This is a genomic window from Streptomyces sp. NPDC047028 (assembly GCF_040644095.1).
Taxonomy (GTDB): Bacteria; Actinomycetota; Actinomycetes; order Streptomycetales; family Streptomycetaceae; genus Streptomyces.
This window is the reverse complement of sequence record NZ_JBEYVS010000018.1, coordinates 1-50671: the sequence shown is the minus strand read 5'-3', so window position 1 is coordinate 50671 and position 50671 is coordinate 1. Positions and strand designations below refer to the sequence as shown.

Annotated in this window: 38 protein-coding genes and 3 tRNA genes; 21 read left to right on the top strand and 20 right to left on the bottom strand. The window is 72.7% G+C overall.

Going from position 1 to position 50671, the window contains the following annotated elements:
• Positions 1-382: 382 nt before the first annotated feature.
• Positions 383-1237: an SMP-30/gluconolactonase/LRE family protein gene (locus ABZ854_RS17865; RefSeq protein WP_361211278.1), complete on the bottom strand. Its 855-nt coding sequence runs from the start codon at positions 1235-1237 to the stop codon at positions 383-385.
• Entirely contained in the window at positions 1234-2010 is a 777-nt protein-coding gene (locus ABZ854_RS17860; protein WP_361211275.1) for an IclR family transcriptional regulator, read from the bottom strand. Before ABZ854_RS17860 ends, ABZ854_RS17865 begins: the two co-directional genes overlap by 4 nt.
• A 126-nt stretch (positions 2011-2136) precedes the next feature.
• On the opposite strand from ABZ854_RS17860, the gene ABZ854_RS17855 reads away from it, so the two are divergent.
• Positions 2137-2694, top strand: a complete 558-nt coding sequence (locus ABZ854_RS17855; protein ID WP_361211272.1) for a hypothetical protein — start codon at positions 2137-2139, stop codon at positions 2692-2694.
• Positions 2695-2716: 22 nt separating this feature from the next.
• Here the strand turns inward: ABZ854_RS17855 and ABZ854_RS17850 are convergent, their stop codons facing one another.
• Positions 2717-3547 carry an oxidoreductase gene (locus ABZ854_RS17850; protein WP_361211269.1) on the bottom strand — a complete coding sequence of 277 codons (831 nt, stop codon included), beginning with the start codon at positions 3545-3547 and terminating at the stop codon, positions 2717-2719.
• A gap of 106 nt (positions 3548-3653) precedes the next feature.
• Between ABZ854_RS17850 and ABZ854_RS17845 the strand changes: the two genes are divergently transcribed.
• From ABZ854_RS17845 to ABZ854_RS17830, 4 genes are all read left to right on the top strand, one after another.
• Positions 3654-4580 carry a LysR family transcriptional regulator gene (locus ABZ854_RS17845; RefSeq protein ID WP_361211266.1) on the top strand — a complete coding sequence of 309 codons (927 nt, stop codon included), beginning with the start codon at positions 3654-3656 and terminating at the stop codon, positions 4578-4580.
• Between the two features lie 56 nt (positions 4581-4636).
• Positions 4637-5698 carry a MerR family transcriptional regulator gene (locus tag ABZ854_RS17840; protein WP_361211263.1) on the top strand — a complete coding sequence of 354 codons (1062 nt, stop codon included), beginning with the start codon at positions 4637-4639 and terminating at the stop codon, positions 5696-5698.
• Positions 5699-5774: 76 nt separating this feature from the next.
• Complete coding sequence (locus ABZ854_RS17835; protein WP_361211261.1) at positions 5775-7244, top strand: acyl-CoA synthetase; 1470 nt, start codon at positions 5775-5777, stop codon at positions 7242-7244.
• Entirely contained in the window at positions 7237-8706 is a 1470-nt protein-coding gene (locus ABZ854_RS17830; RefSeq protein ID WP_361211258.1) for a carboxyl transferase domain-containing protein, read from the top strand. The genes ABZ854_RS17835 and ABZ854_RS17830 overlap by 8 nt, the downstream gene beginning before the upstream one ends.
• 16 nt (positions 8707-8722) lie before the next feature.
• Here the strand turns inward: ABZ854_RS17830 and ABZ854_RS17825 are convergent, their stop codons facing one another.
• Positions 8723-12364 (bottom strand): S8 family serine peptidase, encoded by a 3642-nt coding sequence (locus tag ABZ854_RS17825; RefSeq protein WP_361211255.1) that lies wholly within the window; start codon positions 12362-12364, stop codon positions 8723-8725.
• Positions 12365-12619: 255 nt separating this feature from the next.
• On the opposite strand from ABZ854_RS17825, the gene ABZ854_RS17820 reads away from it, so the two are divergent.
• The 5 genes from ABZ854_RS17820 (at position 12620) to ABZ854_RS17800 (ending at position 21823) form a co-directional block, all read left to right on the top strand.
• On the top strand, positions 12620-13051 hold the full coding sequence (locus ABZ854_RS17820) for a CU044_2847 family protein (protein ID WP_361211252.1): 432 nt from the start codon (positions 12620-12622) through the stop codon (positions 13049-13051).
• Positions 13048-14754, top strand: coding sequence for a trypsin-like peptidase domain-containing protein (locus ABZ854_RS17815; RefSeq protein ID WP_361211249.1), 1707 nt, complete (start codon positions 13048-13050; stop codon positions 14752-14754). Before ABZ854_RS17820 ends, ABZ854_RS17815 begins: the two co-directional genes overlap by 4 nt.
• A 35-nt stretch (positions 14755-14789) precedes the next feature.
• A complete protein-coding gene (locus tag ABZ854_RS17810; RefSeq protein WP_361211246.1) occupies positions 14790-15824 on the top strand; it encodes a MoxR family ATPase in 1035 nt (344 codons plus the stop codon).
• Positions 15814-20592 (top strand): SAV_2336 N-terminal domain-related protein, encoded by a 4779-nt coding sequence (locus ABZ854_RS17805; protein ID WP_361211243.1) that lies wholly within the window; start codon positions 15814-15816, stop codon positions 20590-20592. The genes ABZ854_RS17810 and ABZ854_RS17805 overlap by 11 nt, the downstream gene beginning before the upstream one ends.
• A 151-nt stretch (positions 20593-20743) precedes the next feature.
• Positions 20744-21823 (top strand): rod shape-determining protein, encoded by a 1080-nt coding sequence (locus ABZ854_RS17800; RefSeq protein ID WP_361211240.1) that lies wholly within the window; start codon positions 20744-20746, stop codon positions 21821-21823.
• On the opposite strand, the gene ABZ854_RS17795 is transcribed toward ABZ854_RS17800, so the two are convergent.
• The gene (locus ABZ854_RS17795) at positions 21805-22779 is read right to left on the bottom strand and encodes an anti-sigma factor RsbA family regulatory protein (protein WP_361211237.1); all 975 of its coding nucleotides are present in this window, start codon (positions 22777-22779) and stop codon (positions 21805-21807) included. The two genes, ABZ854_RS17800 and ABZ854_RS17795, sit on opposite strands and share 19 nt — an antisense overlap.
• A complete protein-coding gene (locus ABZ854_RS17790) occupies positions 22776-23153 on the bottom strand; it encodes an STAS domain-containing protein (RefSeq protein WP_361211234.1) in 378 nt (125 codons plus the stop codon). Before ABZ854_RS17790 ends, ABZ854_RS17795 begins: the two co-directional genes overlap by 4 nt.
• A 235-nt stretch (positions 23154-23388) precedes the next feature.
• Here ABZ854_RS17790 and ABZ854_RS17785 point away from each other — a divergent pair, with 235 nt between their 5' ends.
• Entirely contained in the window at positions 23389-24108 is a 720-nt protein-coding gene (locus tag ABZ854_RS17785) for an ANTAR domain-containing protein (protein WP_361211231.1), read from the top strand.
• Between the two features lie 7 nt (positions 24109-24115).
• On the opposite strand, the gene ABZ854_RS17780 is transcribed toward ABZ854_RS17785, so the two are convergent.
• Positions 24116-26440, bottom strand: a complete 2325-nt coding sequence (locus ABZ854_RS17780; RefSeq protein ID WP_361211228.1) for an FdhF/YdeP family oxidoreductase — start codon at positions 26438-26440, stop codon at positions 24116-24118.
• Positions 26441-26446: 6 nt separating this feature from the next.
• Positions 26447-27034, bottom strand: a complete 588-nt coding sequence (locus ABZ854_RS17775) for a hypothetical protein (RefSeq protein ID WP_129309318.1) — start codon at positions 27032-27034, stop codon at positions 26447-26449.
• A gap of 220 nt (positions 27035-27254) precedes the next feature.
• Between ABZ854_RS17775 and ABZ854_RS17770 the strand changes: the two genes are divergently transcribed.
• Complete coding sequence (locus ABZ854_RS17770) at positions 27255-27926, top strand: hypothetical protein (RefSeq protein ID WP_361211225.1); 672 nt, start codon at positions 27255-27257, stop codon at positions 27924-27926.
• Positions 27927-28014: 88 nt separating this feature from the next.
• Here ABZ854_RS17770 and ABZ854_RS17765 read toward each other — a convergent pair whose 3' ends face one another.
• From ABZ854_RS17765 to ABZ854_RS17750, 4 genes are all read right to left on the bottom strand, one after another.
• Positions 28015-28449: a hypothetical protein gene (locus ABZ854_RS17765; protein WP_361211222.1), complete on the bottom strand. Its 435-nt coding sequence runs from the start codon at positions 28447-28449 to the stop codon at positions 28015-28017.
• A 222-nt stretch (positions 28450-28671) separates the two neighbouring features.
• Positions 28672-28748, bottom strand: a tRNA-Ile gene (locus ABZ854_RS17760).
• Between the two features lie 177 nt (positions 28749-28925).
• Positions 28926-28998 (bottom strand) — tRNA-Asn (locus ABZ854_RS17755).
• Positions 28999-29004: 6 nt separating this feature from the next.
• Positions 29005-29077 (bottom strand) — tRNA-Asn (locus ABZ854_RS17750).
• A gap of 162 nt (positions 29078-29239) precedes the next feature.
• On the opposite strand from ABZ854_RS17750, the gene ABZ854_RS17745 reads away from it, so the two are divergent.
• The 4 genes from ABZ854_RS17745 to ABZ854_RS17730 all read left to right on the top strand — a co-directional run bounded on the left by ABZ854_RS17745 (position 29240) and on the right by ABZ854_RS17730 (position 35015).
• Complete coding sequence (locus tag ABZ854_RS17745) at positions 29240-29545, top strand: YtxH domain-containing protein (RefSeq protein WP_361211219.1); 306 nt, start codon at positions 29240-29242, stop codon at positions 29543-29545.
• A 156-nt stretch (positions 29546-29701) separates the two neighbouring features.
• Complete coding sequence (locus ABZ854_RS17740; RefSeq protein ID WP_361211216.1) at positions 29702-31156, top strand: FGGY family carbohydrate kinase; 1455 nt, start codon at positions 29702-29704, stop codon at positions 31154-31156.
• Positions 31157-31353: 197 nt separating this feature from the next.
• Positions 31354-33087, top strand: coding sequence for an ABC transporter ATP-binding protein (locus ABZ854_RS17735; RefSeq protein ID WP_361211213.1), 1734 nt, complete (start codon positions 31354-31356; stop codon positions 33085-33087).
• The gene (locus ABZ854_RS17730) at positions 33087-35015 is read left to right on the top strand and encodes an ABC transporter ATP-binding protein (RefSeq protein WP_361211210.1); all 1929 of its coding nucleotides are present in this window, start codon (positions 33087-33089) and stop codon (positions 35013-35015) included. The genes ABZ854_RS17735 and ABZ854_RS17730 overlap by 1 nt, the downstream gene beginning before the upstream one ends.
• Before the next feature lie 112 nt (positions 35016-35127).
• On the opposite strand, the gene ABZ854_RS17725 is transcribed toward ABZ854_RS17730, so the two are convergent.
• Positions 35128-36384, bottom strand: coding sequence for an RNA polymerase sigma factor (locus ABZ854_RS17725; RefSeq protein WP_361211207.1), 1257 nt, complete (start codon positions 36382-36384; stop codon positions 35128-35130).
• Between the two features lie 138 nt (positions 36385-36522).
• Between ABZ854_RS17725 and ABZ854_RS17720 the strand changes: the two genes are divergently transcribed.
• Positions 36523-37149 carry a hypothetical protein gene (locus ABZ854_RS17720; protein WP_361211204.1) on the top strand — a complete coding sequence of 209 codons (627 nt, stop codon included), beginning with the start codon at positions 36523-36525 and terminating at the stop codon, positions 37147-37149.
• Positions 37146-38090: a nucleotidyl transferase AbiEii/AbiGii toxin family protein gene (locus ABZ854_RS17715; RefSeq protein ID WP_361211201.1), complete on the top strand. Its 945-nt coding sequence runs from the start codon at positions 37146-37148 to the stop codon at positions 38088-38090. Before ABZ854_RS17720 ends, ABZ854_RS17715 begins: the two co-directional genes overlap by 4 nt.
• Here ABZ854_RS17715 and dnaG read toward each other — a convergent pair.
• The 4 genes from dnaG to ABZ854_RS17695 all read right to left on the bottom strand — a co-directional run bounded on the left by dnaG (position 38087) and on the right by ABZ854_RS17695 (position 43619).
• Positions 38087-39997, bottom strand: coding sequence for a DNA primase (dnaG, locus tag ABZ854_RS17710; protein WP_361211198.1), 1911 nt, complete (start codon positions 39995-39997; stop codon positions 38087-38089). The two genes, ABZ854_RS17715 and dnaG, sit on opposite strands and share 4 nt — an antisense overlap.
• A 47-nt stretch (positions 39998-40044) precedes the next feature.
• Positions 40045-41310 (bottom strand): FAD-dependent oxidoreductase, encoded by a 1266-nt coding sequence (locus ABZ854_RS17705; protein ID WP_361211195.1) that lies wholly within the window; start codon positions 41308-41310, stop codon positions 40045-40047.
• 104 nt (positions 41311-41414) lie between these two features.
• Positions 41415-42692 (bottom strand): deoxyguanosinetriphosphate triphosphohydrolase, encoded by a 1278-nt coding sequence (locus ABZ854_RS17700; protein ID WP_361211192.1) that lies wholly within the window; start codon positions 42690-42692, stop codon positions 41415-41417.
• A 147-nt stretch (positions 42693-42839) separates the two neighbouring features.
• Entirely contained in the window at positions 42840-43619 is a 780-nt protein-coding gene (locus ABZ854_RS17695) for a sirohydrochlorin chelatase (protein WP_361211189.1), read from the bottom strand.
• Positions 43620-43782: 163 nt separating this feature from the next.
• Between ABZ854_RS17695 and ABZ854_RS17690 the strand changes: the two genes are divergently transcribed.
• Both ABZ854_RS17690 and ABZ854_RS17685 read left to right on the top strand, forming a co-directional pair.
• On the top strand, positions 43783-44460 hold the full coding sequence (locus ABZ854_RS17690) for an ElyC/SanA/YdcF family protein (RefSeq protein WP_361211186.1): 678 nt from the start codon (positions 43783-43785) through the stop codon (positions 44458-44460).
• Between the two features lie 121 nt (positions 44461-44581).
• Positions 44582-46693 carry a molybdopterin-dependent oxidoreductase gene (locus ABZ854_RS17685; protein ID WP_361211183.1) on the top strand — a complete coding sequence of 704 codons (2112 nt, stop codon included), beginning with the start codon at positions 44582-44584 and terminating at the stop codon, positions 46691-46693.
• On the opposite strand, the gene ABZ854_RS17680 is transcribed toward ABZ854_RS17685, so the two are convergent.
• Positions 46694-47131 carry a gamma-glutamylcyclotransferase family protein gene (locus ABZ854_RS17680; RefSeq protein ID WP_361211180.1) on the bottom strand — a complete coding sequence of 146 codons (438 nt, stop codon included), beginning with the start codon at positions 47129-47131 and terminating at the stop codon, positions 46694-46696.
• A 139-nt stretch (positions 47132-47270) separates the two neighbouring features.
• Here ABZ854_RS17680 and ABZ854_RS17675 point away from each other — a divergent pair, with 139 nt between their 5' ends.
• The gene (locus tag ABZ854_RS17675) at positions 47271-48917 is read left to right on the top strand and encodes a M4 family metallopeptidase (protein WP_361211177.1); all 1647 of its coding nucleotides are present in this window, start codon (positions 47271-47273) and stop codon (positions 48915-48917) included.
• A gap of 132 nt (positions 48918-49049) precedes the next feature.
• Here ABZ854_RS17675 and ABZ854_RS17670 read toward each other — a convergent pair whose 3' ends face one another.
• Complete coding sequence (locus ABZ854_RS17670) at positions 49050-49535, bottom strand: hypothetical protein (RefSeq protein WP_361211174.1); 486 nt, start codon at positions 49533-49535, stop codon at positions 49050-49052.
• A gap of 99 nt (positions 49536-49634) precedes the next feature.
• Positions 49635-50671: RHS repeat-associated core domain-containing protein (locus ABZ854_RS17665; protein WP_361211171.1), on the bottom strand; the 1037-nt coding region annotated here is incomplete at its 5' end.

Below are 50671 nucleotides of genomic sequence, written 5' to 3'. Positions count from 1 at the left end.
CGCGGCCGCCCGGCAGTGGGTCCGCTCACCGGCACTCCAGGGTGCCGCAGCGGCCGCCCGGCAGTGGGTCCGCTCACCGGCACTCCAGGGTGCCGCAGCGGCCGCCCGGCAGTGGGTCCGCTCACCGGCACTCCAGGGTGCCGCTGCGCCCACCCGTGCCGCCCTGGGGGTCCCCCCAGGCCCTTAAGGCACTGGGGGAGGCACGCATGCCCGCAGCTATGTCGCCATACGGCCGCTGCCGGTGGACACCGCTCTCGCGGCGCGGGTGGGCGCGGGCGGTCACCTCGTAGCGCCGGGTTGCGTGACCCACCCCGGGCGGGGCAGCAGGCGGTGGCCTGTCGCGTCGGGTGCGCGGGCCGTCCAAGGCGAGCGCGGGTGGCGGTCAGCCCTGGAAGGGGGGTTGGGGGAGGCCCTGCGCCGCGGTGGGGATGACCAGGAGGGAGCCGGAGAGGGCGGTGGGCCGGGCCAGGGAGACGCGGGCTGTGGTGATGTAGAGGTCGGTCAGGGCGGGGCCGCCGAACGCGCAGGCCGTGGTGAGGGGGGCCGGGACCGTCACGACCCGGTCGAGCGCACCGTCGGGCGTGTAGCGCCGCACCGCTCCTCCGTTCCACAGGGCCACCCACACACACCCGTCCGCGTCCACCGTGAGCCCGTCCGGGAACCCCGCCCCCTCCTCGATCTCCACCAGCGGCCGCCGGTTCCGGATGCCCCCGGCGTCGTAGTCGAAGACGTCCACCCGCCGGGTCGGGGTGTCCGCGTAGTACATCAACCGGCCGTCCGGGCTCCAGCCGGTGCCGTTGCTGACGGTGACGTCCGGCAGGACCGTCCGCATGTCACCCGCCCCGCTGAGCCGGGACAGCGTGCCCCCGCCGGCCGCCTCGTCGTACCGCATCGTGCCCGCCCACAGCGACCCGTCCGGCGCCACTGCGGCGTCGTTGGCGCGGCGGCCCGGCACGGGCTCGTGGTGCAGCCAGCGGAACGTGTCGTCGGGGTCGAGCAGCCCCACGCCGTCCCGCAGGTTCAGCACCAGACCACCACCGGCCCGCGGCTTCGCCGCCCCGATGTGCTGCTCCGTCGTACGGACCGTCCGGCGCCCGGACGACGGGTCGTACGTGTGGATCCGCATGCCCAGGATGTCCAGCCAGACGAGCCGGCCGGTCGCCGGGTCCCAGGTCGGGCCCTCGCCCAGCTCCGCCTCCGCCCGTACGGCGACCTCGCACCCGCTGTACCCGCTCATGCCACACCGCCCCGGTGCCCGAGCCGCTCCGACAGCTCCGCCGCTCCCTTGGCGGCGAGCTGCTCCAGCTCCGCGCACCGCTCCTCGCTCCAGCGGATCATCGGCACGGAGATGGACAGCGCGGCGACGACCTGCCCGGTACGGTCACGGACCGGCGCCGCCACGCAGGACACGTCCGGGTTGGACTCGCGGTGCTCCACCGCGATCCCGCGCTGCCGGATCCCGGCCAGCGCCTCGCGCAGCGCCCCGGCGTCGGTGATGCTGTTGGGGGTCATCGCGGTCAGCTCGGCCCCGTCCGGGATCCGCGCGGCCAGCTCCGGCTCCGGCAGCGCGGCCAGCAGCATCTTGCCGACCGAGGTGCAGTGGGCGGGCAGCCGGCGCCCGGCCGCCGAGACCATGCGCACGGCGTGCGTGGAGTCGACCTTGGCGATGTAGATGACGTCGGTGCCCTCGAGGATGGCCACGTGGACCGTCTCGTCGCAGGTCTCGGCGACCGAGCGGGCCACCTGCTGCCCCTCGGCGGCGAGGTCGAGCTGTTCGGCGTAGCGGCTGCCGAGCTGGTACGGCCGTACGCCGAGCCGGTACCGTCCGGGCTGTCCGGGGATCTGCACGATGTAGGACCGGGCGGCGAGCGTGGTGACGAGCTCGTGCACGGTGGTGCGCGGCAGCTGGAGTCTGCGCACGATGTCGGGGGCGGAGAGCGTCCCGTCCCCGTCGAGGAACAGCTCAAGAATGTCGAGAGCCCGGGTCACGGCAGGCACGAGGCGTCCCACGTCCGGCCCCCTCCCTTGGGTCTAAGCGCCTGTGTTCGAGATTTCAACAGGCGACCGGCATGACGAACACAGGCTAGCCAGTGGGAGCGCGCCCCGGCAATGGCCCGGACCGGCACCATGGTTGCCATGGCTCTCGACTTCCAGCTGGTGCTGCTGCGCCGCATGGCCGACCACAATCCGGACCTGGTGGAGGACGCCCGGCGAACGCTGGGCGTCTCCCTCGCGGACCTGCGGGAGACGAACAAGCGCTGGCAGGCGATGGTCCGATCGCCCCGGTCCCGCTCCGCCGCCGCCCGGTACCGCTCCGTCCTCGGCGAACCGGAGTCCGTCCTCCCCCGCCGCCTCGGGGACGTCGACTGCGAGGCCCACCGCTGGGCGCTGCCGCTCTGGCCGGACCTGCGGTTCGAGGTGCTGGTCTCCCCCGACGGCGCGGTCTGGAACGAGTGGCTGGTCCGCGCCCCGGGCTCCCCCGCGCCCCGGCTGGAGCACCTGGAGGACCTCGCCCCCTGGTCCTGCACGGTCGACGAGGCCGCCCGCGCCTTCGCCCCCGCCCGGCCCCTGGAGGGCACGGCCCCGACCCGGTGGGGGCTGGCCTTCACCGCGCCCGGCCGCGACGGCGTACGGCACGAGGTGGTCGCCGAGTTCACGTGGGGGCTGCTGCAACGGACGGCGCTGCGCGACTGAGACGCGCGCGCAGCGGTCCCGCTCAGGCGTCGAACCCCGTCGCCCTCGTCCGCTTCTCCCAAGCGGTCACCTCGTCCCGGACCTGGTCGAGGTGGGCCAGTACCGCGCTCACCCCGTCGTCGCCGAGCGGCAGCCGGAGCGGGGTCCGGTCCGCCTCCAGCGCGGCCAGGATGACGGCGGCCGCCCTGGCCGGGTCGCCGGGCTGGGTGCCGTCGCCGCCCTCGACGGCCTCCCGGGTCACGGCCACCTTCGGGTAGAGCCCGCTGTCGCCGCTGACCCCGGCCCGGCCGGTGCCGAACAGCGAGGTCCGGAACGCGCCCGGCTCCACGACGAGCACCTTGACGCCGTACTCGGCGACCTCGTCGGCCAGCGCCTCCGACATGCCCTCCAGGGCGAACTTCGTCGCGCTGTAGGCGCCGAAACCGGCGAAGGAGAGCTGCCCGCCCATGCTGCTCATCTGCACGATCGCCCCCGAGCGCCGCTCCCTCATGTGCGGCAGCACCGCGCGGACCAGTGCCGCGGGGCCGAAGACGTGCACCTCGAACAGGTCCCTCAGCTCACGGTCGGTGGTCTCCTCGAAAGCGCCGACATGGGTGCGCCCCGCGTTGTTGACGAGCACATCGATCCGCCCGTGCCGCGCCACCACGTCACCCACGGCCTCCTCGACCGCCGCCGTGTCGACGACGTCCAGCCGCAGCGCCTCCACCTGGTCGGGATGCGCGGCCACCAGCTCGTCCAGCGTCTCCGGGCGCCGGACCGCCCCGACCACCACATCGCCGGCGGCCACCGCGGCCTCCGTGATCGCCCGGCCGAAGCCGCTGCCCGCGCCCGTCACCAGCCACACCTTGTTCATGCCGACTCCCCGTGGTTCTTCGGTGTTCCGTACTGCTCGCTGACAGGAACCAGCCTGCCGCGCGCCGCCGTTGCCCGTCCAAGACCTCTGATGATAACCAGTGGTTATGAGGATCGACGTGCACGTCAGGGACCTGCGCTACTTCGTCGCGGTCGCCGAGGAGCTGCACTTCACGCGTGCCGCCGAGGGCCTCTATGTGTCGCAGCCCGCGCTGAGCAAGCAGATCCGGGCGCTGGAGCGGCAGTTGGGGGCCGAACTGCTGCGCCGGGACCGGCACGGCGTGGTGCTGACGGCGGCCGGTGAGGCCCTGCTGCCGCACGCCCGGAAGGTGCTGGCCGCCTGGGCGGACGGCGCCGCGGCGGTGGAGGCGGCCAAGGCGGCGCAGCGCAGCACGCTCACGGTGGGCATGAGCACCAGTCCGGGCCGTGGCGGCCTGCTGCCGGCCATCCGCTCCCGCTTCACCGCCGCGCACCCGGAGGCCATCGCCCGACTGCGACAGACGAGTTGGGAGGATCCGACGGCGGGCCTTGCGGACGGCGGCGCGGACGTCGCCTTCGTCTGGCTGCCGCTGCCCGATGAGCAGCGCTACGCGTGGACGGTCCTCGCGGAAGAAGCCCGCCTGGTGGCCCTGCCCGACACGCATCCGCTCGCCGGCCGGGCCGAGATCGACTTCGCCGACCTGCTCGACGAACCGTTCCTCGCCCTGCCGAGGAGCGCCGGTCCGCTGCGCGACCACTGGCTCGCGCTGGACGCGCGGGCGGGCCGGGCCCCGCGCGTCGGGGCGGAGATCGCCGGGGCCGAGGAGACGTACGAGGCGCTCGTCGCCGGCCTAGGCGTCTGCCTGGTGGCCGCGGGCAACGCGCCGCTGCTCACCCGGGGCGGCGTCACCACCCGCCCCGTCCGCGGCCTCGGCCCCAGCCACTATGCGCTGGCCTGGCGGCGCGAGGACACCGACCGGCCACTGGTCCGCGCCTACGCCGACGCCTGCCGGGCCACGACCGGGATTCCAGGGGAACCGGCGCCACCCGTTTGACCTTCACCTTCGGGGAAGCCCCAGCATCGGTGGCGGACGCGAGGAACGAGGTGTTCATGGACCTGCTCACGATCGGCGCCTTCGCCAGGGCCTGCCGGCTGTCCCCGAAGGCGCTGCGGCTCTACGACGAGCTGGAGCTGCTGCGGCCCGCCCGGGTCGACCCGGACACCGGCTACCGCTACTACGCCACCGCCCAACTGCGGCAGGCCCGGCTGGTGGCATGGCTGCGGCGGCTGGGCATGCCGCTGGCGGAGATCCGCACGGTGTGCGCGATGGACGCGGACGGCGCGGCGCGGGAGATCCGGGCCTACTGGGCGCGGGTGGAGGCCGAGACCGCCGTACGGCGTGATCTCGCCTCGGTCCTCGTCGACCATCTGACCGGAGAATCGAGAAGGGAACCTGCCGTCATGCTGGAACTGCGGTATTCCGCCCACTCCGACCGCGGGCTGGTGCGCCCGGCCAACCAGGACGCGGTGTACGCGGGGCCCCGGCTGCTCGCCGTGGCCGACGGGTGCGGGCCGGCGGGGGCGCACGCGAGCAGCGCCGCCGTGGAGGCGCTGCGCTTCCTCGACGAGGGCGAGGAACTGGCCGCCGGGAGCGTGCTGAACCTGCTGGAGGACGCGGTCCGCTCCGCCGACGAGGCCGTCCAGGACCTGGCGGACGGCGACGGTGACGTCGGCACGACGCTGACCGCGCTGCTGTGGACCGGGTCGACGCTGGCGCTCGTCCACATCGGGGACTCGCGGGCGTATCTGCTGCGGGACGGCGCACTGTTCCGGATCACCCACGACCACAGCGTGGTGCAGTCGCTGATCGACGAGGGGCGGCTGACACCGGAGGAGGCCGTGAGTCATCCGCAGCGGGCCCTGCTGCTCAAGGCGCTGGGCGCCCCGGGACCGGCGGCCGTTCCCGATCTGCGCCTGCAGGAGGCCCGGGCCGGCGACCGGTACCTGCTGTGCTCGGACGGGCTGACCCGCGTCGTCCCGGACGAGCGGATCAGGGAGCTGCTCGCGGCGGAGGACCCCGGACGGACCCTGGTCGACGAGGCGAACGCGGCGGGCGGTCCCGACAACGTGAGCTGTGTCGTGGCCGATGTGGTGCTTCCCACCCGGCGGTGACTGGCGGGTGGCGGTGGCCTGGCCTGGTGTAGGAAGGGTGGTGTCTGTCGTTTCCTACGGCTAAGGAGTGCGCCGCGTGTCCTCCCTCTTTCCCGCCCTGGTGGACGGCCCGCGCGAGAGGATCGCCCTGCGGTTCGGCGAACGGTCGTTGACGTACGGCGAACTCGGGGCCGCCGCGAGCGCGGTCGCCGCACGGGTGCGGGGCACCGGCCGGGTCGCCGTGTGGGCGACCCCGGAACTGGAGACCGCGGTCGCGGTGACGGGCACGCTGCTCGCCGGGGTGGCCGCGGTGCCGCTCAACCCGAAGTCGGGCGAGAAGGAGCTGGCCCACATCCTGTCCGACAGCGCGCCGGGGATGATCCTCGCCGCTTCGGGCGCCGAACTCCCTGCCGTGGTGGGCGATATGGAGCGCGTTGACGTCGACAGCCCCCGCAGCGGGGATCTGCCCGCCGGAACGGCCTTCGCCGGTGTCTCCCTCTCCGACTCCGACGAGGACCCGGCGCTGATCGTCTACACCTCCGGCACCACCGGCCCGCCCAAGGGTGCCGTCATCCCGCGCCGGGCCCTCGCCACCACCCTGGACGCGCTGGCCGACGCCTGGCAGTGGACCGGGGACGACGTGCTGGTGCAGGCGCTGCCCCTGTTCCACGTGCACGGGCTCGTACTGGGCATCCTGGGCCCGCTGAGGCGGGGCGGGTCGGTACGGCACCTGGGGCGGTTCAGCACCGAGGGCGTGGCCCGGGAGCTGTCCGACGGCGCGACCATGCTGTTCGGGGTGCCGACGATGTACCACCGCATCGCCGAGGCCCTGCCAAACGACCCCGAGCTGGCCAAGGCCCTCGGCCGGGCCCGGCTGCTGGTGTCCGGCTCGGCCGCGCTGCCCGTGCACGACCACGAGCGGATCGCGGCGGCCACCGGGCGGCGGGTGATCGAGCGGTACGGCATGACGGAGACGTTGATGAACACCGCGATGCGGGCCGACGGCGAGGCCCGCGCGGGCACGGTGGGCCCGCCGCTGCCGGGCGTCGAGCTGCGGCTGGTGGAGGAGGACGGCGCCGAGGTCCCGGCGTACGACGGGGAGAGCGTCGGCGAGATCCAGGTGCGCGGGCCGAACCTGTTCACCGGCTATCTGAACCGGCCGGACGCCACGGCCGCCGCGTTCACCGCCGACGGCTGGTTCCGCACCGGGGACGTGGCGGTGCGCGAGCCCGACGGGTACGTCCGCATCGTCGGCCGCAAGGCCACCGACCTGATCAAGAGCGGGGGTTACAAGATCGGGGCCGGTGAGATCGAGAACGCGCTGCTGGAGCATCCGGGGGTGCGGGAGGCAGCGGTCACGGGCGAGCCGGACCCGGACCTCGGGGAGCGGATCGTGGCCTGGATCGTTCCGGTTGACGGGGAAGACCGGCCCTCCGCAGAGGAGTTGGCCGGGCACGTGACCCGGCGGCTCGCCCCGCACAAGCGGCCGCGCGTGGTCCGCTACCTCGACGCCCTGCCCCGCAACGACATGGGGAAGATCATGAAGCGGGCGCTGGCCGATGGCTGAGCGTCTGTCGGCACGGGAGATACTCGCGCTGGTCGCCGACGAGGCGACCTTCCGCGAACTGCCCGCTCCCGAACGGGAGTCGAAGGCGGACGGACCGCTCGGCTGGCAGGGCTACGACGCCGCGCGCGCCCGTGCCACCGAGCGCACCGGCGAGGAGGAGTCCGTCGTCTGCGGCACCGCGAGCGTCCTGGGCACCCCGGCCGTGCTGATCGCCTTCGAGTTCGGCTTCCTCGGCGGCTCGCTGGGCGAACGCACCGGCGACCGGCTGGAGGCGGCCTACACGCACGCGCGGGAGCACCGGCTGCCGGTCGTGCCGCTCGTCGCCACCGGTGGCAGCCGGATGCAGGAGGGCATGTTCGCGCTCACCCAACTCCAGCGGGTGGCCCGCCAGTCGGCGCTCACCCGGGAGGCCGGGCTACCGCAGATCGCGGTGCTCCGGGACCCCACGACCGGCGGCGGCTGGGCCACACTGGGCGCGGGAGCCGACGTCACCCTGGCCCTCCCGGACGCCCAGGTCGGCTTCGCCGGCTCCCGGGTGCGCCCCGCGGACGCCGACCCGGCGGCCTACACGGCGCAGGCCCAGCTGGCGGCGGGCTCCGCGGACGCGGTGGTCCCGCCCGGGGAGCTGCGGGACACCCTGGGGCTGTGGCTACGGCTGCTCACGCCGGCGTCTGCCGCCCCGCCCGGACCGACCACCGGCGGCCCCGCGGTGCCCGACGCCGACGCGGCGTGCGCCGATCCCGCTCCGGCGCCCCAGAGCCCCGGCGCTCCCACCCCGGACCCGGGCCGCGCAGAGCCCGAGCGGGCGCCCGTCCCGGACGCCCTCGGTGCCGCCGGTCTGCCCGGCACCGGGTGGGAGGCCGTCGTACGGGCCCGGTCGGCCGTGCGGCCCCGGGCGCACGCCTATCTGGACGCCTACTTCGAGCAGCGGGTCTCGCTCAGCGGGGACCGGTGCGGGGGCACCGACGCCGAGGGCATGCTGTGCGGGTTCGGGGAGCGGGACGGCCGTACGGTGGCGTACGCGGCGCAGACCGGGGCGGCCACCCGGCCCGCCGGCTACCGGACCGCGGCCCGGCTGATCCGGCTCGCGGACCGGCTGGGCATCCCGGTGCTGACCCTGGTGGACACGCCGGGCGCGGCCAACGACGCCGACGCGGAGCGGCAGGGGGCCGGGGCCGCGATCGCGGACGTGTTCGGGGCGGTCGCCGCCGCCCGGACCCCGGTCACCACGCTCGTCATCGGCGAGGGCGGCTCGGGCGGGGCGCTCGCCCTCGCCGCACCCGGCAACACCTGGGCCACGCCGGACAGTTACTTCTCGGTGATCGCACCGGAGCTGGCGGCGGCCATCCTCAAGCGCCCGCCGGAGAGGGTCGAAGAGACCGCCGGCCAGCTGCGGATCCGCCCGCAGGACCTGCTCGAACTGGGGGTGATCCGCGGCATCGCGGGCCACCCCCGGTCCTAGGTCCTGTCGTCCAGGTCTACTTCGCCGCGACCGCCCGGACGATCTCCTGGGTCACCGAGCCCCCCTTGTCGTCGTGGGCCGAGGCCCGCAGCGAGACGGACGTGGCGTCGCGGGGCACGGTGAACGTGCCGTGCCAGGCGGCGCCGGGGCGGTCGGTGAGCCGTACCGGGTGCCAGGTCGTGCCGTCGTCGTACGAGACGTCGAGCCGGCCGGCGCCGAGCGTCCCGGTGCCGGCGGCGCCCGTCACGTACTGGGCGCCGAGCCCGATGCCGAGGCGGTGTCCGGCGCGCACGGCGCCCGCGAGGTCGGTGGGGACGTCGAAGGCGAGGTTGATCAGCGGCAGATAGGTGGCGTGGTCCTCCGGGGTGGCGGCCGAGCGGAACGTCCACTCGGTGTGGCCACGGGTGGCGAGCGCCCAGTGGCCGGGGTCCAGGGCGGTGTCGGTGACCACCTTGTAGGTGTGCTCGTCGGCGGGCGCGTCCCAGACGTACGCCCCCGAGCTGGTCCGCCGGTCGACGAGGGTGCCGTCGAGGTAGACGGAGGTGGTCTGGCTCATGCCGTTGCCGTCGGTCCACACGTCGCCGAAGCCGGTGTGGTCGGGCCCGGAGTCGCCCCAGCCCGGGGTGTTCAACTGGATCTGGTTTCCGGTGCGTTGCTGGCCCCAGCCGAGTCCGGTGCCCAGCCACGGGTGCCACACGGGCCGGAACCAGTTCAGCACCGGCCGTGATCCGCCGTCGTAGCCGACCAGGCCGCTGCGCTCCTCCAGAGCGCCGTCGCGGAGGGTGACGGACTCGTGCCAGAGCTGGCCGGGACCGGTGGACACGTAGTCGGTGCGTTCGGCGGGGAGGTCGACCCGTTCCTGGAAGCCGAGGCCGATGGGGAAGGTGCCGGTGATCGAGTACCGGAACTCACCGCCGCTCTCGGGCCGGGCCGCGTGGAACCTGACGTGTACGGCGGCGAGTTGGCGGTGGGTGGGCCGGTAGGTGAGGTCGCGGTCGGGGACGGCGCCCCGGTGGCCCTCGGACAGGTCGTACACGTACGGCGAGTTGCGGGTGCCGGTCATGTCGACGTGCTCGGCCGCCCGCAGCCGGGCCGCGTCGGCCGCGTTCACCGTGGCGATCTGCAGCGGCCGGTCGGCGTTGTCGTCCGTGCCCCACCAGGCCATCAGCCGGCCGGGCGCGTCGTCTGTGACGAACAGCGCCTTCGCGCCAGCGTCCTGCGCGGCCTGGGCGAGCGCGGCGGGATCGGCGCCGTCGGCGAGGCGGGCGAGGACCGCCTTGCCGGCCACCCCGGTGAGGGGACCGTCCCCGACGTCCACGAGCGGCAGCTTCGTACGGCCCTCGATGAGGGTGCCGCCGGGCTGCACGGTCGCCTCACCGATGCCCCTGACCTCCAGCTGGGGCTTGGCGAGCCGCCACACGGTCCGGTACTCGAAGCTGCCCTCGGTGACCTTCCTGGTGGGCGCGGCGAAGACGCTGTCGTAGGTGAGCGGCACCTGGACGGCGCCGAACAGGTCGGCGCCCTTCGCCTTGCGGTCGTACTCCATGAGGAGCTGGTGGGTCTCCGTGCGCTGGGCCACCTCGGCCTTCACCTCGCGCAGCTTCCGGCCGTCGAGGGTGACTTCACGGTCGCGGTCGAGGGTGATGCCGGGGGCCGCGAGGAAGCCGAGCCCGAGGGAGTCGGCTCCGTGGCTGCCACGCACGTCGAGGAAGGAGGTCACGGCGTAGGTGCCGGGCTTCAGGCGCAGCTTCAGGGTGCCGGAGTCGCCGACGTGCTCCGGGAGGGCGTCGGCGCCCTCGGCGAGCTGCTGCACGGTGAGGTCGGCGGCCGTGGGCGCCCCGGAGCGGTCCTTGACGTGCACGGTGAGCGTGTATCGCTCGTCCTCCTTGACCAGCCCGAACACGGTGTGCGCGAGGGTCGTGCCGGTCTCGTCGGCGGCGACGATCTGCCCGCTGGTCTCGCCGACCGGCGCCTTGGAGCCGTCCGAGGTGACGGTGGTGGACGCGCTGCCGTGCGCCGGGACGGTGAGCGCGGAGTCCGCGAGGGTGGCGACACCGGAGGGGGCGCCGCGCACGGACAGCGTCAACCGGATGTCGGTGTCGGAGGAGTTGGTGTAGGTGAGGGTGCGGGTGACGGGCTTGTTCGCGTCGTACGGCCAGGTGTAGAAGCCGAGGTCCGCGCTGCCGGTGGCGGTGATCCGGGCGCCGATCGCGTCCGCGACGCTGACCCGTCCGGCGCCCAGGAGGTAGGCGGAGGCGTCGAGTTGCTTCGAGCTGGACATCAGCGCGTCCTTGAGGCGGGCGCCGGTCCAGTCGGGGTGTTCCTCGGCGAGCAGGGCGGCCACCCCGGCGACGTGCGGGGTCGCCATGGAGGTGCCGCTCATCGTGGTGTAGTAGCCGTCGCCGGGGACGAGTTGGGAGCGGGCGGCGAGGATGTCGACGCCGGGCGCGGAGAGGTCCGGCTTGAGGGCGTTGTCGCCGTACCGGGGGCCCGCGCTGGTGAAGTATGCGGCCTGGTCGGAGGAGTCCACCGCGCCGACGGTGAGGGCCGCGTCGGCGGCGCCGGGCGAGCCGATCGAGGAGGGCGCGCCGGTGTTGCCGGCGGCGATGACGAAGAGGGCGCCGGTCTCCTTCGAGAGGGTGTTCACGGCCTGGGCCATCGGGTCGGTGCCGTCGCTGGGCTCGGTCGAGCCGAGGCTCATGGAGACGATCCTGGCGTGCACGTCCCGGGTCGCCCACTCCATGCCGGCGATGATCTGCGACTCGCTGCCCGAGCCCGCGTCGTCGAGCACCTTGCCGACCACGAGCGTGGCCCCGGGCGCGACCCCTTTCTCCTTGCCGTCGGACGCGGCGCCGCTGCCGCCGACGGTGGAGGTGACGTGGGTGCCGTGGCCGTTGCGGTCGGCGACCTCCTCGCCGTCGATGAAGCTCTTGCTGGTGGCGACCCGGCCCGCGAGGTCGGGATGGCCCAGATCGGCTCCGGAGTCGAGGACGGCGACCGTGACGCCCTTGCCGGTCAGGCCCGCGTCCCAGGCCGCCGGGGTGCCGATCTGGGCGTTGCTCTCGGCCATGACGCCCTTGACGCGACCGTCCAGCCAGACCTTGGCGACGCCGGATCCGTGCGTGAACGACCGCCAGAACGTGCGCCCCTTGCCGGCCTCCACGGCGGCCCCGTGCAGGGCGGTCAGGGTGCGGGTCCGCTCGGTGCCGGGCGGGGTGGTCGCGCGGGCGGTCCTGCCGTACGTGACGATCAGCGGCAGCGTCTTCGCCGTCGCGTCGGTGAGGCCCTGCCGGATGAGCCCGCTCACGTCGAACAGCCGCCGGTCCAGGGTGCCGGCGCGCAGGTAGGGAAGCGCCTCGTCCGGTACGACGGTGAGGTCGCCGTCGCTCGACCGGGTGCGGACGGCACCGGTGGCGCCGGGGGGCCGCTCGACGGTGACCGTCCGCCTGCCGTGCCCGAGGTCGGTGACGGTGACCTTGTCGCCGGTGAGGAGGGTGACGGTGGCGGGACGGCCGGGTGGGCTGTCATGGCCGGCGGGGGTGGGCCGGGGCCCGGAACCGCTGGGGTCGCCGGTGCTCGCCGCCGATTGGCCCGACGGCAGCAGGGCGAGCACGAGCCCCGCCGACAGCAGGGCGGCGCCGCGTCCGATCGATGTCATCCACGCCTCTTCTCGGTCCGGGTGCGGTACGTCTGTCCGAGTGCGTTCGTGTGCTGTGCTGTGCGCTGCTGATGAGTGTCATGTGCCGCCAGAGCAAGGGGGGTTGAGCGTTCTTGGCGGGAAGGCGTCCTGGCGGGTTCCCGCCAGCGGCCGCGTGGGCGGGGCGGGGAGTGCGGGACAGTACGGGACATCGTCAGGTCCCCTCGGCCACAATGGAGTTGGCCGGACACGACAGCACGGGGGGCGGACAGCGTCATGGGCAAGCTGGTGGAGTTCACCACGGACGACGGTGTGGTCGTCGTCGTGGAGACGGCGGATCCGGCGACCGGCACCCGGCTCGTCTCGCGCGGCGAGAATCCCGCCGCCCAGGCCACCCGTACCTTCGAGGGCGCGCTGGACTCGGTCCGCGCGGCGGCCCACTCCGCCCTCAGCGTCTTCCGGGACGGCGCCCTGCGCCCCGACTCCGTCGAGCTGGAGTTCGGCGTGAAGCTGAGCGCGGAGGCCGGCGCGATCATCGCCAAGGGGGCGGCGGAGGGGCAACTGGTGGTGCGGCTGGGGTGGAACTCGGCGGACTCGGCGGACTCGGGAGACCCGGCGCATTCGGGAGACTCGGCGTATTCGGCGGACTCGGCGGACAGCGGCGCTGCGGAACCCGTCCCGGGACCGGGACCCTCCCCCCGCTCATGAGGGGCCCCACCTGGCACGCGCGGATCGAGTGCGGGGGGATGGTGCTCGGCGCCGGCTTTCTGGTGACCCCCAGCACTGTGCTGACCTGCGCGCATGTCGTGCGGGACGGTGACGCCGGGATCACCGTGTCCTTCCCCGGGCGGCCCGCCCTCCCCGGGGTGACCGCGAGCGTGGCCGTGCACGGCGGCTGGGCAGGCGGGGTCACCGACCCCGGCGACCTCGCCGTGCTGCGGCTGGCCCACCCGGTCCCGCTGTGCCCCGCCGACTTCGCCCCGCCCGGCACCGAACAGGGGCTGCCCGCACCGCCGTTGGTGGCGTACGGTTTCCCGGACGGCTTTCCCGAGGGCCAGCTCGCCGAGTACCGTGCCGTCTCCGCGACCCGCATCGCCGACCAGTGGCTGCAACTGGAGGCCGTCACCGGGCACGGTCAGCCGCTGGCCCCGGGCTTCAGCGGGGCGGCGCTGGCGCTGAAGGACGGCCGGGTCGTCGGCATGGTCACCCAGATCGCGGGCGAGGAGGGCGTCCGGGTCGCCCGGATGCTGCCCACCGAGGTGCTGGCCCGCTACTGGCCCGGCCTGCGGGACCGGGTCCCGGCCCGCGTGGAGTACCAGCACCTGGCGCGGCGGCTGCACGGGCTGGTGCGGCGGGCGGAGGCGGCCGGACTGGCCCCGGCACCGGAGCAGTTGTTCGTGGACGCCGTCGGCGACTTCGGGCCGGAGGTGCCGCCCAGCGGGTTCCCCTCGCTGCGGGAGGCGGCCGCCTATGTGCAGTGGGAGGTGGACGAACCGGCAGAGGCGCTGGCGCGGTTCGCCGACCGGCTCTCGCACCTGCTGGACGGCCCCGCCGGCACGCCCGCCGTACCGGACGCCGACGCCCCCACCGCCGACGCCACCGCCACCGCCACTGACTGGGCGCCGATCCTGGTCGAGATCGACCGCAGCGGCGTCGGAGCCGACCAGGTCACGGTCTCCGTTTCGGCATACCGCGAGGGCCGGCGCCGGCCGGTGGCCAGGGTCCGGCTGGACCGGGCCGAGATGCGGGAGTACATCCAGGCGGGCATCGAGGAGGCGTACGACCAGCTCGCCTTCGGCGCCGAGGAGTTGCTGGCCTTCGTGCTGCCCGAGGATCTGCTGAACCTGCCCGTGGCGCAGTGGCCGTGCCGGGTGGACGACTCCACGCCGCTGGGGTGCGCCGCCCCCGTGGTGGTCACCGGCCGTTCCCGGCTCCACGGGAGGCTGCGCCACCACCTCGGCAAGCAGTGGCGGAAGCTGGCGCGGGACCCGTTCGCGCCCCTGCACCGCGTCGGCTGCGGCACCCTGGAGGAACCCGCCGGGCTGCGCCGGCGCCTGCGGGAGAAGGACGCGGGCCTCGCCGGATTCGGGGCCCCGCCGGACGCCGTTCCCGAGCACTTCAAGGTGAGCCTGAACATGCCCGTCCCGGTCCTGCTGTGGCCGCGCTCCGGCTGCGCCGACTCCGCCGGGCACACCGAGCCCTGTGCCGGCACCGCCTTCCTCGACGCCGTGTCCCCGCACGTCGAGGGGGTCGCGGCGACCGAACTCCCGCACCGCATCAAGGAGCTGCGCGAGGAGGCGGAGGCGGCGGCGGAGCCGGAGCGGCACTGGGCGCATGACGTGCAGCTGCTGTGGGACGACCCCCGCTGCTTCCCCGAGCCGGCCGCCAGTCTGCACTCCCCCGTCGCCTGAGACCCGTAGAACCCACGGAAGAAGGACCGCGTCCCATGCCCCTGTGGCCCGTGTACACCGGCACGAAGGAGCCGCACGACGGCATCGACCTGCTGCCCGCGCCGCCGCCCTGGCGCGCCTTCGACGGCGGTCCCGCGCTGGACACGCCCGCCGACGACGCCGACACGGCGGCCACCTCCCCCGACCGCACGCACCGCGCCGCGACCTACCGCGCGACCCCGCAGACCGTCCAGCTGGTCAACGCCGCCCTCTATCTGCGCCGCCCCCTGCTGGTGACCGGGCCGCCCGGCACCGGCAAGTCCTCGCTGGCCTACGCGGTGGCCCGCGAGCTGCGGCTCGGTCCGGTCCTGCGCTGGAACATCACCAGCCGCAGCACCCTGCACGACGGCCTCTACCAGTACGACCCGCTGTCCCGTCTGTACGCGGCCCGGCAGGCCGCCGCCCGCACCGGGCCCGGCGACGCCCGCGCGCCCGAGTCCGGCATCGAGGACCATCTGCGCCTCGGCCCCCTCGGCACCGCGCTCCTCCCGTACGGCCGCCCGCGCGCCCTGCTCATCGACGAGATCGACAAGAGCGACCTGGACCTGCCCAACGACCTGCTGAACGTGCTGGAGGAGGGCCAGTACGAGATCCCCGAGCTGGTCCGCTCGACCGGCGGCGCCGCAGGGCGCGCGGAGGTCATGGTGGACGGCACGCACGACCGGGTCGCCGTCGAGCGCGGCCGGGTCCGCTGCCGGGCCTTTCCGTTCGTCGTACTGACCAGCAACGGCGAGCGGGAGTTCCCGCCCGCCTTCCTGCGCCGCTGCGTCACCCTGCGGCTGCGCCAGCCCGACGACGCCCAGCTCGCCGGCATCGTCCGCGCCCACTTCGACGGCGAGCCCGACGCGTACGCCGAGACCCTGATCGGCCGCTTCCTGTCCCGGGCGGGCGGCGGCGACCTGGCCACGGACCAGCTTCTCAACGCGATCTACCTGGCCCGGTCCTCCGACCTGGCCGCCGAGTCGCTGGACGAGCTGGCCCAGCAGCTGATGCCGTACCTCGGTGAGGCCCGGCGCCCCGATGCCTTCTGACCACGCCGGTCCACCGGACCCGCTCGCCCGCCTCGCCGATGTGCTGGCCGCGGCGGGCGGCGGCGTGCGCCCCACCCCGCTGGAACTGGCGGAACTGCTGTGGCTGGCCCGCCGGATGGAGCCGGCGGCCGACGGTGACGCCACCCCCTCCGCCGCGCCCGAGCAACCCCCGCGGACCTTCCCGGAGACCGCCCCACAGGGCCCCCCGGTCCCGCCCCTCCCGCCCCCGGACCCCACCCCGCCCGTGGACCCGCCCGCCGCACCGGCCGACCCCGTCCCGCTGCACCTCCCCGATCCGGGCGCGCGGACCGGCCCGTACGCCTCGCTCCTCGCGCCCGCACCCCCGATGCTGCGGCACCCGCTGGGCCTCCAGCGCGCCCTTCGCCCCCTCAAACGGCACACCGACGCCCCCACCGGTCACCGGCTGGACGAGGAGGCGACGGCCGACCGCATCGCCCGCCTCGGCGCCGCCCCCGAGTGGTGGCTGCCGGTGCTGGGCCCCGCCCGCGAACGCTGGCTACGGCTGAACCTGGTGCACGACACGGGGCCGACCATGCCGGTCTGGCGCCCCCTGGTCCGCGAACTGCACACCGCGCTCGCCCAGTCGGGCGTGTTCCGCACGATCACCCTGGCCGCCGCGGGTGCCGACGGCACCGCCCCCGGGGTGCCCGCCCCCGCCGACGGCCGCACGGTCACGCTGGTCGTCAGCGACTGCATGGGAGCGCAGTGGCGGCCGGGCGAGGCGGGCACCCGCTGGCAGCGGACGCTGCGCCACTGGGCATCCCGGATGCCCGTGGCCGTCGTACAGCCGCTGCCCGAGCACCTGTGGCGGGACACGGCCCTGCCGGCCGAGCCGGGCCTGCTGACCGCCCCGTTCCGGGCAGCGCCCTCGGCCACGCTGGCGTTCACTCCGTACGAGGGCGATCCGGTCGTCCCCTACGCCGGCCCCTGCCTCGACCGGCACGCCGTCCCGCTGCCGGTCCTGGAGCCGGGGCCGGACTGGCTGGCGAACTGGGCGAAGCTCCTGGCCTCGCCGGGCGGGGTCGCCCTCCCGGGCTCGGCGGCCCTCCTCGGGCGCCGTCCCGACCCGGCGACCCGGACCGACCTGGCCCGGCTGTCCCCGGAGGACCTGGTCCTGCGCTTCCGCGCGACCTCCTCCCGGGCGGCCTTCCGGCTGGCCGGCCATCTCGCCCTCGGCCGTCCCCACCTGCCGGTGATGCGCCTGGTGCAACGGGCGGTCGAACCCGATCCGCGCCCGCAGCACCTGGCCGAGGTGATCCTCAGCGGTCTGCTGACCACGGCCTCGGGCCCGCCGGGCTCGTACACGTTCCGGCCCGGCGTCCAGGACCTGCTCTTGCGCGGCCTGCCCCGCTCGGCCCGGGCCCGGACCAGCCAACTGCTGGCCCGGATGGGCGAGTTCATCGAAGAACGGGCCGGAACCACGCCGGGCGAGTTCCAGGCCGTGACCCCGAGTGCGGCCGGCGCCGGCGGCACGGGCACGGCGGACGGCGCCCCGTTCGCGACGGTACGGCCGGAGAGCGTGCGGCGGCTGACCGGTAGGACGGAGGTGCCTCGGGCGCTGGGCGGCCGTTACCGGGTGATCCGGCCGCTGACGCCGACCGGGACGGTGTGGCTGGCCAAGGACCGCAAGGGGGACCGGACGGTGGCGGTACGGCTGCACGCGGCCGTCGGCGACCCCGCCCGGCGGGCGCGCTTCCTGTGGGCGGCCGAGCGCCTGAAGGCACTGCACCATCCGAACATCGTCACCGTCCACGACTTCGGGATCGAGGACGACGTGCCGTACGTGGTGATGGAGTACCTGGACGGCATTCCGCTGAACGCCTTGGCCGCGCCCGGGTATCAGCTGCCGCTACCGCTGACGGTGTCGGTCGGCCGACAACTGGCGGTGGCGCTCCGGGCGGTGCACGAGGCGGGCCTCAGCCATGGCGGCCTCGGCATGTCCCGCATCGTGCTCCTGCCCGACGGCACCGCCAAGCTGACCCTCTTCGCCCTCGGCCGCGCCGGAAGCGGCACCAGTGGTGCGGCGGAGGATCTGCGGGCCCTGTGCGAGGTGATGCTGCATCTGACCGCGGGCACCGCGCGGCTGCGGCAGCCCTTCGGGCCCGAGCAACTCCGCAACCTGCCGTCCCGGTCGCGGCGGCGGCACTACGCGTCGGCCCTCACCCTGCTGATGTCGTCCTCGCGCGGAGCACAGGAGGAAGGCAGACGGCAACTGGTCGACGGGGCGGTGCGGCGGACCCCGGCCTCGGAGGAGTACGCACCACGGCGCTATCGCGCCCTCGGCCCGCTGACCGTCGAACGCGAGGGGCGGGCAGGGCAGTTGGGCGGCCTCGACCGGGCGATGCTGGCGATGCTGCTGCTGCGGAACGGCCGCGTGGTGAGCCGCGCCGACCTGCGGGCCGGACTCTGGGACCCCGGCGAGCTGCCCCGCGGCGCGGACGCCGCCCTCGGCCGCACCGCCGCCCGGCTGACCACCGCCCTCGGTCCCGGCGCCCTGGCCACCCTCCCCGACGGATACGCCCTGCACACCAGCGCCGACCTGGTGGACCTGACGGACTGCACGGCGCTGGAGCTGGCGGCCACGACCCTGATGGGTCTCGACTCCCGCCCGGACGTCCACGACGACCTCGGCTCCCTCCCCGAGGCCCGCGACCTCCTGGACCAGGCCCTCTCCCTCTGGCGCGGTGAGGAGCCCCTCGCCGACGTCCCCGGCCCCGCCGCCCGCGCCGCCCGCACCCGGCTGCTGCGGCTGCGGCACGCCCTGTATGTCAGGCGGGCCGAACTCGACCTGGAGCTGGGCGAGTACGACCGAGCGGCCACGGATCTCACCGGCCTGCTGCGCGCGCACCCCTCCCGCGAGGACTACCGCCGGCTCCTGCTGGTCGCCCTCCGGAACCTGGGCCGTACCGACGAGGCGCTGGAGGTCTTCCAGGAGTACGAGTGGTCCGGCGGCGACAACCCCGAGCTGCTGGCCCTGGGCCACGAACTGCGCGGTGACTACGTCTACGGCGAAGACACGGATGAAGACGCGGGCGAGGACGCGGGCTGGCAGCACCAGGCCCGGTACACCCCGTACCCGAACCGCCCGGAGGAGGGCGTCTTCCCCACGGAGGACGACCTGCCCTCGCTCCTGTACGGCGACGACCCGCCGGAGGCGGACACGGAGCCGCTGCCGCGGGACGAGGTGCCGGAGGGCTTCCGTGTCGCCGTCCTGTTCCAGTGCGGCCAGGCGGCCCCCGATCCCGACGACCGGGCCCTGCTGGGCAGAGCGGTCTCCAGAATGCTGGTGGCCGGGGGACTCGACCCCGCCGACTACGAGCTGTGGGAACGGCCGGACGGCTACTCCCTGCTGCTGCGCGTGGGAGTGTCGGAACTCCCCCTTCTCGCCGTCACCTTGCGGGAGTTCGGGGACCGGGTCACCGAGACGGGAGGCCGGCGCTGGCGAGTGACGTTCGTCCACGCCCCGGGCGGTGACGGTGAGGACTGGCGCCCCGGGGCGGGCTGGGTCGACCGGGTCCGCGACGAGGGCGCGCAGGGCCTCGTCGCCGTCTCCGACGCGCTCAGGCGGGAACTGGTCGACAGCGGCTACCAGAGCTCTGCGCTGAGCATGATCACCGCCACGTCCCCCGACGACGGCTGGTACCTCCGCGCGCCCGTCCCGCCCACCGAGAGCGTCTATCCGGTCCAGGGCCCCTTCCGGCTGCCCGCCCGGGTTCCGCTGCCTCCGCCCACAGGCAGCACCAGAAGCGTCGTGTACACCGCTTACGGTCCAGGGCTCACCATCCAGCGGCCCGCCACCCCCACGTACTACTACGAGGTGGACCTCACAGAACGGCGCCTGGAGGTGGAGGAGCCCGGCCCCACCGTCGGCGGGAGCCCGACGTTCCGGGTGGCAGGCGGGGCGAGCTGGCGGATCACCGACCCGATCGCCGCCGTACGGCCCGGCAAGGGAGCACTTGCCACCGCCGTCCTCACCGGGCACCTCCGCGAGTGCCTGAACGACGTCTGCACCTCCTACCCGCCCACGCACACCCGCCAGGCCGAGTCCGAGCTGCACGCCCGGCTGGCCCACCTGCCTCTTCCCGGACACACCGTCCAGTGGTCCGTCCGCCTCACTCCGGCCCACGCCCCGGGCCTGTCACCGCAGCTGACGCGGCCCGAGCGCGCGCTCGCCCATACCCTGCGCGCCGCCGACGCCGTACTCCTGGGATTCGACGGCACGCTGACCCGTCTCGCCGTGGACGCCGCCCATCTCGTCCACCGGTACGAACCCGCGGCGGCCGGTGACTGCGAGGACCCGCTGGAGCTGCTGCGCGGCCCGGCGCGGCACCTGGTGGACCCGCGGCTGGCTCAGGAACTGACGGACCTGGAAGTGGCCGCGGCGCAGACTTCGGAGCCGGTCCGGTACGCCGACCTGCTGCTGCGCACCCTCGCCGGACAGGGCATGCCGTTGGCCGTGGTCACCGACCGGTCGACCGGTGCCGCGGCGGCATACCTCCGGCGGCGCCGTCTGCTGGACTGCCTGTCCGGCGGTGTGCACGCGCGGGACACGCTCGGCACTCCTGTGATCCCCGACCCCCGGACCCTCCTCAGTGTCCTGCGGCAGCTCGGCGTCGACCGCCGCGCGGGCCTGCTGATCGGTTCGCTGGACGTCGAGCGGGACGCGGCCCGGGAGGCCGGCATCCCGTTCCTCCAGGTCCAGCCCGCCAGTCTCCTCCCTCTGCTCCGCGCCGCGCGCACCCTCTGACCGGGGCACGCCCGGGAACCGCCCGTTCAGCGGCACCCCGCCCGGCCCCCTCCAGAAGGCGCCCGTCCCCGGGCCCCGCGCAGGATGCCAGTGAAGGCCCGTCGTTCCGGCGGCGCCGCTCGGTCTGCGCACGCACTCGGGAGGATCCGCCGTGACCGTCAGTCTGGAGCAGTTGCGCCGCTGCCACTTCGGTGTCGACCTGGGCGCGGCCCGCACCCGGGTGTATGTGAAGGGCGCAGGTCTCGTCGTCGACCAGCCCTCGGTCGCGGCGGTGAACACCCGTACCGGGGCGCTGATCGCGGTGGGCGAGTTCGCGCAGAGGATGACGGGGCGGACGCCGCACTACATCAGGGTGGTGCGGCCGGTGTCCGGCGGCACGGTCGTCGACATCGATATGGCCCAGCGGATGCTGCGGCACCTGCTGGGCGACAAGATGCGCCGGGCGCTGCGCCGCAAGCCGCGGCTGCGGGCGGCCGCCTGCACGCCGCACGACGCGGATCCGCTGGCCCAGCGGGCGGCGGTGGAGACGCTGGTGGGGCTCGGGGCGCGGCGGGTGGAGCTGGTGGACACGCTGATCGCGGCGGCGGTGGGGTGCGGGCTGCCGGTGGAGCGGCCCGAGGCCACCATGATCATGGTGTGCGGGGCGGCCGCGACGCAGGTCGCGGTGCTGTCGCTGGGTTCGATCGTGACGGCCGACCGGATTCCGGTGGGCGGGGAGGCGGTCGATCACGCGATCGTGCAACACCTGCGGCACGCGCACGCGTTGACGCTGCCGAGCCAGTCGGTACGGCCGCTGCACGTGGCACTGTCCGGGAACGGGCTGACCCCGCAGGGGCCGGTCTCGACGGAGATCCACGGCCGGGACGTCGCCACGGGGCTGCCCCGCAGCGTGCGGGTGGACACCGCCGCCGTGCGCAACGCCATCCAGACGCCGCTGACGTCCATCCTGGACGGGATCGGCAAGGTGCTGCGGGACTGCCCGCCCGACCTGGTGGCCGATCTCGCCGACCGGGGGATCATGATGGTCGGCGGCTCCGCGCTGCTGCCGGGCCTGGACCACATGCTGCGCGAGGCGACGGGTATCCCGGTGCACATCGCGGAGCGGCCCGAACTGTGCGCCGTGGAGGGGCTGGGGGCCATGCTGGACGGCAGGATCGAACCGCTGACGCTGAATCCGCTGGCGGCCGAGCGGCCGGGGTCGCGCTGGGGGTCTCAGCGGGGTTCGAGGTAGCAGCGGACGGTGGTGCCGGCCGGTGTGCTGTGCACGCGGACCAGGTCGGCCAGCAGGTTGACCATGAGCAGTCCGCGTCCGCCGCGTATGCCGTGGCGGGCGGGGCGGCGGCCGGCCAGCGGGTCGGTCAGGCGGCCCCGGTCGGAGACCTCGCACAGGACGTGGCCGGTCTCGGCCCAGAGCCGCAGGCGGCCGGTGCCGCCGCCGTGGATCACGCTGTTGGTGGTGAGTTCGGCGGTGATGAGGGCGAGGTCGTCCAGGCGTACGCCGGTCAGGCCGAGCCGGGAGCCCTGGACGGTGGTGAGCTGCCGGACGCTGGAGAGGGACTCCTCGGCGAAGCTGACGGAGAGCACGCCGGGCCCGAACGCCGGGCCGGGCGGCAGGGGCTGGTTGTAGCGGGCAACGACGTGCTCGGGGTCGTACGCCGTGCTGGCCCGCTTCCCGCCGACGCCCGCCGGGATGACGACGGGGTGGGTGGCGTGGGCGTCGGCGAGCACGTCCTCGGTCAGGCGCGACGTGTCGTACGGGCACAGGATGGTGACCTCGCGGCCCCGGAACGCGGCGTTGATCAGGGCCTCGTGCTGGACGCAGGCCGGGTACTCGGCGGCGCTGCGGCCCGCCCAGATCGGTTCGCCGATGATGCGGACGCGGCGGCCGGGCGGCTGGGCGTCGGCGAAGGCACGCAGCACGCCGGGGATGATCCGGCCGGGGTTGCGGCCGGCCTCCCGCATGTCGAGGAGCCGTACGGCGTCGGCGTCGGCGCCCAGTTCGTCCCGGATAGCCCGCAGGTTCTCGCCGGGCACGGCGACGGCGACGGGTTCGCCGGCCGCGAGTCCGTCCCGGATGAAGGGGACGGTACCGGCGAGGTACTGCGCGGTGCCGGCGTAGAAGAGCGCGGGGTGGTCGAAGGGGTCGGCGGGGTGCACGGGGTCGAAGGGGCCGGCCGGTGCGGTCATGGGGCGGCCACCTCGATCCCCGGCACGCCGGGCCACAGCAGGTGCAGGGTGCGGCGCAGGACCGGCGGGGGCCGGTCCAGCACGATCCGGCGGCCGGTGCCGAGCCGTCCGGCGGCGTCCGCGAGCACGCCGACGCCCGCGACGTCGACGAACGTCAGCGCGGAAAGCTCCAAGTAGTACACGTCCTCGCCCTCGGAGACGGCCTGTTTCATGACGCGTTCCCAGATCCGGCGCGTGCGCAGGCTCACCTCGCCGGCCGCCCGGACCCCGGTCCGCCCGGTCAGCGGGTGGACCTCGAGCCGCGCCGGCAGCGGCACCCCGGGCACCGGTACGGCGTCGGCCGCCAGGGGCCGCACCGGCTCGGGGACACTCATGCCATCACCGCGCCGCACTGGATCACGCTCCTCAGTATGCTCCTCCGTTTCCCCGGCTGGTTCACCTTGCCCGGAAGGCAACCCGTCATTCCTCCGGGTGTACTCCGGGGACCGCCGGGCAGGCGAACGCCGAGCCCCGCCGCACGCGGGCGCGCGGTGCGGGTGCCCGCATGCGACGACGACCGGGGGGAAGGGCGGCCCGGTGGGGAAGCACGAGGACCGACAGGGCGGAGAGATGTTCGCAGCGGCTGACGCACCGCGTACCGGCCGGCCGGCCGCGCCGGTCATCGAGGGCCGGACGGAGGACGGCCGGGCCCGTCTCACGGTGTGCGGGGAACTCGTCCTCGGCTGTGCGGGCACCCTGGCCGCGACGCTGGACGCGCTGCCGGCGGGGGTCTGCCGGGTGGAACTGGATGTGGCCGGTGTGTCGTTCATGGACACGACGGGCCTGGAGTTCCTGGACGTGCTGGAGGCGTACGGCCGCCGGTACGGCGTTCCGGTGGCCGCGACCGGCTGGCGGGGGCAGCCGCGCAGGGTGCTGGAGCTGGTGGGCCGCGACACGGCCGGCCCTCCGGCCCCGGAGCCGCCCGGCTCGTCCGTGGTCTCCCCTTCCGCCTCGGCAGTGGCCCTGGCCCGCTCGGAGACGGTTTCCGCGTCGGCGGTGGCCCTGGAACGCTCGGAGACGGTACGGCTGCTGCGGCTGGAGATAGAGCAGTTGCGTCAGGCGATCGACTCGCGGCCGGTGATCGACCAGGCGCGCGGCATCCTGATGGCGGCCCACGCCTGCACCCCGGAGCAGGCCTGGGACATCCTGCGGGAGGCCTCGCAGCTGTCCAACACCAAACTGCGCGAGGTCGCGGCCGCGGTCACCGCGAGCACCACACCGGACGGCCCGCCCCCGCCGGAGGACCTGCGCACTGCCCTCCGAGCGGCGGCGAACCACCGACTGGCCTGAGGCTGCGTCAGGCCGGGACGCCCGGCGCCGGGGTGGTGGCGGGTTCGACGCGGATCACGATGGACTTCGAGGCGGGTGTGTTGCTGGTCTCGGCCGTGGAGTCGAGGGCGACGAGCACGTTCGTCTCGGGGAAGTAGCCGGCGGCGCAGCCGCGCGGCACCGGGTAGCGGACGGCGCGGAAGCCGGGGGCGCGGCGTTCGCCGTCGGCGTTGACGCTGACCAGGTCGACGAGGTCGCCGTCGTGCAGGTGGAGGTCGCGCAGGTCGTCCCGGTTGAGGAAGACGACGCGGCGCCCGCCCTTGATGCCGCGGTAGCGGTCGTCGAGGCCGTAGACGGTGGTGTTGAACTGGTCGTGGGACCGTACGGTCGTCAGCAGCAGGTGGCCCGGCGGGGCCTCGGCGGCGGTCGGCGGGTTGACGGTGAAGCGGGCCTTGCCGGTCGCGGTGGGGAAGGTGCGGGAGTCGCGTGGCGCCCGGGGCAGCATGAAGCCGCCGGGTTGGCGTACCCGCTGTTCGTAGGCGTGGAAGCCGGGGACGACGTGCTCGATGTGGCGGCGGATCACGGCGTAGTCGTCGCGCATGGCCTGCCAGCCGAGGCCGTCGCCGAAGAGCGCGTGCCCGAGGTCGGCGATGATCGCGATCTCGCTGCGCAGGTGGGGTGTGCCGGGGCGGAGCCGGCCGTGCGAGGCGTGCACCATGGCCATGGTGTCCTCGACGGTGACGAACTGCTCGCCGCCGGCCTGGATGTCGCGTTCGGTCCGGCCGAGGCAGGGCAGCAGCAGCGACTCGGTGCCGGGGCAGACGTGGGACCGGTTGAGTTTGGTCGCTATGTGGACGGTGAGGCCGCAGCGCGCCAGGGCGGCCTCGGTGACGTCGGTGTCGGGTGTGGCCTGGGCGAAGTTGCCGCCGAGGCCGACGAACACGTCGACGGCGCCGTCGCGCATGGCCCGGATGGCGTCGACGGTGTCCACGCCGGGTTCGCGGGGCGGTTCGAAGCCGAACTCGTCGCGGAGCCGGTCGAGGAACGCGTCCGGCATCTTCTCCCAGATGCCCATGGTGCGGTCGCCCTGGACGTTGCTGTGCCCGCGGATGGGGGCGGGTCCGGCGCCGGGACGGCCGATGTTGCCGCGCAGCAGCAGGAAGTCGACGATCTCCCGGATGGTGGGCACGGCGTTGCGGTGCTGGGTGAGTCCCATCGCCCAGCAGACGATGACGCTGCCGGCGGCGAGCACGTCGTCGGCGCAGGCTTCGATCAGCCGGCGGGACAGGCCGCTCATGGCCTCGATCCGGGACCAGTCGAGCTTCCGCCAGGCCGCGGCGGCGGCGTCGAAGCCGTCGCAGTGGCGGTCGATGAAGTCGTGGTCGAGGACGGTGCCGGGACGGGCGTCCTCCCGGTCGAGGACGACGCGGTTGAGGCCCGCGAAGAGGGCGAGGTCGCCGTTGACGCGGACGGGGAGGTAGCGGTCGGCGAGCAGGGTCCCCGGTCCCGCCAAGCCGCGTACGGTCTGCGGGTTGTGGTACCGGCCGAACCCGGCCTCGGGCAGCGGGTTGGCGGCGATGATCCGGGCGCCGCGCCGCTTGGCGTCCTCCAGCGCGGTGAGCATGCGGGGGTGGCAGGTGCCTGGGTTCTGGCCGACGATGACGATCAGGTCGGCGTGTTCGGTGATGTCCTCGTAGGAGATGACGCCCTTGCCCAGTCCGATGGTCTCGGCGAGGGCGGCACCGCTGGACTCGTGACACATGTTGGAGCAGTCGGGCAGGTTGTTGGTGCCGAGCCTGCGGGCCAGGAGCTGGTAGAGGAAGGCCGCTTCGTTGCTGGTGCGGCCGCTGGTGTAGAAGACGGCACGGTCGGGGTCGGTCAGCCCGCGCAGCCGGCCGGCGGTGCGGGTGAGCGCCTCCTCCCAGGTGATGGGCGTGTAGTGGGTGGCGCCGGGGGCGAGGTGCATCGGCTGGGACAGCCGGCCCTGGGCCTCCAGCCAGTGGCCGTCGCGGGTGCGCAGCTCGGCGAGGGAGTGCTCGGCGAAGAAGGCCGCGTCGACGCGTTTGCGGGTGGCCTCCCAGGCGACGGCCTTGACGCCGTTCTCGCAGAACTCGGCGGTCTTGCGGTGTTCGGGGCGGGGGTCGCCCCAGGCGCAACTGGGGCAGTCGAAACCGTCCGCGTGGTTCAGTGTGCTCAGGGTGCGCAGGGTTCTCCCTGGCCCCATCTCGGCGAGGGAATACCGGGCGGATTCGGTGATGCCGTGCATTCCGACGCTGGACTTCAGCGGGCCGGACGAGGTCGGTTCCTCCTCCGGGCCGGCCGCGCCGGTCGGGTCGGTTGTTCGGTCAGCCATGATTGCCTACAGGACCCAGTGGTATCCGAGGGAGAAGTTCACCGCGGCCGCGTACGCGAGGTACATCAGCCAGCAGCCGGTCACCAGGTGGAAGAAGCCCAGGGCGCGTTCGCCCAGTTTCAGTCCGACGGCGGCGAAGAAGTCGCTGAAGTAGATCGCGAACAGTCCGAGGAACAGCAGGCCGACGGGCCAGTCGGCGACCTTGAAGAACACCGTGGCACCCATGGCGGAGATCACCATGTAGGCCACGCACATCCCGGCGTTGGGGCGGGGATCGTTGCCCCGGTAGCGGTTCCAGCCGATGGCGAACCAGTGGATGCCATACGCGGAGAACGCCAGCGCGGCCATGTAGAGCGGCGGCTCCTTGGCGAACACCTGGAACCAGGTCAGCCCGACGAACAGGATTACGCCGGTGACCAGTTGGCACAGGCCCGGCATCCAGATTCCCCAGACGCCGATCGCCCGGTCCACCGCCTCGTTCCTCTTGGGGTAGCCGAACAATTCGTGGGGGCCGTAGATCAGGTATCCGGTACCCAGACCGAAGAACCCGAGTGCCAGCGGCGGGAATGCCGAGGCGGCGAATGTCACGTCCATATTCGTCCTCCTTCGAGGAGAACTGACACTCTTGATTAATTCTGCGCCCTTTTAGGCCACCACTTTTATGTGACCTGAGTCACATTTCGAGACTCATTTAAGGGAGCCGTGCGGTGTCGGTAGGACCACCCCCGATCCGGTGTCCAGGCCCAGCGACGGGCGGCCGCGCGAGGAGCAGCATGCGAGGTGACCGCATCTCACCACCACTTGGGGGACACCCATGAACGAGATCACCGCCCGGCGGCTGACCGGCCTCGCCGGGATCGCCACCGCCGCCGCCCTCATCGTCGAGGTGCCGCTGTACTTCCTCTACGACGGCCCGCCGCCGGACGTTAACGTGCTGGCCCGGCTGCTGATCGGGATCGTCGGACTGGCGTTCCTGGTCGTGTTCGTGACGGCCTTCCGGGAACTGGTCCGGTGCGTGAACCCGGCGTACGAGTGGGCCGGTTCGCTGGCCCACTCCACCGGGCTGGTCTACGCGACCGTCACCCTCGTCTCCAGCGGCCTGGAGGCCGGCGCGGTGATCGCCGCCGACCACCCGATAGACCCGACCATCACGGTCAGCGGCACCTACATCCTCTACGGCTCCATCTCCCGCCTCATGCTGGCCCTCTTCCTCACCGCGGTGGGCCTCACCGTCTCCCGCACCCGCCTGCTGCCCCGCTGGACCGGCCGCTCGGCGTACGTCCTGGCCGCGGTCAACCTGGCCTTCGTGCCGTCCCTGTTCTTCGGCAACACGCCCGCGCACTTCTACGCGGCGAACGGCTGGGGCACGACGGCCCTGATGGGCGCGATCCTCAGCTACTGGCTGCTGGCCCTCGGCATCAGCACCTACCGCAGCGCCGCCACCCACGGCACCCCGGCCGCCCGGCTCGCGCAGCCGCAGCTCTGAACTCCCGTGCCGGCGAGGGCCGTGGTGCCCGTCCCGCGAGGGGCGCACCACGGCCTGTCGCACGTCTCGCGTCCGTCGCCGACGCGCTTCACCCGTTCCGGGGCAGTTCCTTCAGCGGGACGGTCTCCTCCGGGACCGGGAGCACCGGCCGCGCCCGGGTCGAGAGGTCGACCCTCGGCGCGCTGCGGCACACCCGCGCGGCGACGGCTTCGGCGTCGCCGGCGGGAACGGACACCGCGAGCAGCGCGTAGTCCGCCGGGGGCCACACAACGACGCACACCACCGGCCTGCCCGGCCGCACCGCCACGAAGTCCCGTCCGCCGTGGTGACCGCGCACCCCGAGGCACAGCACCCCGGGCACCCAGACCCCGCGCCCGGCGGCTCCCCGCAGCGCCCGCCACCAGTCGGGCTCAACGATCACTCGGCTCACCCCGTCGAGCGGCACCCGGAGATCCCCGTGCCGAGCGAGCAGCCTCTCCCACCATGACAGCCGTACGACGAGGTCGTCGTCCCGGACGAGCATCCGTGCCATCGTTCAGCCCCACTTCCGAGCGCGGCCGTTTCCCGCCACGAAGGTTCCCGTCACGGGGGCTTCCGGGTACCCACGGACCCCGGGGCGCGAATCGGGGGTGAGGGCCTGCCATTCGGGTCGACCGACGCCTCGTCCGGCGTGTCGCTGCACGGGTCCCGATCGGGAAGGGCGCACAGTCGGCGCAGGTGAAATCGTTCCTGCATCACCATGTGATGGTGGGGCGGGTGGGACTCGAACCCACGGCCGACGGATTATGAGTCCGCTGCTCTAACCGGCTGAGCTACCGCCCCATAGCGGCGTGTCGCGTACATGTGTGCGCGCCGTCTGCCGCAGCATAGCCGCTCATACGATCTCCTGCTCCGGATGCCCGGCTTCTGCGCTGCTTCCTGACCTTGAGACTTCGCGGGCGGGCGCGGCGGTTCCCGCGGACATGAAAAAGGACCCCTGAGGGGCCCTCGTTCAGCGCGCTCCCCCGACTGGACTCGAACCAGTAACCTGCCGGTTAACAGCCGGCTGCTCTGCCAATTGAGCTACGGAGGACCGAAGCTCCCCCGACTGGACTCGAACCAGTAACCTGCCGGTTAACAGCCGGCTGCTCTGCCAATTGAGCTACGGAGGATCGCCTCGTTGCATCGAACGTACCTACCTGGGTATTCGCCAGGGGGCGGGCGCTCGCTGCGACACATACATTAGCGCAAGCAGGGGGGTGCTCCGCCAATCGGTTCTCCCCCGGCGCCGACGCCTGCACCGCAGACCCACACAACAGGGAAGGGTGGCCGCCATGCGCTACCGGCTCACGTTCCTCGCCGGACTGGCCCTCGGTTACGTACTCGGCACGAGGGCCGGCCGCGAGCGCTACGAGCAGCTCAAGAAATCGGCCCAGCGGATCGCCGAGAACCCCGCGGTCCGCAACACCGCCGAGACCGCCGCCCAGCAGGGCCGCCAGTACGCCGGCAAGGCCTTCCACACGGTCAGCGACAAGGTCGGCGACCGCGTCCCCGCCTCCGTCGCCGACCGCGTCCGCTCCCTGCGCGAACGCAACATCAACGGCACCCCGGACGACGACTGGGGCACGAGCAACACGTAGGGCGCCCCGAAGGGGCGCGGGGCCGTATCGATCTGCGGCTCCGCCTCGCCGCGCGACCAGCCACAACGCGCCCGCAGCCGCCGAACGCACAGTTGCCGCGCGGCGACAACGCGCCCCCGGCCGAAGCAGGCGCAGCGGTACGGCAAAATCCTCGGTATGGGGATAGTCGCCGGCTTGGACAGCTCACCCGATTTCACGCGCATCGTCGTCTGTGACGCGGACACGGGCGCCGTGCTGCGCCAGGGGTACGCCCCGCACCCGGTGGACACACCGGAGGGCGGCGGGCGCCCCAGCGACGTCGACCCGCAGGCCTGGCTGCTGTCCCTCGGCGAGGCCGCGGGCGGCGGTCTGCTCGAAGGCGTGCAGGCGATCGGCGTGTCGGCGCAGCCCAACGCCCTGGTCCCGCTGGACGCCCAGGGCGCCACGGTGCGCCCGGCCCTGGTCGGCGGTGACAAGCGCGCCCAGGTCGCGGCGGCCGATCTGATCGACTCCCTCGGCGGCCGGGAGGCCTGGGCGCAGGGCGTGGGCTGTGTCCCGCAGGCCGCGCAGCCCGTGACCAAGCTGCGCTGGCTCGCGAAGAGCGAACCGGAGAACGCACGCCGTACGGCCGTACTGCTGCAGGCCCACGACTGGCTGGTGTGGCAGCTGCTCGGCCGGCCGGTGCGGCGGACCACCGACCGGGGCGGGGCGTCCGGCACCGGGTACTGGTCGGCCGGCAGCGGCGCCTACCGGCCCGACCTCGTCGAGCTGGCGCTCGGTCACCAGGCCATGCTGCCCGAGGTGATCGGCCCGTCCGACGCGGCCGGTACGACCCCGGAGGGGCTGCTGATCTCCGCCGGCACCGGGGAGACCATGGCCGCCGCGTTCGGGCTGGGCATCGGGCTCGGGGACGCGGTCGTCTCGCTCGGCGCCTCCGGCTCCGTGATGGCCGTCCACCCCGAGGCCCTCGCCGACCAGTCCGGGATGATCACCTCCCTGGCCGACGCCACCGGCATGCACCTCCCGGTCGTCACCACCCTGAACGCGGTGCGCGCCCTGCGCGGCGCCGCCGAACTCCTCGGCCTGCCGGACCTGGAGAGCCTGTCCGAGCTGGCGATGAAGTCGACCCCGGGCGCCCACGGGCTCGTCCTGCTGCCCTACCTGGAGGGTGAGCGCACGCCCAGCCTGCCGCACACCGCGGGCACGCTCGCCGGGCTGCGGCGGGAGTCGATGAAGCCGGAGCACCTGGCGCGGGCCGCGTTCGAGGGGATGCTGTGCGGGCTCGCCGACGCGCTGGACGTGCTGCGCGGCCGGGGCGTGGACGTACGGCGGATCTTCCTGCTGGGCCAGGCCGCCGAGCTGCCCGCGGTGCAGGCCGCGGCGCCGGCGCTGTTCGGCGCGCAGGTCGTCGTACCGCAGCCCGCCGACTACGCGGCGATCGGTGCCGCGCGGCAGGCCGCCTGGGCGCTCGGCGTGTCGCAGGGCACCCTCGACCCGCGCACCCCGCCGGCCTGGCAGGGCGCGGCGGCGCAGATACTGGAGCCGGGCGACGAACTGCCCGTGGGCCAGGCGGTGCGCCAGCAGTACATGTCCGTACGGGAGCAGACCCACCCCGGGGCGTTCCGGGTGTAGGCGACGGGGCGGCCCGCGGCCGGGCGACGGGGGCGGCCCACGCGCGTCGCGCCGTTAGCTCGCGGCACGCGTTGCGCCCGTAGCTCAATGGCCCGCCTCTTGGGTTAATCGGTTGAGGTAACGCGGGTGGAGTGTCCGACGATAGGTGCCAGGGGCACACCGACCGGCCCCCGCCGACCGACTCCGAGAGACGCAGCGTGCTCATACGACTTCTACGGACCTATCTGAGGCCCTACCGGAAACCCATCGCCCTGCTGGTGCTGCTGCAGTTCCTGCAGACCTGCGCCACCCTCTACCTGCCCACGCTGAACGCCCACATCATCGACAACGGTGTCGTCAAGGGCGACACGGACTACATCCTGTCCTTCGGTGCCCTGATGATCGGCATCTCGCTGGTGCAGGTCGTGTGCAACATGGGCGCCGTCTACTTCGGCGCCCGTACCGCCGCCGCGCTGGGCCGGGACGTCCGCGCCGCCGTCTTCGACCAGGTGCAGTCGTTCTCCGCGCGTGAGGTGGGTCACTTCGGCGCTCCCTCCCTCATCACCCGGACCACCAACGACGTCACGCAGGTCCAGATGCTGGCCCTGATGACGTTCACGCTGATGGTGTCGGCGCCCATCATGTGCGTCGGCGGCATCGTGATGGCGCTCGGTCTGGACGTGCCGCTGTCGGGCGTCCTCGTCGCGGTCGTGCCCGTCCTCGGCATCTGCGTCACGCTGATCGTGCGCCGGCTGCGGCCACTGTTCCGGGCCATGCAGGTCCGCCTCGACACGGTGAACCGGGTGCTGCGCGAGCAGATCAGCGGCAACCGGGTGATCCGCGCGTTCGTCCGCGACACCTACGAGCAGGAGCGGTTCGGGAAGGCCAACGCCGACCTGACCGACATGCAGCTGGCCACCGGCCGGATGCTCGCGCTGATGTTCCCCATGGTCATGACCGTGGTGAACCTGTCGTCGATCGCGGTCGTGTGGTTCGGCGCGCACCGCATCAACAGCGGCGGGATGCAGATCGGCGACCTGACCGCGTTCCTCGCCTATCTGATGCAGATCGTGATGTCGGTGATGATGGCCACCTTCATGTTCATGATGGTGCCGCGCGCGGAAGTGTGCGCCGAGCGCATCCAGGAGGTCCTGACGACCGACTCCAGCGTGGTGCCGCCGTCGGCGCCGGTCACCGAGCTGCGCCGGCACGGGCACCTGGAGATCCGGGCCGCCGGGTTCCGCTACCCGGGTGCCGAGGAGCCGGTGCTGAAGTCCATCGACCTGGTGGCCCGGCCGGGCGAGACGACCGCGGTGATCGGCTCGACGGGCAGCGGCAAGTCGACGCTGCTCGGCCTGGTGCCGCGGCTCTTCGACGCCACCGAGGGCGAGGTCCTCGTGGACGGCGTCGAGGTGCGGGAGGTCGGACCGGAGCTGCTGGCGAAGACGGTCGGGCTGGTGCCGCAGAAGCCGTACCTGTTCGCGGGGACGGTCGCCACGAACCTGCGCTACGGCAACCCGGATGCCACCGACGAGGAGCTGTGGCACGCGCTGGAGGTGGCGCAGGCGAAGAACTTCGTCAGCGAGCTGGAGGGCGGGCTGAACGCGCCGATCGCGCAGGGCGGCACGAACGTCTCCGGTGGCCAGCGCCAGCGCCTCGCCATCGCGCGCACCCTGGTGCAGCGCCCGGAGATCTACCTCTTCGACGACTCCTTCTCCGCGTTGGACTACGCGACCGACGCGGCGCTGCGGGCGGCGCTCTCCGAGGAGACCGCCGAGGCGACCGTGGTGATCGTCGCCCAGCGGGTGGCGACCATCCGGGACGCCGACCGGATCGTCGTCCTGGACGAGGGCCGGGTGGTAGGCACGGGCCGGCACCAGGAGTTGATGGCGACCAACGAGACCTACCGGGAGATCGTTCTCTCCCAGCTCACGGAAGCGGAGGCTGCCTGATGGCCGGGCCCATGGGACGCATGATGGCCGGGGGCGGCCCCGACCAGCGCTCGATGGACTTCAAGGAGTCCGGCAAACGCCTCGTCGGCCAGTTCAAGCCCGAGCGCCTCGTCATCGGCTGTCTGCTGATGTGCGTGGTGGTCAGCGTCGGCCTGAGCGTGATCGGCCCGAAGATCCTCGGCAAAGCCACCGACCTGGTGTTCGGCGGGATCATCGGCCGGCAGATGCCCGCCGGGGCGACCAAGGAGCAGGTCCTCGACTCGATGCGCGCGCACGGCAAGGGCGCCGTCGCGGACATGCTGAAGAGCACCGACTTCACCCCCGGCAAGGGCATCGACTTCACCGCCGTCGGCAACGTGCTGCTGCTCGCGCTCGGCACCTTCCTGGTGGCCGGTCTGCTGATGGCGGTGGCGACGCGGCTGGTCACGCTGGCCGTGAACCGGACGATGTACCGGATGCGGGAGGCCGTCCAGACGAAACTGTCGCGGCTGCCGCTGTCGTACTTCGACCAGCGCCAGCGCGGCGAGGTGCTGTCCCGGGCGACCAACGACATCGACAACATCGGGCAGACGCTCCAGCAGTCGATGGGCCAGCTGATCAACGCGCTGCTGACCATCATCGGCGTGCTCGCCATGATGTTCTACGTCTCCTGGATCCTGGCGCTGGTCGCCCTGGTGACCGTGCCGCTGTCGTTCGTGGTGGCCACCCGGGTGGGAAAGCGTTCGCAGCCGCACTTCGTGCAGCAGTGGCGCTCCACCGGCAAGCTGAACGCGCACGTGGAGGAGATGTACACCGGGCACACCCTGGTGAAGGTGTTCGGCCGGCAGCACGAGTCGGCGAAGCAGTTCGCCGAGCAGAACGAGGCACTGTACGAGGCGTCGTTCAAGGCGCAGTTCAACAGCGGCGTCATGCAGCCGCTGATGATGTTCGTGTCGAACCTGAACTACGTGCTGGTGGCCGTGGTCGGCGGCCTGAGGGTCGCGTCCGGCTCGCTCTCCATCGGTGACGTGCAGGCCTTCATCCAGTACTCGCGGCAGTTCTCGATGCCGCTGACGCAGGTGGCGTCGATGGCGAACCTGGTGCAGTCGGGTGTCGCCTCGGCAGAGCGGATCTTCGAACTCCTGGACGCGGAGGAGCAGGAGGCGGATCCGGTGCCGGGCCTGCGGCCCGAGGAACTGCGCGGGCGGGTGGAACTGGAGCACGTGTCGTTCCGCTACGACCCGGAGAAGCCGCTCATCGAGGACCTGTCGCTGAAGGTGGAACCCGGCCACACGGTGGCGATCGTCGGCCCGACCGGCGCGGGTAAGACCACGCTGGTCAACCTGCTGATGCGGTTCTACGACGTCTCCGGCGGCCGGATCACCCTGGACGGCGTGGACATCCAGAAGATGTCCCGCGACGAACTGCGCTCCGGGATCGGCATGGTCCTCCAGGACACCTGGCTGTTCGGCGGCACCATCGCGGAGAACATCGCCTACGGCTCCTCGCGCGAGGTCACCCGCGGCGAGATCGAGGAGGCCGCGCGGGCCGCCCACGCCGACCGGTTCGTCCGCACCCTCCCCGAGGGCTACGACACCGTCATCGACGACGAGGGCGCGGGCGTCTCCGCCGGTGAGAAGCAGCTCATCACCATCGCTCGGGCGTTCCTGTCCGACCCGGTGATCCTGGTCCTCGACGAGGCGACGTCGTCCGTGGACACCCGCACCGAGGTGCTGATCCAGAAGGCGATGGCCAAGCTCGCGCACGGCCGCACGTCCTTCGTGATCGCCCACCGGCTCTCCACGATCCGGGACGCGGACACCATCCTGGTCATGGAGAACGGCTCCATCGTCGAACAGGGCGCCCACGCGGAGCTGCTGGCGTCCGACGGGGCGTACGCCCGCCTCTACAAGGCCCAGTTCGCGCAGGCGGTGGCGGAGGTGGACTGAGAGGCTGCCAACGCAGTTCCCCGAGCCCCGAAGGGGCTCGGGGCTGTAGCGATTTGCGGCTCCGCCGCGTGGGCGCGACCAGCCACGACGGCGCCGCAGCTCGGTCGGTCGGTCAGTCCAGGTACCCCCGCAGCTGGTCGGCGAACGTGTGGTCCCGCAGCTTGTTGAGGGTCTTGGACTCGATCTGCCGTATCCGCTCCCGCGTCACCCCGAAGATCCGCCCGATCTCCTCCAGCGTGCGCGGCCGCCCGTCCATCAGCCCGTACCGCAGCTGTACGACCTTCCGCTCCCGCTCGCCGAGCGTGGACAGCACCGCCTCCAGGTGCTGGCGCAGCAGCAGGAACGCGGCGGACTCGACGGGGCTCGTGGCGTCGCCGTCCTCGATGAGGTCACCGAGCGCGACGTCGTCCTCCTCACCGACCGGCGCGTGCAGCGACACCGGTTCCTGGGCCAGGCGCAGTACCTCGCCGACCCGCTCGGGCGCCAGGTCGAGGTGGGCGGCGACCTCGTCGGGCGTCGGCTCGTAGCCCCGCTCCTGCAGCATGCGCCGCTGGACGCGCACGACCCGGTTGATCAGCTCGACGACGTGCACGGGGACCCGGATGGTGCGGGCCTGGTCGGCGAGGGCGCGGGACATGGCCTGGCGGATCCACCAGGTGGCGTAGGTGGAGAACTTGTAGCCGCGGGCGTAGTCGAACTTCTCGACCGCGCGGATGAGTCCGAGGTTGCCCTCCTGCACGAGGTCGAGCATGGTGAGCCCGCGGCCGACGTACCGTTTCGCTACGGACACCACGAGCCGCAGGTTGGCCTCGATGAGCCGGCGCTTGGCCATCCGGCCCAGCACGACGAGCCGGTCCAGGTCCAGCGCCAACTGGCTGTCCAGATCGGGCGTGTTGAGGAGTTTCTCCTCGGCGAACAGCCCGGCTTCGACGCGGCGGGCGAGCTCGACCTCCTCGGCGGCGCTGAGCAGCGGGATGCGGCCGATCTCGCGCAGGTACTGGCGGAACAGGTCGGCGGAGGGGCCGCTGGTGTCGGCGCGGGCGGCGGCGGCCGGCGTCTCGACGGGCTCGGCGGCCTCCGCGGCCTCCTCCGGCTCCTCGGCCAGCGCCTCGGCGGGCGGTTCCGCCGGTTCGGCGGCCGCCTCCGGGTGGAGCGGGCCGCGGCTCTGCGGGGGCACGGCCACGAGAACGTCGCTCTCCGCGTCCGGTTCTTCGGCGGTGCCGGTGGCGCTGGTGGCGCTGGTGCTGCTGTCGGTCTGGGTGAGGGTCTGGGTCTGCACGGGGGCGACCTCCAGGATGATCGCTGCGGAGGTGTGCGGCAGCGGTACTTCGGCCGGAGCCCACGGCTCGCACTCCGCGGTCTCGGGCACCGCCCCCAGTGTGGGGTAAGACACATACTCGCCACGAGGGGCGTGCGGTGACTTTTTGCATCCGCTTCGTGACCGACTGGTGATCGGGGCGGTGAAACCCAGGTGCCGCGGACCGGGTCGGCCTGCGAAGATCTTCAGATGTCCGGACCCCTGTACGAATCCCATGTGACCGTCCGTTGCACCGGCCCCGCCGAGGCGGAGCGGCTGCGCGGCTGGGCGGAAGCGGCGGGGCTGAAGCTGACGCACATCGTGCTGGCGCGCGGCCGGATGCGGAAGCAGCCGATGCTCACCCTCGCCGGTTCGGCGTCGTACGCGGAGGAGTCGGCGCGGGCGGCCGAAGCCGTGGCGGCGCTGCGGGCGGAGGGTTTCACCCCGGTCCGGGTGAAGACGGAGTCGGTGCCGTGGGCCCCGGGGGTGCCGGCCGGGCCGTGCGGGGGCGGACAGTACTTCGAGCACCACGTGAAGCTGCTGCTGACACCCGAAGCCGACCTGGACCGGCTGGCCGCTCGGGTCGTCCCGCACGGCGCCCATCTGTCGTGGAACGCCCGCCGGGTGAGGGGCGGCGGCCGGCAGGAGCGGTTCGTGACCCAGCGCTGCCGTGGAGTGGACGGCGAGGAGGCCGGGCGGGCGCTGGAGCAGCTGCTGAGCGAGCTGGAGGGGCTCGAAGTGCTCTCGGTGGAACGGGAGTTCGTGCTGTACGACAGCGACGAGTCGGTGGACGACGGATGGATCGAGGAACGGATGACGGAGGGGGTACAGGGATGAGTGAGGCGAACCGGCAGGAGCGGTGGCCGCGGGTCGACGTGCCCCGGACGATGACCCGGGTGCTCGGCGACGACGTGACCCAGCGTCCCGTCTTCGAGCCGGCCCTGAAGCAGTTCCACAACGCGTACCGGGCCACCGACCCCGTCTTCACCGACCCGGCGCGGGGCGAGGCGTGGCACGCGGCCCGGCGGCAGGCGCTGCACCTGGTCCTGACCGCGATCGCCGGCTCCGAGTGGTCGGAGGCCCTGGTGCTGCGCGGGAGCCTGCTGATGTCGGTGTGGTTCGGGGAGGCGGCGCGCGAGCCGGGCGACCTGGACTTCGTCGTCGTACCGGCGGAGTGGGGGATCGAGGAGGAGCGGACGGCCCGGATGCTCGCCGGGGTCGCACGGGCGGCCGAGGCCGGCGCCGGCGGCATCCGCTTCCGGGCGTCGGATGCGGTGGTGGAGGACATCTGGACCTACGACCGCGTACCCGGCCGCCGGATGAACCTGCCCTGGTCGGCGCCCGGGCTGCCCGACGGGCACGTCCAACTGGACTTCGTCTTCAACGAGCGGCTGCCCGAGGCGCCCGAGCGGGTGCAGCTGCCGGACTGTTCGGTGCTGCCCGGTGCGACGCCGGGGCTTTCGCTGGCGTGGAAGCTGATGTGGCTGATCACCGACCTGCATCCGCAGGGCAAGGACCTGTACGACGCGGTCCTCCTGGCCGAACGTCATCCGGTCTCGCACGATCTGCTGCAACAGGTGCTCCGCGACTCCGGCGAGTGGCCCGTCTCCTCCCTGGAGAAGCCGGTGTCCCTCGCGGACGTCGCGGCGGCGGCCCGGCACGTCGAGTGGGAGCACTTCGTCACCGAGTACCCCCTGTTCGCCGAGCGCGAGCGCGAGTTCGCCGACCGGCTGGTGCGGGCGCTGGCGCCCTGCTTCCCCGAGGCCGGAACGGTCTAGAGGGCTTCGGCGCCCCGTTCGCGCAGGGCCTGGTCGTACTGCTGGAGGACCCACATCTCGTTCTGTACGGCGGCGAGTTGGGCGGGGTCGCCGCCCGTGGAGAGGCGGGTGAGCTGGGACTGGATGTCGCGGATGCGGCGCTCGACGGCGCGGCGGCGGATCTGGACCAGGACCGTGCCGGCGTAGGTGTCGTCGACGGTGCGGCGCATGATCGGCTCGACGGCGAGTTCGGTGACCATGGCGCGGACGGCGTCGTCGGCCGCGGCCTCGCGGACCCGGACCAGGTACTCCTGCGGGTCCTGGACGCCGTACTCGGCGCCGCCGGACTCGGCGATCGTCTGGCGTACGGCGGCGTAGGGCGGCGCGGTGAACTCGTCGACGCCGTACGCGTCGAAGGCCGGGGAGACCAGTTCGGGGCGCTGGAGTGCCAGTTTGAGGAGTTCGCGTTCGGCGGCGTAGACCGGGTTGCGGAGGGTCAGGGCCGGGCCGCCGGGCCGCTGCTGGGGGGCGGTCTCCCACTGCTGCTGCGGGCCGCGGGGCGGCTGCGGGCCGCCGCCGCCCTTGCCGCCGCGCTCGCGGGCCCAGCGGGCCAGCTGGGCCACCCGCTTGACGACGAACTGCGTGTCGAGGATGCCGAGCAGACCGGCCAGTTCGACCGCGACCTCGTGCTGCGCGCCGCTGTTCTTGATGCGGGCCACGATCGGCGCGCACTCGTCCAGGGCGGCGGCGCGGCCGGCCGGGGTGTCCAGGTCGTAACGGCTCACGACGTGGCGGAGGGCGAACTCGAACAGCGGGGTGCGGGGCTCGGCCAGCTCGGCGACCGCCTCGTCGCCCTTGGCGATCCGCAGCTCGCAGGGGTCCATGCCGTCCGGCGCGATCGCGATGTAGGTCTCGGCGGCGAACTTCTGGTCGTCCTCGAAGGCGCGCAGGGCGGCCTTCTGCCCGGCCGCGTCGCCGTCGAAGGTGAAGATCACCCGGGCCGAGCCGTTGTCCATCAGCAGCCGGCGGAGGATCTTGATGTGCTCGCCGCCGAACGCCGTGCCGCAGGTGGCGATGGCGGTGGTCACGCCGGCGAGGTGGCAGGCCATGACGTCGGTGTAGCCCTCGACGACGACGGCCCGGCTGGCCTTGGCGATGTGCTGCTTGGCCAGGTCGATGCCGTACAGCACCTGGGACTTCTTGTAGATCGGCGTCTCGGGCGTGTTCAGGTACTTCGGGCCGGTGTCCGCCTCGTACAGCTTGCGGGCGCCGAAGCCGACGACCTCGCCGCCGATGTCCCGGATCGGCCACATCAGGCGGCCCCGGAAGCGGTCGATGGGCCCGCGCCGGCCCTCCTGGGCGAGGCCGGACAGCAGCAGCTCCTTGTCGCTGAACCCCTTGCCGCGCAAGAAGCGGATGAGGTGGTCCCAGCCCTGGGGGCTGTAGCCGACGCCGAAGTGGACGGCGGCCGCCTGGTCGAAGCCGCGCTCGGCGAGGAAGACCCGGCCGGTCTCGGCCTCGGGGCTGCTCGCGAGCTGCTCGGCGAACCACTGCGCGGCGACCTTGTGCGCCTCGACCAGGCGGATCCGCTCGCCCCGCTGGTGGGCCGGGTTGTACCCGCCCTCCTCGTACCGCAGGGTGATGCCGGCCTGGGCGGCGAGCCGCTCCACCGCCTCCGAGAAGGAGAGGTGGTCCACCTTCATCACGAAGGTGATGGTGTCGCCGCCCTCCTGGCAGCCGAAGCAGTGGAAGAGTCCCTTGCTCGGGCTGACCTGGAAGGACGGCGACTTCTCGTCGTGGAACGGGCAGAGTCCCTTGAGGTTCCCGCCGCCCGCGCCCCGCAGCTGGAGGTACTCGGAGACCACGGCGTCGATCGGAACCGCGTCCCGAACCGCCTTCACGTCCTCGTCGTTGATCCGTCCAGCCACGAGGTGATTCTACGGGGGCGGTGTGACAGCGCCGGCCCTCAGGGAGATCAGGGAACCAGGCTGTCGAGCGGTACGTGCGGGTCGGCCAGCGCCTCCGGGTCCACCGCCGCCCCGGACCGGATCAGCGCCTGGATCGGTTCTGTGACATCCCACACATTCACGTTCATCCCGGCCAGCACCTTGCCTTCCCGGACCCAGAACGCGATGAACTCCCGCTTCCCCGCGTCACCCCGGATGACCACCTCGTCGTACGACCCCGGCGGCGCCCACCCGCTGTACTCCATCCCCAGGTCGTACTGGTCGGAGAAGAAGTAGGGCAGGCGGTCGTAGGTGCCGTCCTTGCCGAGCATGGCGCGGGCCGCGGCCGGGCCGCCGTTCAGGGCGTTGGCCCAATGCTCCACCCGCAGCCGGGTGTCGAAGAGGGCGTGCGGGAAGGAGGCGACGTCACCGGCCGCGTAGATGTCGGGGTCGGAGGTCCGCAGCCGGGAGTCCACCGTGATCCCGCCGCCGTGCGCCCGCTCCGCCAGCTCCAGGCCCGCCGCCTTGGCCAGGCCCGTGCGCGGCTCCGCGCCGATCGCCGCGAGGACGGCGTGCGCCGGGTGCTCCTCGCCGTCGTCGGTGCGGGCGGCGAGGACCATGCCGTCCTGGCCGACGATCTCGGTGAGCTTCACCCCGAAGTGGAAGCGGACGCCGTGCTCGCGGTGCAGCGCGCCGAACACGTTCCCCAGCTCGGGACCGAGAACGCCGTGCAGCGGCGTGGGCGTGGGCTCGATCACGGTGACCTCGGCGCCGTACTCCCGGGCCGCCGCCGCCACCTCCAGGCCGATCCAGCCGGCGCCCGCGATCACCAGGTGCCCGTTGTCCCGGCCGAGGGAGCCGAGGACGCCCTTGAGCCGTTCGGCGTGGGCGAGCCGGCGCAGGTGGTGGACGCCCGCGAGGTCGGTGCCGGGGATGTCGAGGCGGCGGGGCTCGGCGCCGGTGGCGAGCAGCAGCTTGTCGTAGTGGACGAGGGTGCCGTCGTCGCCGAACCGGACCGTCTTCGCGTACCGGTCGACGGCGTCGACGGTCTGGCCGAGGTGCAGCTCGATGTCGTTCCGCGCGTACCAGGCGGGCTCGTGCACGAAGACCTTGTCGCGCTCCTCTTTGCCGAGCAGGTAGCCCTTGGACAGCGGGGGCCGCTCGTAGGGGTGGTCGCGCTCGTCGCAGATCAGTATCACGCGGCCGCTGAACCCCTCCGCCCGCAGCGTCTCGGCCGCCTTCGCGCCGGCGAGGCCGCCTCCGACGATGACGAATGTCTGATCCGCGTCGACCACTTGATGCCTCCTCGTAAGGGTGCCGCCACATGCGAGCGTCCCGCACGCGGCGTGTTGCGGGAAGGGGGAGTGACCCGATCAGGCCACTCGGGGGCACATTCCTCTCACATATGCCCCGTCAGTCTCGCGTGCAGCGAGCGGGCGGAGGCGTCCGTGAGGGAGGCGATCTGGTCGACGATCACCCGTTTGCGCGCGTGATCGTCCGATGCCCCGTCGAACAGCGCCCGAAACTGCGGGTCCAGCCCGTCGGGCGCCCGGGCGGTGAGCGCCTCCGCGAGTTCGGCTACGACCACCCGCTGGTCGGCGCGCAGCCGCTCCTGCTCGGCCCGCTGCATCACATACCGGTCGGCGACCGCCTTGAGCACCGCGCACTCCAGGCGGGCCTCGCGGGGTACGACGAGTTCGGCGTCGTAGCGCGTGAGCCGGCCGCTGCCGTACGCCGCCCGGGTGGCGCCCTCGGCGGCCAGGCAGAACCGGCCGATGAGCTGGCTGGTGGCGTCCTTCAGGCGGGCCTGGGCGACCGCCGTGCCGTCGTAGCCGTGCGGCCACCACTCCTGGTCCTGGAGCCGGTCCAGGGCGGCGGCGAGTTCGGCGGGGTCGGTGTCCGCCGGGACGTACCGGCCGACGGCGACCTCGAACACGGCCTGCCGCTCGGGCTCGGCGTGCAGGCAGTTGGGGTCGATGTGACCGGCGTGCAGGCCGTCTTCCACGTCGTGCACCGAGTAGGCCACGTCGTCCGACCAGTCCATGACCTGCGCCTCGAAGCAGGTGCGGGTGCCGGGGGCGTACGCGCGGACCCAGTCGAACACCGGGCGGTCGTCCTCGTACACCCCGAACTTCCCGGACGCCGGGTCGGTGGGGTGGGCACCCCTCGGCCAGGGGTACTTGGTGGCGGCGTCCAGCGCGGCCCGGGTGAGGTTGAGGCCGACCGAGCCCTCGGGCGTGAAGCGCTTGGGTTCGATGCGGGTGAGCAGGCGCAGCGACTGGGCGTTGCCCTCGAAGCCGCCGCAGTCGTCGGCGAACTCGTTCAGAGCCTGTTCGCCGTTGTGACCGAACGGGGGGTGGCCGAGGTCGTGGGACAGGCAGGCCGCCTCCACCAGGTCGGGATCACAGCCGAGGGCCGCGCCCAGCTCCCGGCCCACCTGGGCGCATTCGAGGGAGTGCGTGAGCCGGGTGCGGGGGCTGGCGTCCCAGGCGTGGGTGCGGGTGCCGGGCGTGACGACCTGGGTCTTGCCGGCGAGGCGGCGCAGGGCCGAGGAGTGCAGGATGCGGGCGCGGTCGCGTTGGAAGGCGGTGCGGCCGGGGCGCTTGTCCGGTTCCGGGGCGAATCGCTCCAGGGCCGCTGGGCCGTAGGCGGTGAGGGGTGCTGCGGTGCCTTCCATGGGTCGACAGTACGGGGCGGCTGTGACAAATGGGGGTTGCCGGTGCGCCTAGTCGGTTGCCGGGTTCGGATTTCGGGCGGGTGCGGGTGCGTTGTGGCTTGTCGCGCCCACGCGGCGGAGCCGCATATCGACAGAGCCCCGCGCCCCTTAGGCGGCTTCTGTGGACGTGGTTGTCAGGCTCTCCTCGTAGCGGTGGAGGATCAGGTCGGTCATCGCTCTGTGGGCTCCCAGGGGGGCCGACGCCAGCCAGGGGGTCTGGGTCGCGCACTGGGTGGCGAAGTGGCCCGGGGCTGTGAAGTAGGAGGCGATGGCGATGTGGGGGCGGCCCCGGGCGGTCAGGGCTCGTACGGCTGTGTCGATCGTCGGGGTGGCTGCCGAGGCGTAGGCGGGGATCACCGGGACGCCGAGGCGGGCGGCGAGGAGGCGGGCCGTGCGGCGGGTGTCGGTCGCGGAGTCCGGGTCGCGGGAGCCGGCTGCCGCGAGGACGACGGCGGCGGTGCGGCGGGCGGCGTGGTCGAGGACGGTCGGCCAGCCGGACTCCAGGAGGCGGGTGTGCAGGGCGTCCACCAGGAGGGGGTGCGGGCCGAGCGGGGCCGCCACGCGCGCGCGTGCCGGTGCGGCCGCCGCCAGCCCGGGGATGTCCCGCTTGACGTGGTAGCCGCGGCTGAGGAGCAGCGGGACGAGGACGGCGGGAGCGGCGCCGAGGGCGGTGAGGGTGTCGGAGAGCAAGGGGGCGTTCAGCTCGATGTGGCCCAGGTGGACGGGGAGGCCGGGGCGGCGCTCGCGCACCTGGTCCAGCAGGGCCCGTACGGTCCGCAGCGCGCGCGGGTCGCGGCTGCCGTGGGCCACGAGGACGAGGGCGGGCGGAGCCGGGCGGCGGAGACGTGCGGTGCCGGTTCGGATGCTGGTGCTGTTCGACGCCGTCATGCGGGCAGCCTGCCCGAGGGACGTTGCGCCCCCGTTGCGCTGCCGTCACAGGCATTTTCCGTGGGCTCACCTCGTACGGGTGTGCGGTGTGAGGCCGGGCGGCGCGAAACCGGACCGCCGCCGAGCGCGTCCTCCATGGTCGTAGCCGATCACTGGGGGCCGTATGACGTTCCGCCGACCGCGGTTGCCGCGTACCCGCTCGGGGCAGCGGCGGCTGGTGCAGGCCGTGATGGCCGTGTGCGTGCTGGCGCTGCTTCCGGCCACCTGGCTGTACGTGTCGACGGCCGGCCGGCTGCGGACGGTGGCGGACGTGCCGCGCACCGAGGTCGCCGTGGTCTTCGGCGCGGGCCTGTGGGACGGGGAGCCGTCCCCCTATCTGGCGCACCGGCTGGACGCGGCGGCGAAGCTGTACCGCGCGGGCCGTGTCGAGGTCGTGCTGGTCACCGGCGACAACAGCCGGAAGGACTACGACGAGCCGGACGCGATGCGCGCCTATCTGACCCGGCACGGGGTGCCGGACGGGCGGATCGTCAGTGACTACGCCGGATTCGACACCTGGGACTCCTGCGTGCGCGCCAAGAAGATCTTCGGGGTGGACCGGGCCGTACTGATCAGCCAGGGCTTCCACATCCGGCGGGCGGTGGCCCTGTGCGAGGCCGCGGGGGTGGACTCGTACGGCGTCGGGGTCTCCGACAAGCACGACGTGACCTGGTACTACGGCGGGGCGCGCGAGGTGTTCGCGGCGGGCAAAGCGGCGCTGGACGCGGTGTTCCAGCCCGATCCGCGCTTCCTGGGCCCGAAGGAGGCGGGGGTGACGCGGGCGCTGGCCGGCGGGCGGTGAGCCTCGCTGCTCGTGGGCCGGGGACCTCACTGCTTGCTCACCGGCGTGGGGAGGTCGCCGTCCCGGCCGTGTAACCGGCGGCGGACCCGAGCCGTAACACTCCCCGCGCAGGCTGGGCGGCATGGACACCACCTCGACGCCCACCCACTGCCCGTACTGCGCCCTGCAGTGCGGGATGAACCTCACGCCCCGCCCGCAGGGGGGCGTCGAGGTGACCGAGCGGGCCGGCTTCCCGGTGAACCGGGGCGCGTTGTGCGGCAAGGGCCGTACGGCGGCCGAGGTGCTGTCGCCGGCCGCGCGGCTGACCTCGCCGCTGGTCCGGTCGGGCGGCCGGCTGGTGGAGGCGTCCTGGGCCGAGGCGCTCGACCGGATCGCCGGCGCGCTGCGGGAGACGCGCACGGAGCACGGCGCGGACGCGCTCGGCGTGTTCGGCGGGGGCGGGCTGACGAACGAGAAGGCGTACGCGCTCGGGAAGTTCGCGCGGGTGGTGCTGGGGACCTCGCAGATCGACTACAACGGCCGGTTCTGCATGTCCTCGGCGGCGGCCGCCGGCACGACGGCGTTCGGGTTGGACCGGGGGCTGCCGTTCCCCCTGGAGGACGTCCCGAGGAGCGGGTGCGTGATCCTGGTCGGCTCCAACCCGGCCGAGACCATGCCGCCCTCGCTGCGCTTCTTCACCGAACTTCGGGAGAACCGCGGCACGTTGATCGTCGTCGACCCGCGCCGCACGAAGACCGCCGAGCAGGCCGACCTGCACCTCGCGCCCCGGCCCGGCACCGATCTGGCGCTCGCGCTGGGCCTGTTGCATCTGGTGGTGGCCGAGGGGCGGACCGACGAGGAGTACATCCGGGACCGGACCACCGGCTGGGAGGAGGCGCGGGCGGCGGCGATGGCGCACTGGCCGGAGCTGGTGGAGCGGATCACGGGGGTGTCCGTTCCCGAACTCCGCCAGGCGGTAGGGATGTTCTGCGAGCCGGAGTCCGCGATGGTGCTGACGGCGCGCGGTCCGGAGCAGCAGTCCAAGGGCACGGACACCGTCGGAGCGTGGATCAACCTGTGCCTGGCGACCGGCCGGCCGGGGCGCCCGCACTCCGGGTACGGCTGTCTGACCGGGCAGGGCAACGGGCAGGGCGGACGCGAACACGGCCAGAAGGCGGACCAGTTGCCCGGCTACCGCAAGCTGGACGACCCGGCGGCGCGACGGCACGTGGCCGGGGTGTGGGGGGTGGACCCGGACAGCCTGCCCGGGCCCGGCCGCAGCGCGTACGAACTCCTCGACGCCCTCGGCACGGACATCCGGGCGCTGCTGCTGATGGGCTCCAACCCGGTCGTGTCGGCCCCGCGCGCCGCACACGTGGAGCAGCGCGTCCGGTCGCTGGACTTCCTCGCGGTGTGCGACGTCGTCCTGTCGGAGACGGCGGAGCTTGCGGACGTCGTCCTGCCGGTGACGCAGTGGGCGGAGGAGACGGGCACGACGACCAGCCTGGAGGGCAGGGTGCTGCTGCGCCGCCGGGCGGTCGCCCCGCCGGACGGGGTCCGCAGCGACCTGGAGGTCCTGCACGAACTGGCCGCCCGCCTCGGCATGGAGAAGGGCTTCCCGACCGACCCGGAGGAGGTGTTCGGGGAACTGCGCCGGGCCTCCGCCGGCGGCCCCGCCGACTACTCGGGCATCACCTACGGGCGGCTGGCGGCGGAGGACGGGGTCTTCTGGCCCTGCCCGGACGGAACGCCGGCGGACAGCCACGATGACTCACCCCACCCCGGCACCCCCCGCCTCTTCCTGGACCGGTTCGCCACCGGTGACGGGCGCGCGCGGTTCGTCGCCGTGGCACACCGGGCGGCGGCGGAGGAGCCGGACGCGGAGTATCCGCTGCTGCTGACCACCGGCCGGGTGGTGGCCCAGTACCAGTCGGGGGCGCAGACCCGGCGGGTCGCGGAGCTGAACGCGGCGGCGCCCGGTCCGTTCGTGGAGTTGCACCCGCGGCTCGCGGCGCGGCTCGGCGCGGCCGACGGCGACCCGGTGACGGTGGTGTCCCGGCGCGGCCGGGCCGTCGCCCCGGCCCGCGTGACCACGGCCATCCGCCCGGACACGGTCTTCATGCCGTTCCACTGGCCGGGCGAGGGCCGCGCCAACACCCTCACGAACCCGGCGCTGGACCCGACGTCGCGGATGCCGGAGTTCAAGACGTGCGCGGTGCGGGTGGAACTCCACCGGCCGGCCGAAGCCCGCTGATCAGCGGCCGACCGGCCAGACGCCGTCCGGGACACGGGCGCCGTCGGTGCGCAGTCGGTCGACGACGCGCGGGGCGGCCAGGTACACCCAGGCCCGTGCGGTGCCGCCGTCGGCGCGCACGACGTCGCGGGCGACGCGTTCGTACAGGGCGCCCGGGTCGCCCGGCACGTACTCCTCCAGCAGGTCCAGCTCCGCGAGGAGCGCGTCGTACGCCGACGGGAGCGGGGTGACGAGTTCGCCGTGCACCACTCCCCCGGGCTCCTCGACGGCGTAGGGGTAGCCGGGGCCCTCGTACAGAACGGCGTCCCGCAGGTGTGCCGGTTCCTCGGTGTGAACGCGGCCGCGCAGGTACCGGTCGTGGTGACGGCCGCCGGGACGGAGGGTGCCGTAGACGAAAAACGGCAGGCCCGGGCGGGGTTGCTGCTCCGTGACGATCACGGAAACGATTCTCTACCCCCTCCACCTCGTCACACATCTCCATGAAGACGCTATGGACATGACATGTCATGCCTCCTTAAATCTCAGGGGACAACAGCGCCAACCCCCACGCCTCGAAGGCGCCTTCCCAAGGAGACCGATGAGTCGGATACGGCACGTCCGAGGATCCCGTCGTCTCGCCACGGCCGGCATAGCAGCCACCAGCGCCGCCCTGCTGGCCACCGCCCTCTCCCCCGCAGCCCACGCGGACGCCCGGCCGACCCGGGCCACCGCGATCGAGAACGCCGCGTCGGCCCTCGTGGCCCATGCCGCGAGCCTCGGCCTGACCTCCGCACAGGACACCAGCGTCCGGGACGTCATCGTCGACAAGGACGGCACCCAGCACGTCCGTTACGACCGGACCTACCACAACCTCCCCGTGCTGGGCGGTGACTTCGTCGTCCACCTGGCCCCCGGCGGTACGTACCGCAGCGCCAACCGGGCCACCAGAGCCACGATCTCCCTCCCCACGATCGCCCCGAAGCTGTCCGCGCCCAGGGCCGCCGACCTCGCGGTGAACGCCCTGCGCGCCGCCAATCTGGGCGAGACGCTGCACCGGCTCAAGGCCAAGCCCGAGCTGATCGTCGACGCCCTGCACGGCACGCCCCGGCTGGCCTGGCGCACCAACGCCGTCGGCCAGGACTCGCTCGGCAACCCGGTCGCCCGCACGGTGCTGACCGACGCCCGCACCGGCGCCCAGATCGACGCCTGGGACAGCATCGAGACGGCCGCCGGCGACGGAAAGTCCCTGTACAGCGGGACGGTTCCGCTGGAGACGACCCAGTCCGGCTCCTCGTACCAGCTCAAGGACCCCACCCGCGGCAACACCTACACCGGTGACGCCGAGGGCAAGACGGACCTGTGCTTCTTCGGGATCTGCTTCGTCCGCGCCCCCGCGACCCTGTTCACGGACGCCGACAACCACTGGGGCACGGGCAGCAACAGCGACCGCGCCTCGGCCGCCGTCGACGCCCAGTACGGCACCAACGAGACCTGGGACTACTACAAGAACGTGCACGGCCGCAACGGCATCGCCGGTGACGGCAAGGGCTCGTACAACCGCGTCCACTACGGCAGCAACTACGACAACGCCTTCTGGGACGACAGTTGCTTCTGCATGACCTACGGCGACGGTGACGGGACCACCTTCGGCCCGCTGGTCGCCCTCGACGTCGCCGGGCACGAGATGACCCACGGCGTCACCTCCAAGACGGCGGGCCTGACCTACTCCGGCGAGTCCGGCGGCCTGAACGAGGCCACCTCCGACATCCTCGGCACGATGGTGGAGTGGTACGCGAACAACCCCTCCGACAAGGGCGACTACCTGATCGGCGAGCAGATCGTGAAGCCCGGCTTCGGCCAGCCCGCGCTCCGCTTCATGGACAAGCCCTCCAGGGACGGCAACTCGGCCGACTACTGGAGCAGTTCAGTCGGCAACCTCGACGTCCACTACTCCTCCGGCGTCGCCAACCACTTCGCCTACCTCCTCGCGGAGGGCAGCGGACCCAAGACCATCAACGGGGTCAGCTACAACTCCCCGACCTACAACGGCTCCACCCTCACCGGCATCGGCCACGACAAGGTCGGCAAGATCTGGTACCGCGCCCTGACGGTCTACATGACGTCCTCCACGAACTACGCGGGCGCCCGCACGGCCACCCTCAACGCCGCCAAGGACCTCTACGGCGCGAACAGCACGGAGTACAACGCGGTGGCGGCGACGTGGAGCGCGGTCAACGTGAACTGATGTACTGAGGTCCCAGGACCCCTGAAACACCGTGAAGGCCGGCGCCGCAAGCAGGGCACCGGCCTTCTCCTCGTGCGGGTTCGCGTGACCGGCACACGTCCGTCATCGCAATATGCCCGGATTGCCTTTCCGTCAGATTAGAACTTCGTCACCGGGGCAGTCAAATTCGGCAATCATTGTCATCAATTTTTCGTGAGTCGAATTATTCCGGAAAGTCGGATATTTCTGCACAATGAACCCCAGAATCTCACGGCTAAACCTAACCGCTTCAGCAATAATTTCCTGCACGCCACAGCTTCCAGCCTCAGGATCCCAAGACCTTTGCACGACCAAATCAAGACCGTCAGGGATGCAATGAATAAGCAGATCATTCTCGGTAAAACTGATACTGCCGGGATCCCCCTGTCGGACTTCTTTAACCGCAAACAGGAGACTGAAGGCGAAGTCTAGGGCTGGAGTCTTCGGAAATGCCTCCTTCCCAAGGCCAGGCATAGAGATGCTGACATCCGTGAAGAAGTAGTCGTAGCGCAGATCCATTTCACTCGCCCGCTCAAGGCGGGCAAGCTCGCTTTCCCTGGGCGACTTCATGGACTCTGACACAAATTCGATACTAATCATGAAATTTCGAATTCTCCCACGTGAATGATGACGCGCCACCCGTCGCCCGCACATTCCTATTTGGATGGCGCGGGCGACGAGCTTCGCGGGACGTGACCGTCAAGGTATCGGATGCGCAGTCCTCAGACTCCCGTCTACATTGAGGACCACCCTGATACCATACGCTCTATTGGTACCGAGTCCACGACTCTGTTTGTTACTCAGAATCCCGACTCCATCCGGCCCAGCGTTGACCCTACCTTCGTAGACGTAACCGTCACGCCCCCCACTGTTAGGGCTCGCCGGATTGTTACTCACAACCTCTTGAATCCATTTCTGAACCTTTCGCCCTTTCCCAATGAATGCACCCTTAGTCTCGGGATCGTATTCCGCGCCGCCGATGCGATGCCGGTCCTGGACATGCTGCCAGCCGTCATATTCGTCTGTACTCCAAGTGATCTCCGGGTTTTGAGCACCCGGGTCCACAGATTTGCCGCCGCCGCTTGCTGCTCCGTCGGCTTCGCGGAATGCTCGGCCGAGTTTGTCTGAGCCGGAGTCGAGCATTTTTTTGCCGGCTACGACTCCTCCGATGCCGCCGGCTATCGATGGTACGCCTGCTTCGCAGAGGACTCCGACGCCGCATTCGACGATTCCGGATGCGGTGAGGACGATGCCGCCTGTCTCGCTGAATGCTCCGCCGATGGTGTCGAAGAGTCCTGACCAGAAGTCGTTGCTGCTGGCGAGGCTTGAGAGGTAGTTTCCGTTGTTCTGGCTGCTGTCGCCGGGGCCGGTGGGTGCGCCGCTGCAGTATTGGGACAGTCCGGTGCGGGCGCAGAGTACAGGGTTGTAGCTGGAACTGCCGTTGCTGGTGGTGGTGTTGCTTGTGTTGCCGGTGCTGTCGGTGGGGGCTGTGCCGGATCCTAGTCGTCCGTCTCCGTATTCTTTTCCGTGTTTGGTTTCCCATTCTTCGACCGTTTTGGTTCCGCCGCAGATGCCGTCTTGCATGCAGACGGCTTGGCCGGTGGGGTCGGCTTGGGTGACGGGGTTGTTGTTGGCGTAGCTGTAGCCGTTGAGGGATTGGTGTTGGTCGAGGGTGAGGAGGGGGTCGGTGCTGAGGAATTGGCCGGTGGTGGGGTCGTATTCGCGGGCGCCGATGT

Coding starts and splice junctions, on each gene's coding strand:
- ABZ854_RS17865 (WP_361211278.1), bottom strand. CDS start 1,237: ATGAGCGGGTACAGCGGGTGCGAGGTCGCCGTACGGGCGGAGGCGGAG.
- ABZ854_RS17855 (WP_361211272.1), top strand. CDS start 2,137: ATGGCTCTCGACTTCCAGCTGGTGCTGCTGCGCCGCATGGCCGACCAC.
- ABZ854_RS17850 (WP_361211269.1), bottom strand. CDS start 3,547: ATGAACAAGGTGTGGCTGGTGACGGGCGCGGGCAGCGGCTTCGGCCGG.
- ABZ854_RS17845 (WP_361211266.1), top strand. CDS start 3,654: ATGAGGATCGACGTGCACGTCAGGGACCTGCGCTACTTCGTCGCGGTC.
- ABZ854_RS17840 (WP_361211263.1), top strand. CDS start 4,637: ATGGACCTGCTCACGATCGGCGCCTTCGCCAGGGCCTGCCGGCTGTCC.
- ABZ854_RS17830 (WP_361211258.1), top strand. CDS start 7,237: ATGGCTGAGCGTCTGTCGGCACGGGAGATACTCGCGCTGGTCGCCGAC.
- ABZ854_RS17825 (WP_361211255.1), bottom strand. CDS start 12,364: ATGACATCGATCGGACGCGGCGCCGCCCTGCTGTCGGCGGGGCTCGTG.
- ABZ854_RS17820 (WP_361211252.1), top strand. CDS start 12,620: ATGGGCAAGCTGGTGGAGTTCACCACGGACGACGGTGTGGTCGTCGTC.
- ABZ854_RS17815 (WP_361211249.1), top strand. CDS start 13,048: ATGAGGGGCCCCACCTGGCACGCGCGGATCGAGTGCGGGGGGATGGTG.
- ABZ854_RS17810 (WP_361211246.1), top strand. CDS start 14,790: ATGCCCCTGTGGCCCGTGTACACCGGCACGAAGGAGCCGCACGACGGC.
- ABZ854_RS17805 (WP_361211243.1), top strand. CDS start 15,814: ATGCCTTCTGACCACGCCGGTCCACCGGACCCGCTCGCCCGCCTCGCC.
- ABZ854_RS17795 (WP_361211237.1), bottom strand. CDS start 22,779: ATGACCGCACCGGCCGGCCCCTTCGACCCCGTGCACCCCGCCGACCCC.
- ABZ854_RS17790 (WP_361211234.1), bottom strand. CDS start 23,153: ATGAGTGTCCCCGAGCCGGTGCGGCCCCTGGCGGCCGACGCCGTACCG.
- ABZ854_RS17785 (WP_361211231.1), top strand. CDS start 23,389: ATGTTCGCAGCGGCTGACGCACCGCGTACCGGCCGGCCGGCCGCGCCG.
- ABZ854_RS17780 (WP_361211228.1), bottom strand. CDS start 26,440: ATGGCTGACCGAACAACCGACCCGACCGGCGCGGCCGGCCCGGAGGAG.
- ABZ854_RS17775 (WP_129309318.1), bottom strand. CDS start 27,034: ATGGACGTGACATTCGCCGCCTCGGCATTCCCGCCGCTGGCACTCGGG.
- ABZ854_RS17770 (WP_361211225.1), top strand. CDS start 27,255: ATGAACGAGATCACCGCCCGGCGGCTGACCGGCCTCGCCGGGATCGCC.
- ABZ854_RS17765 (WP_361211222.1), bottom strand. CDS start 28,449: ATGCTCGTCCGGGACGACGACCTCGTCGTACGGCTGTCATGGTGGGAG.
- ABZ854_RS17745 (WP_361211219.1), top strand. CDS start 29,240: ATGCGCTACCGGCTCACGTTCCTCGCCGGACTGGCCCTCGGTTACGTA.
- ABZ854_RS17740 (WP_361211216.1), top strand. CDS start 29,702: ATGGGGATAGTCGCCGGCTTGGACAGCTCACCCGATTTCACGCGCATC.
- ABZ854_RS17730 (WP_361211210.1), top strand. CDS start 33,087: ATGGCCGGGCCCATGGGACGCATGATGGCCGGGGGCGGCCCCGACCAG.
- ABZ854_RS17720 (WP_361211204.1), top strand. CDS start 36,523: ATGTCCGGACCCCTGTACGAATCCCATGTGACCGTCCGTTGCACCGGC.
- ABZ854_RS17715 (WP_361211201.1), top strand. CDS start 37,146: ATGAGTGAGGCGAACCGGCAGGAGCGGTGGCCGCGGGTCGACGTGCCC.
- ABZ854_RS17700 (WP_361211192.1), bottom strand. CDS start 42,692: ATGGAAGGCACCGCAGCACCCCTCACCGCCTACGGCCCAGCGGCCCTG.
- ABZ854_RS17695 (WP_361211189.1), bottom strand. CDS start 43,619: ATGACGGCGTCGAACAGCACCAGCATCCGAACCGGCACCGCACGTCTC.
- ABZ854_RS17690 (WP_361211186.1), top strand. CDS start 43,783: ATGACGTTCCGCCGACCGCGGTTGCCGCGTACCCGCTCGGGGCAGCGG.
- ABZ854_RS17685 (WP_361211183.1), top strand. CDS start 44,582: ATGGACACCACCTCGACGCCCACCCACTGCCCGTACTGCGCCCTGCAG.
- ABZ854_RS17675 (WP_361211177.1), top strand. CDS start 47,271: ATGAGTCGGATACGGCACGTCCGAGGATCCCGTCGTCTCGCCACGGCC.
- ABZ854_RS17670 (WP_361211174.1), bottom strand. CDS start 49,535: ATGATTAGTATCGAATTTGTGTCAGAGTCCATGAAGTCGCCCAGGGAA.